This window comes from Aquitalea pelogenes, assembly GCF_001515305.1.
Taxonomy (GTDB): Bacteria; Pseudomonadota; Gammaproteobacteria; order Burkholderiales; family Chromobacteriaceae; genus Aquitalea; species Aquitalea pelogenes.
Window position 1 is genome coordinate 1 of sequence record NZ_LNQV01000020.1, and the last position, 55,705, is coordinate 55,705.

The following is a 55,705-nucleotide window of genomic DNA, read 5'->3' on the forward strand; positions in this document are numbered from 1 at the left end:
ACGCGGCTCGAAACGGCGCTGCTCGCCATCGCGCGGCGGGTAGGGCTTGCGCTCACGGTCGTCACGGTTGAACGGTTTGCGCTCGCCATCACGGGCATCGAAACGGCGCTGTTCTCCCTGGCGTGGCGGCTGGCCTGCTGCCGGACGGCGTGAGGAGTAAGGATCGCGCGGGCCGTCGGCTGACGGTGCCTTTTTCTGGATGATGGGTCCCTTGGCCGTGCCATCGGCGGGTGCGGCGGCACTACCAGCGGCAGGCTGAGCGGAGGAGGTGTCGCTGCTGCTGACATCGCGGCGCAGATTGGCGCGCTGGCGTGAACGGAAAGTGGCCATGGGTACATCCTTCAAATAAGCAAGCTTTAAGCAATCTTCCATTTTACCTTATTTGCAGGCGCACTGCTTGGTGCTGCTCCGCCTTTCAGGTAGCATGTCCGGTTCCCTTTTGTTTTGGCGCGGCTTTGCCATGTTGCAGGATTCATTTGCCACCCGTCTGGTGGCCTGGCAGGAACAGCACGGCCGGCACGATCTGCCCTGGCAGGTGAGTGACCCTTACCGGGTATGGCTGTCCGAGATCATGTTGCAGCAAACGCAGGTGACTGCGGTGCTGGGCTATTACGCCCGCTTCCTGCAGCAATTCCCTGACGTGGCCAGCCTGGCGGCCGCGTCTGTCGATGAGGTGCTGGCCTTGTGGAGCGGCCTTGGCTATTACAGCCGGGCGCGCAATCTGCACAAGGCCGCCCGCATGGTGATGGATGAATTTGGCGGACGGTTCCCGCAACAGCGCGAGGACATCCAGCGGCTGCCTGGTGTCGGGCGCTCTACTGCTGCCGCAATTGCAGCCTTCGCCTTTGGCCAGCGGGAAACCATTCTGGACGGTAATGTCAAACGCGTCTTGACGCGTTGCTTCGGCATCAGTGGTTTTCCCGGTGAGAAGGCAGTGGAAAACCGGCTGTGGACGCTGGCAGAATCCTTGCTGCCGGCTGACGCTGCGCAGATGACTGCCTACACCCAGGGCCTGATGGATCTTGGTGCCACCGTGTGCGGCCGCAAGCCGGCCTGTACCGTGTGCCCGATGGTGGATGGCTGTGTAGCCGCACAGCAGGGGCGTACCCATGAGTTGCCCACTCCGCGACCAAAGAAGGCGGTGCCCACCCGTCACACCGTCATGTTGCTGGCACAGCATGGCGACAAGGTGTGGCTGGAGCGCCGGCCGCCTACGGGTATCTGGGGCGGCTTGTTATCCCTGCCAGAATTTGCCGACTCCATGGCGGTGGAAAGCTGGCTGGCCGAGCAGGGCAGTGGTGATGTGCTGCCCTCCTGGCCGGAGCTGGAACATGTGTTTACCCATTTTCGCTTGATCATCACCCCGGTGCCGGTACGGCTGGATACGCTGGCCGACTCCCGGGTACAGGATTCCGCCGGCCAGTGGCTACCATTGGCGCAGGCACTGGAGGCCGGATTGCCCGCCCCGGTCAAACGGCTGTTGCAGCGTTTGAATGCGTGAGTGCGGCGTATTGGTATTCTTTTTTCGTGCAGCCTTGCTGCCCAGGTGTGAAATATGGTTTCCGTAGTGCGTTCGATGGCCGATACCCTGGCCGATGCAGCCGACCCGAAACGGTGGCTGGAACAGATGTCCGCAGCCCTGCCTGAGGCCGAAGCCAGCTTGCTGGCACGCGCCTTTGATGCCGCGCGCGAGCTGTACCGCGGCAAGGGGCTGGTGAGCACCGGCGAGGACCTGTTCAGCCATGCGGTGTCCGCTGCGGCCATTGTGGCCGACCTTAACCTGCTGACCGACGCCATTGTCGCCACCCTGCTGTTTGCCGTGCCGGATCACAAGCCCGACTGGCAAGGGTGGATGACCGAGAATTTCGGCCAGACCGTCACCGTGCTGGTGGATGGGGTGGGCGGTGTGCGCCGCATTACCGAGCTGGCGCGCATCGACAAGCTGGAAACCCCGGAAGAGCGTGCCCGCCAGGCGGAAACCATGCGCAAGATGCTGCTGGCCATGGTGGCGGATATCCGCGTGGTGCTGATCAAGCTGGCCTGGCGTACCCAGACCATGCATTACCTGCCCCATGTGCATGATGAAGCGGTGCGGCGCGCCATCGCCACCGAAACGCTGGACCTGTTTGCCCCGCTGGCCAACCGCCTGGGTGTGTGGCAAATCAAGTGGGAGCTGGAGGACCTGGGCTTCCGCCACACCGAACCGGACAGCTACAAGAAAATTGCCAGGCTGCTGGACGAGCGCCGGCTGGAGCGCATCGACTATATCGACCGTGTCCTCGAGACGCTGCGCGCCGAACTCAAGGCCGCCGGGGTCAAGGCCGAAGTGGCCGGGCGGCCCAAGCATATCTTCTCCATCTGGAAGAAGATGAAAAAGAAAAAGCTCGACTTTACCGAGCTGTACGACATCCGCGCCGTGCGCATCCTGGTGGAAAAACTGCCGGACTGCTACACCGCGCTGGGCATCATCCACGGCATGTGGCAGCCGATTCCCGGCGAGTTTGACGACTACATTTCCCACCCCAAGGCCAATAATTACCGCAGCCTGCACACCGCGGTGATCGGCCCGGAGGACAAGGCGCTGGAGGTGCAGATCCGTACCTTCGAAATGCACGAACATGCCGAATTCGGCGTGGCTGCGCACTGGCGCTACAAGGAAGGCGGCAAGGGCGATGCGCAGTACGAGGAAAAGATTTCCTGGCTGCGCCAACTGCTGGACTGGCGCGAGGAAATGTCCGACCGCGAAGGCCTGGCCGAAGCCTTCAAGACCGAGCTGTTCTCCGACACCATCTACGTACTGACCCCGCAAGGCCGGGTGCTGGCGCTGCCACATGGCGCCACCCCCATCGACTTTGCCTACGCCATTCATACCGGCCTGGGCAACCGTTGCCGGGGTGCCAAGGTGGAAGGGCAGATCGTGCCCCTGTCCACGCCGCTGCAAAACGGCCAGCGGGTGGAAGTGCTGACCGCCAAGGAAGGCGGACCTTCGGTCAACTGGCTGCACGATGGCTGGGTGAAAAGCCACCGCGCCATCTCCAAGATCCGCCAGTACATCCGCATGCAGAATGCGGACACGGTGCGCGAAACCGGCAAGCAGCTGTTCGAGCGCGAACTGGCCCGCCACCCGCATCAGCAACCCAATCTCACCCTGCTGGCGGAAAAACTGGGTTACGCCAAGCTGGAAGAAGTGTACGGCGCGATGGGGCATGGTGAGCTGAGCACCCGCTCGGTTGCCAATGCGATTGCCAGCTTTGCCCCGCCGCCACCGGCGGATGTGGAGCCGGAAAGCATCATCCGCGCCAGCAAGGGCGGCCATGATGCGGGCGGCATCCTGATTGAAGGGGTGGACAACCTGATGACGGTACTGGCCAAGTGCTGCAAGCCGGCACCGCCGGATGCCGTGGTCGGCTTCGTCACCAAGGGCCGTGGCATTTCCATTCACCGCACCAATTGCCTCACGCTCAAGCGCCTGTCGGCCGATGTGCCGGAACGGCTGATTGCCGCCGGCTGGGGCGATCAGAAAAGCAGCGTGTTTCCGATTGATATCGAGGTGGTGTCGCTGGATCGTGGCGGTTTGCTGCGCGATATTTCCGACGTGCTGTCCCGCGAAAAGCTCAACCTGATTGCCGTCCACACCCTGTCGCGCGATATGCGTGCCAAGATGCGCTTCACCGTGGAAGTGCGCCAGGTGCAGGACATCAGCCGCGTGCTGGCGCGCATGATGGAGCTGCCGGGCGTCACCGATGCGCGCCGGGTGTAAGCACTGGTCATGAGCGAGCCGTTTTGCGGTACCAAGGCAGCGCTGTTTTATCAGGACAGCCTGCTGGTGTATCTGCGGGATGACAAAGCGGGGCTGCCCTTTGCCGCCTGCTGGGATTTTCCCGGCGGCGGGCGGGAAGGGCAGGAGAGCCCGTTTGCCTGCCTGCAACGCGAAACGCGGGAAGAATTCGGCATCCTGTTACAGCCTGCACAAATCGTCTGGCAGCGCAGCTATCCCAGCTGGCACCGGCCCGGAGTGCAGAGCGTGTTCATGGCGGGCAGGCTGGAAGCCTCCCAGGCTGAGGCCATCCGCTTTGGCGACGAAGGCCAATACTGGCGCTGGATGAAACCCGGGGACTATCTGGCACAAAGCGCAGCGGTCCCCTACCTGCAGCAACGCTTGCAGGACTATCTGCACGTAGCGGCAATACGCACGTAATAAATGCCGCCTGGCGCTCATGCCAGGTGACAGTACGGTCATTGCCGATTGATTTCAATTGAAGATATTTCCATAATCGCTCCTCTGAATCTGCCGGCCATCGCCAGCCATGCAGATGACAACCAAGCAGGAATCCCATGTCAGAACTCATCACTGCCGCGCGTCGCGCCCTGTCCATGATGGACCTCACCTCTCTGAACGATGACGATACCGATGCGCGCATCGTTGCCCTGTGCCAGCAAGCCAGCAGTAATGCCGGTACGGTGGCGGCAGTCTGCGTCTATCCCCGTTTTGTTGCACTGGCGCGCCGCACGCTGGATGAGCTGGGCCTGCAACAAGTCAAGGTGGCTACGGTCAGCAACTTCCCGGCTGGTGGCGATGACATCGGGCTGGCTGTCGCCGAAACCGCAGCGGCCATCGCAGACGGTGCTGACGAGGTGGATGTGGTGTTTCCGTACCGTGCCCTGCTGGCAGGCAATGCCGAAGTCGGGGCCGAGCTGGTGGCCGCCTGCAAGGAAGCCTGCGGCGACAAGCTGCTCAAGGTCATCATCGAAAGCGGCGAACTGAAAGAACCGGCACTGATCCGCCAGGCCAGCCTGATCGCAATCGAGGCCGGGGCCGACTTCATCAAGACCTCCACCGGCAAAGTGGCGGTGAATGCCACGCTGGATGCCGCCGGCATCATGCTGGCCGCCATCCGCTCCACCGGTGCACAGTGCGGCTTCAAGGCCGCGGGCGGCGTGCGCACTGCAGCTGAAGCAGCCGAATACATCGACCTGGCCGAACACCTGCTGGGCGAGCACTGGGTGAGCCCGGAACATTTCCGCTTTGGTGCCTCCAGCCTGCTGGCCAATCTGCAGGCAGAAATCAGCGGCGGGGCAGCCACTGCCGGTGGCGCTTACTGAGCCACGCCACCGCAATCAGCTGCATGCAGGCCGAAGCCCGTCTTCGGCCTTGTCTATTGGCAGGGCGGTCGGCCTTGCCCACCCAGCAGGAGAAACCCATGTTTTTACCTCAGGAAGTCATCCGCAAGAAGCGCGATGGTCAGATGCTATCCACCGAGGAAATCCGCCAGTTCGTGGCCGGCATCACCGATGACAGCGTGGCCGACAGCCAGATAGCCGCCCTGGCCATGGCGGTGTATTTCCAGGGCATGGAGCTGTCGGAAAATGTTGAACTGGCCATGGCCATGCGTGATTCTGGACGCTGTCTGCGCTGGGACGACCTGCACCTGCCAGGACCAGTGCTGGACAAGCACTCCACCGGTGGGGTGGGCGATGTGGTGTCGCTGATGCTGGGGCCGCTGATTGCCGCCTGTGGCGGCTTTGTGCCGATGATTTCCGGTCGCGGTCTGGGGCATACCGGGGGCACGCTGGACAAGCTGTCGGCCATTCCCGGCTACAACCCGTTTCCCACGCCGGAACGCCTGCGTCAGGTGGTGCGCGAAGTCGGCGTGGCCATCATCGGCCAGACCAGCGATCTGGCCCCGGCAGACCGGCGCTTTTACGCCACGCGAGACATCACGGCCACGGTGGAATCCATCGCGCTGATCACCGCCTCCATCCTGTCCAAGAAACTGGCTGCAGGGCTGGATGTACTAGTGATGGACGTCAAGGCCGGCAGCGGCGCCTTCATGCCCACCATGGCACAGTCCATTGCGCTGGCCGAACGCATTGTCCATGTCGGCAATGGCGCCGGGGTCCGTACCCGCGCCCTCATTACCGACATGAGCCAGCCGCTGGCCAGCACCGCCGGTAACAGCCTGGAAACCCTGGAAGCCGTGCGCTACCTGCGTGGCGAGGCTACCAACCCGCGCCTGCATGCCGTCACCATGGCCTTGTGCAGTGAAATGCTGCTGGCCAGCGGCCTGGCCAAGGATATGGTGGATGCCGGGCAGCGGCTGCAAACAGCACTGGACTCCGGTCGTGCCGCCGAAATCTTCGGTCGCATGGTATCGGCACTGGGTGGGCCGGCCGACCTGCTGGAACAGCCGGAACGCCATCTGGCAGCAGCACCGCTGGTACGCCCGGTCTATGCTGAGCATGGCGGCTTTGTCACCGCCATGGATACCCGCGCACTGGGCATGGCCGTGTGCGCCCTGGGCGGTGGTCGTCGTCGGGCCAGCGACCAGCTGGACTACCGTGTCGGACTGAGTGGCTTTGCCGAACTGGGTGCCGAACTGATGCCGGACACCCCCTTGCTGTTCATCCATGCCGCCGACGCCGCCAGTGCCGACGAAGCCGAACGCCGGGTGCGCGAGGCCATTCAACTCGCGCCGCAAGCGCCCGCAGCACTGCCGCTGGTGTATCAGACCATCCGCCAGTCGGAACAGGAGCCATCGCAATGAAACGCGCCATCATTCTGATACTGGATTCGCTGGGCATCGGGGCGGCTGCCGATGCGCCATTGTTCGGCGATGCAGGCAGCAATACCTTGGGCCATATCGCCATGGAAGCCGCTGCCGGCCGTGCCGACAAGGGGCGCAGCGGTCCCTTGCAATTGCCCAATCTGTCCCACATGGGACTGGGTCATGCCTGCCAGCTGTCCTCCGGCTATTTCCCGGAAGGCATGGTGCAGGCGGCACCGATCGCTGCCTACGGTTATGCCCGCGAGCTGTCCAGCGGCAAGGACACGCCGTCCGGCCATTGGGAAATCGCCGGTGTGCCGGTGCTGTTCGACTGGGGTTATTTCACCGACAAGGACAACAGTTTTCCGCCTGCCTTGCTGGATGAGATTGTCAGCAAGGCCGGTTTGCCAGGCTTCCTCGGCAATTGCCATGCGTCTGGCACTGAAATTCTCGACCGCCTGGGCGAGGAACACATGCGCACCGGCAAGCCCATTTTCTATACTTCGGCCGATTCGGTATTCCAGATCGCCTGCCACGAAGAAACCTTCGGGCTGGAGCGCTTGTACCAGCTGTGCCAGATCACCCGCGAAGCGCTGGAGCCTTACAATATCGGCCGCGTCATTGCCCGACCGTTTCTGGGAGAGGGCAAGGGCGGCTTTGTCCGCACCGGCAACCGCAAGGACCTGGCACTGCCGCCGCCCGCTGCCACCGTGCTGCAAAAGCTGGCCGACGCCGGCGGGCAGGTGGTGTCCATCGGCAAGATTGCCGATATCTATGCCCATGTCGGCATTACCGAACAGCACAAGGCCACCGGTTTCGACCAGATCTGGGATGCCACGCTGGCGGCCATGCGTAACACGCAGGAACGCGCCATCATCATGGCCAACTTCGTCGATTTCGATTCCAGCTATGGTCATCGGCGTGATATCGCCGGTTACGCCCGGGCGCTGGAAGAGTTCGATCGCCGTCTGCCCGAAGTCATGGCTGCCTTGCAGCCGGACGATATCCTGATTCTGTCGGCCGATCATGGCTGCGACCCTAGCTGGTCCGGCACGGATCACACGCGCGAGCATATTCCGGTGCTGTGTTATGGCCATGGCGTGCCCGCCGGCTCCATTGGCGCGCGCAGCACCTTTGCCGACATCGGCCAGAGCGTGGCCAGCCATCTTGGCCTGCCTGCCATGGATTACGGGTCTTCCTTTCTGAACTGAGCACGCCACACAAGGAGAAGCACAATGGCTACCCCGCACATCAATGCCCAGAAGGGCGATTTTGCCGAAACCATGCTGATGCCCGGCGACCCGCTGCGCGCCAGAATGATCGCCGAAACCTTTTTGCAGGATGCCCGCGAAGTTACCAGCGTGCGCAATATGCTGGGCTATACCGGCAGCTACCAGGGCAAGCGTCTGTCGGTGATGGCACACGGCATGGGCATCCCCTCTGCCAGCATCTACACCACCGAGCTGATCCAGCACTACGGGGTTAAGAACATCATCCGTGTCGGCTCCTGCGGTGCCGTGACCGCCAAAACCCAGCTGCGCGAGTTGTACATCGCCATGGGTGCCTGTACCGACAGCAAGGTCAACCGCATGCGGTTCAACAATCATGACTTTGCCGCCATTGCCGATTACACCTTGCTGCGTACCGCCATGGATGCCGCCGAGCGCTTGGGCCGTACCGTCAATGTGGGGAATGTGTTTTCCGCCGACCTGTTCTACGGCGTGGAACCCACCATGCTGGAAGTGCTGGAGCGGATGAACGTGCAAGTCATCGAAATGGAACTGGCCGGTATCTACAGCGTGGCTGCGCAGTACGGTGCGCGTGCGCTGGGTATCCTGACGGTGTCCGACATCATCCCGACCGGTGAAGCCACCAGTGCGGAAGAGCGGCAAACCACCTTCCGCGAGATGATGGAGCTGGCGCTGGAGACGGCAATCCGCTTATAGCAACATGCTGCCATGCAGCAGCGTGGTTTCGCTAAAACGCGCTCAGCTACTGCTGCCCTGCCGCTGCAAAGCAGGTTTTCTGAATGCCAATCAGGGTGGCAAGCAAGTTATCTGTCTGATTTATTGTTTAATATCAGTAGCTTGCTGATGTGTTGCAGTTGGCGCACTATTTTTAGTGCAGTGCACAAAAAATACTTGCCAAACCAGGGGGTGGTCCTGATAATGAAACCTGCATCAGGACGTGGCATGCAATGTGTGCGTTTTGGTGTTGTCTCCTCCATCCTCCTTCTTTTAGGTGGAACTTGGCGCAATCAACATGGATTGCGCTTTTTTTTTGCCCGGCGCATGCCCGGCTGCCGGCAATCAAGTATTCTCTCGTCCATATGGCGTTTTTCTGCCCGGTTGTGGCAAAAAAGACCGCTTTCCCGTCCCGTTTCAGCATTGTCATTTGCTTTGTTACACAATGGTTTGACAGTGGGAAGGGCACTGCATTAGAATCCGTAACTTTCAAGAATTACGATGGAAGAGTTCCATGAAGACCTTTTCTGCCAAGCCGCATGAGGTTAAGCGCGAGTGGTTCGTGGTCGACGCCGAAGACAAGGTGCTGGGTCGCCTCGCCGCCGAAATCGCTCACCGCCTGCGTGGCAAGCACAAGCCGGAATACACTCCGCACGTTGATACCGGTGACTACATTGTTGTAGTCAACGTTGACAAACTGCGTGTTACTGGTACCAAAGCGCTGGACAAGAAGTACTACCGTCACTCCGGTTACCCGGGCGGTATCTACGAACGCAACTTCACCGAACTGCAAAACCAGTTCCCGGAACGCGTTCTGGAAAAAGCCGTTAAAGGCATGCTGCCGAAGGGTCCGCTGGGCTACGCCATGATCAAGAAGCTCAAGGTGTACGCTGGTACCGAACATCCGCACACTGCCCAGCAGCCCAAAGTGCTGGAATTTCGTTTTTAAGGCATAGAGAATGAACGGTAAATACTACTACGGCACCGGCCGTCGCAAGAGCTCCGTAGCTCGCGTGTTCATGCAAAAGGGTAGCGGCCAGATCATCGTTAACGGCAAGCCGGTTGACGAATACTTCTCCCGCGAAACCGGTCGCATGGTTATCCGCCAGCCGCTGGTTCTGACCGAAAACACCGAATCCTTCGACATCAAGGTTAATGTTGTTGGTGGTGGTGAAACTGGTCAGGCAGGTGCTATCCGTCACGGTATCACCCGCGCTCTGATCGACTTCGACGCAGTCCTGAAGCCGGCTCTGTCCGCTGCAGGCTACGTAACCCGCGATGCGCGTGAAGTTGAACGTAAAAAAGTCGGCCTGCGCAAAGCTCGCCGCGCCAAGCAGTTCTCCAAGCGTTAATCGCCTGGTGCTGTTTATGCAAAAGCCGCCTTCGGGCGGCTTTTTCTTTTGCTGTTGGCTGTCTTTCTTCCCCGCCGCATTGCTTCTTTCCTGTTGCTCCCATCTTGCTTGCCCAAGTCGAAACAGTTCCGCTGGTATCTTCTTGCGGTGGCTGTTTCTTTACCTGAAATAATACCCTATTCATATTAATGTCTTTAAGCTGTCATTTAAATTGATTAGTTTACAAAGAAAATGGCAGCAAGTTTAACGGGTTTACCCTGGTGAATAGTCGGTGTATGGTGGCCCACTTTTGTCTTTTGGCCCACGCCGTCCAGTGGGCAGGTTGTAGCCCGGTAAGGCTGCCGCCAGGATGCAGATCAACAGGAAATCCAGATGTCTTTGAAGCAACGCCTGCTCGCCTTTGTCGCACTACTGTTAGTGATTGTCATTACTCTTCTGGCAGTCTTGTCTTACCAACGCATGCGCGCAGAAATCATCGTCGGGGTGCGTCATGAGTTGGACGCCGCCATGCTGGGAAACCGCAGCGCACTGGCCAACTGGCTGGGCCAGCGCAAGGATGCGGTGGAGGCCGCGGCGACATCGCTGCTGGATACTGGTGACATCCTGCCCCAGTTGCAGGAAGGCAAGACGGCAGGCCGCTTCGACCAGCTGTTTGCCGGTTATGCCGACAAACGCATGGTTTACCAGCTGGCTGACAAGCATGCGCCGGAAGGTTACGACCCGACTTCCCGTCCCTGGTACAAGCAGGCGGCTAGTGCCGGCGGCAGCATCGTGACTGAGCCTTATGTGTTTGCCAGCACCAAGAAGCTGGGTGTGACCGTGGCTCATCCCTTGCTGCGCAACCAGCAGTTGCTGGGTGTGGTGGGCGGCGACATTTCGCTGGAAGGCATCATTAGCCTGGTGCAGGGCATCAAACTGCGGGGCGATGGCTACGCTTTTCTCGCCACCCGCAGTGGCAAGATCGTGGCGCACCCTGCTGCCGACAGTACGCTCAAGCCGGTGGCGGAGGTAATGCCAGGCCTGGATGCCGCCCTGCTGCAGCAGGCCGATGCCGGCAGCAAGCTGGAGGAGCTGCAAATCGGTGGCCGCACGGTATATCTGCAACTGTCGCCGGTGCCCGGTTCTGACTGGGTGCTGGGCAGCGTGGTGGACAAGGACGTCATCCTGGCGCCGTTGCAGGGCTTGCTGATTACGCTGGTGGTGGCCGGTGTGCTGTGCGGCGTGCTTGCCATCGCACTGGCACAGCTGGTACTCACCCGTCTGCTGCGCGGACTGATGCGCTTGCGTGATGCCTTGCTGGAGATTTCCAGCGGCCATGCCGACCTTACCCACCAGCTGCATGTCGGACAGCAGGATGAAATCGGCCAGACCGCGGAAGCATTCAACCGCTTTGTGGCCAGCCTGCGTCGCATGTTCATTGATGTGCGCGAGCATGCGATTGCACTTAATGGCGAACTGGACAGCCTGCAACAGGTCACCCACACCGTGCGCGCCAGTCCGAGCGGCAGTCGGAGGTATCCAGCGCCGCCGCGGCCACCATCGAGCAGATCACCGTCAGCATCAATCACATTGCCGATAATGCCGCGATGGCGGAACAGGCGGCCAGTGAGACCGGCACCACTTCGGCCCATTCTGCCCAGGCGGTCGGCCGTCTGGCCGACGATATTGCCAATATCGCCGAGGAAGTAGGGCATTTGGGGACGGCACTGAATGCACTGGGTGAACGTTCCGGGCAGATGAATACCATTATCGGTGTGATCCGCGACATTGCCGACCAAACCAACCTGCTGGCACTGAACGCAGCCATCGAGGCCGCACGCGCTGGCGAGGCTGGCCGCGGCTTTGCCGTGGTGGCCGATGAAGTGCGCAAGCTGGCTGAGCGCACCGCCAAGCGACCGTGGAAATCGGCCAGCTTATCGATGCCACGCATGGTGACATCCATACCGCACTGGACGACATGGCAGACACCCAGCGATCGGTGGCCAGTGGCGTGGCAGCGTCGCGTACGGTGGCGCAGGACATGTCCGGCATTCAGGGCCGGATTGCCGAGGTTGTGGCCGGTATTCACGACATTGCCGATTCAACGCGTGAGCAGTCGGTGGCCACCACGGAAATGGCACGCGCCTCCGAGCAGGCCAACCGCGCTACCATCGAAACCGATCAGGCGGTGCAAGGTGCCATCAAACCGTCAGCCAGCTGCACCAGCTGTCGGCCGATTTGCAAGCCATGGTGGCCCAGTTCCGGCTGTAAGCCAGCGGCCTGTGTGGCACAAGCCAGATCGCGGTTGCATCGTCTCGGCCTAGTCCTTAGACTGTCGCTTTTGCGACGTTTATTTACACAAGGAAGTACAGCATGATCAAGGTGGGCATCGTCGGCGGTACCGGTTACACCGGTGTCGAACTGTTGCGTCTTCTGGCCGGGCATCCCGGTGCCGAGGTGGTGGCCGTTACCTCGCGTAAGGAAGCAGGCATGAAAGTGGCCGAGATGTTCCCCAGCCTGCGCGGTCGCGTGGATGTGGCCTTCTCCACTCCGGATGAAACCCCGCTGGAGCAGTGCGACGTGGTGTTTTTTGCCACCCCGCACGGCGTGGCCATGGCCCAGGCGCGTGAACTGCTGGCAGCCGGCGTCAAGGTGATCGACCTGGCGGCGGATTTCCGCCTGAAAGACCCTGCCGTATTCCAGCAATGGTATGCGATGGAGCATAGCTGTACCGACCTGCTGGCCGAAGCCGTTTACGGCCTGCCGGAAGTCAACCGCGATGCCATCCGCGCAGCGCGTCTGGTGGGCATGGCCGGTTGCTATCCCACTTCGGTACAACTGGGCCTGCTGCCGCTGCTGGAAGGCGGCAAACAGCTGATCGACACCCAGACGCTGATTGCCGACTGCAAGTCCGGTGTATCCGGTGCCGGGCGCAAGGCCGAGGTTGGCGCACTGTTGGCCGAAGCCGGTGACAACTTCAAGGCCTATGCCGTGAAGGGCCATCGTCATTCGCCGGAAATCGAGCAGGGCTTGTCCGCCATTCATGGCGGCCCGGTCAAGCTGACCTTCGTGCCGCACCTGACCCCGATGATTCGCGGCATTCATTCCACCATCTACGCCCGCATCAAGCCCGAGGCGCTGGATACCGATTTCCAGACTCTGTTCGAGCAGCGCTATGCCGGTGAGCATTTCGTCGACGTGCTGCCGGCCGGCAGTCACCCGGAAACCCGCAGCGTGCGCGGTTCCAACACCGTGCGCATTGCCGTGCATCGTCCGGGCAACGGTGATCTGCTGATCATCCTGGTGGTGGAAGACAATCTGGTGAAAGGCGCATCCGGTCAGGCGGTGCAAACCATGAACCTGATGTTCGGCCAGCCGGAAAACGCCGGTCTGGACATTGTTCCGCTGCTGCCGTGATGCAGGAATGATTGAATATTGGCCATTCGCCCTGATATCCGACTAAAATAGTAGGTGAATGGCTGCGAGGCCGAAATCGATTTGCGAGGTGAACCATGTCCGAGACTACCGAAATGCCGTCCCCGATCAACTTTACCGACAGCGCCTGCAACAAGGTGCTGGACCTGATCGCGGAAGAGGGCAATCCTGACCTGAAACTGCGTGTGTTCGTGACTGGTGGTGGCTGCTCCGGCTTCCAGTACGGTTTTACATTTGACGAAATCGCCAATGAGGACGATACCGCTATAGAGAGAGACGGTGTCACTTTCCTGGTCGACCCGATGAGCTACCAGTATCTGGTGGGTGCGGAGATCGACTATCAGGAAAGCCTGGAAGGCTCCCAGTTTGTCATTCGTAACCCGAATGCCACCACCACCTGCGGTTGTGGTTCTTCCTTCTCGGTGTAAACCGGCGGGCAGACAAACAGGAGTAGAATGAAAACCCGGACTCAGTCCGGGTTTTTTTGTATCGGGGGAAACAAGATGAATAAACTGCCACCACTGGTGTTGCCCAAGGTTGAATTCAACCGTGAATTCAGTTTCAGCGATGCGGACTTCGAGCGTATTCGCAAACTGATTTACAAGGAAGCCGGTATTTCGCTGAACCCGTCCAAGAAGGACATGGTGTACGGCCGCCTGGTAAGACGCATCCGTGAGCTGAAGCTGGCTACCTTTGCCGCCTATGTGGATTACCTCGAATCGGTCTCCGGCAAGCGGGAGTTCGAGCAGTTTGTGAATGCCCTCACCACCAACCTCACCTTCTTTTTCCGCGAAGAACATCATTTCCCGATTCTGGCGGAACACCTGAAGCAAAGGGCGGCGGCAGGTGCCAGTGAGCTGTCCATCTGGTGCGCGGCATCCTCCACCGGTGAAGAGCCGTATTCGCTGGCCATTACCGCGCTGGAGGCCTTCCCGCTGTCCGGCAAGCCTGCCATCAGCATCATGGCGACCGATCTGGATACCAGCGTGCTGGAAACCGGCCGCAAGGGTATTTATCCGGAAGACAAGATTGCCCGCCTGCCGCCCGGTCATGCCCACAAGTATTTCGACAAATTGCCGGATGGCACCTATCAGGCCAAGGCGGTGCTGCGCAATATGATTACCTTCCAGCGCCTGAACCTGATCGAAAACAACTGGGCGCTGCGCAAGCAGTTCGATGCCATTTTCTGCCGCAATGTGATGATTTATTTCGATCGCGACACCCAGTTTGCCGTGTTGAAAAAGTTTGCCCCGCTACTCAAGCCTGATGGTCTGCTGTTTGTCGGCCACTCGGAAAACTTCTATTTCGCCTCGGACTACTTCCAGCTGCGCGGCAAGACGGTGTATCAGCACACACCGAAAAAGTAGCGTTTCCCCCATTGAGCCCTGCTGCGCTGCGGCGTAGTATCCGGGGTCTCAATCGGCTGAGCCGGACGGGCAAGCATGACTTGCCCGTTGTCACGTCTGCTGGAGTCAACATGAAGGTAGCTGTGCTGGGATCAGGCGTGGTGGGGGTGTCCACCGCCTGGTTTCTGGCCCGTGCAGGGCATGAGGTAGTGGTGCTGGACCGCGCCAGCGGGCCGGCGCGTGAAACCAGTTTCGCCAATGGCGGGCAAATTTCCGTCAGCCAGTCCGAGCCCTGGGCCAACCCGGCCGCCCCCTGGCAAATCCTGCAGTGGCTATTGCGCGACGATGCCCCGCTATTGTTCCGCCTGCGGCTGGACCCGGCCCAGTGGCGCTGGTGCTGGAAGTTCCTGCTGGAATGCCGTGGCAGCCGTGCCGAACGCAATATGCGCCAGATGCTGGCGCTGGGCCGCTACAGCCGCGATACCCTGCAAATGCTGCGCGCCGAACTGAATCTGGATTACCAGCAGCAGACGCGTGGCATCGTGTCCTTGTTTCATACCCAGCGCCAGCTGGACGAGGCCGCCCATGTGGCCGCGCAAATGCGCGAGCTGGGCATGGACAAGCACATCATCAGCCGTGAAGAACTGGCACGCATCGAGCCGGCACTGGCCGGCATTGCTCCCACGCTGGCCGGTGCCAGCTACTGCCCGTCGGACGAATCCGGCGATGTGCACCTGTATACCTGCGCCATGGCCGAGCATGCAGCGCGTGCCGGGGTGGAGTTCCGTTTCAATACCCGCATCAATGCGCTGGAAACTGACAATGGCCGCATCAGCGGCGTGTCGGTCAATCTGCCGGAGGGCAATTACCGCCGCGTGACAGCGGATGCCTACGTGCTGGCGCTGGGCAGTTACTCGCCTTTGCTGGCGGCACCGTTGGGGCTGCGCCTGCCTATCTACCCGTGGAAGGGCTATTCCGCCACCTTGCCCCTGCGCGACCCGGCCACGGCCCCGCTGGCCAGCATTACCGACGAAGCCTACAAGGTGGTGATTTCCCGTCTGGGCGCGCGCCTGCGCATTGCCGGGACGGCGGAGCTGGCCGGTTACTCCAGCAGCCTGAATGCGGTGCGCTGTCAGGCCTTGATCAAGCGTGGCCAGGCCTTGATGCCGGAGGTGGCCGACTGGGATGCCGCCGAGTTCTGGAGCGGCTTGCGCCCGGCCACGCCCGGCAATGTGCCGCTGATCGGCCGCAGCCGCTATGCCAATCTCTACTTCAATACCGGGCACGGCACGCTGGGCTGGACCGAAGGCGCGGGCAGCGGCAGGGCGCTGGCGGAAATCATCAGCGGTCGCACTCCGCCGATTGATTTTGCCTTTCAGGGTGTTTGATCCGGCGCAGCGGGTAGCACGGCAGCAATGCTAAAATGCCGGCCTGGATTATTTCATTTTCTAACTGGAGTCGGACCATGCGTATCGGAACCCCGCACAGCGCCACTGCGCTGCGTGTCATGCTGCTGGGCAGCGGCGAGCTGGGCAAGGAAGTTGTCATTGCATTGCAGCGCCTGGGGGTGGAAACCATTGCGGTTGACCGCTACGCCGGTGCTCCGGCCATGCAGGTGGCGCACAGCAGCCATGTCATCAATATGTCGGATGCCGCCGCGCTGCGTGCGTTGGTGGAGCAGGTGCGCCCGCATCTGATCGTGCCGGAAATCGAAGCCATTGCCACCGAAGAGCTGCTGCGCATTGAGGCTGATGGTCTGGCCGAGGTGATCCCCACCGCCCGTGCTACCAACCTCACCATGAACCGCGAAGGCATCCGCTGTCTGGCGGCGGACGAGCTGGGCCTGCCCACTTCGCCGTTTGCCTTTGCTTCCTCGCTGGACGAATTGCAGCAGGCCATCGACGCCGGCATCGGCTACCCCTGCCTGGTGAAGCCGGTGATGTCCTCCAGTGGCAAGGGCCAGTCGCTGCTGCGTGGGCCGGACGATGTGGCCAAAGCCTGGGAATATGCCGTCAGTGCCGGCCGTGTGGACAAGGGCCGGGTGATTGTCGAAGGTTTCATCGACTTCGATTACGAAATCACCCAGCTCACCGTACGTGCCAGCGATGGTCAGGGCGGTATTGCCACCCACTTCTGCGACCCCATCGGCCATCTGCAAAAGAACGGCGACTACGTGGAGAGCTGGCAGCCGCAGCCGATGAGCGAACTGGCACTGCTGCGCGCCCGTGAAATGGCCAAGGCCGTGACGGATGCACTGGGCGGACGTGGCCTGTTCGGGGTGGAGCTGTTCGTCAAGGGCGATCAGGTATGGTTCTCCGAAGTCAGCCCGCGCCCGCACGATACCGGGCTGGTGACACTGGCTACCCAGCGCTTCTCCGAATTCGAACTGCATGCGCGCGCCATTCTGGGCTTGCCGGTGGATGCCAGCCTGCGCAGTGCCGGTGCCTCGGCAGTGATTTACGGTGGCATGGAAGAGCAGGGCATTGCCTTTGAAGGCGTGGCCGAAGCACTGGCGGTGCCGGGTGCCGACCTGCGCCTGTTCGGCAAGCCGGAAAGCTTTGTCCGCCGTCGCATGGGCGTGGCGGTGGCCCAGGCGGATGATGTGGCCACTGCGCGTGAGCGTGCCTTGCTGGCCGCTTCGCTGGTCAAGCCGGTAAAGGACTGAGCCATGCAGGAAATGACGCCATACGAGCTGATGGGTGGTGAAGGCGTGGTGCGCTGGCTCACCAACCGCTTCTACGACATCATGGACAGCGATCCTTCGGTCAAGGTGTTGCGCGACATGCACCCGGCTGATCTGGCGGGTTCGCGGGAAAAGCTGTTCATGTTCCTGTCCGGCTGGCTGGGCGGGCCGGGCTTGTACATGGAAAAGTTTGGTCATCCGCGCCTGCGCATGCGTCACATGCCGTTTGCCGTGGATGGGGAAATGCGCGACCAGTGGATGCAATGCATGACCCAGGCAGTGAACGAACTGCTGGTGGAGGACTGGCTCAAGGCCAAGCTGCTGGAAGCCTTCTATAACACCGCAGACTTCATGCGCAATCAGGAAGAGTAAGCGCCGGTCTGATTCAGCGTAACCGGATAACCCTCTGCACGGTCATTGCCAGCAGAGGGTTTTTGTTTATCTGTTGTCGGGCAACGGCGGAATGGAATAAGTACCGGTGACATGGGCCACCGGCTCGTCACTGCCCGCGGAATACAGCAGCACCTCGCCCACGGCCAGGCGCTTGCCCAGCTTGAGGATGCGGCCTTCGGCAATCACATCTTCCTGCGGTGGCTTGCGCAGGAAATTGATATTCAGGCTGGTCGTCACTGCCAGTTCCACCTTGCCTATCATGCCCAGCACCACGGCATACAGGGTGGCATCGGCCAGCGCCATCAGGGCCGGGCCGGCAATGGTGCCACCGGGGCGGATCAGGTCGGGGTTGAAGTGCATGCGCATGCGGGCGGTGCCATGGGCAATGTCCTCGGTACGCATGCCAAACAGCTTGACCAGCGGCAGTTCGCTGTCGATCAAGGCCTGGAACTCTGCAACGCTGATCTGGCTCATGGTTTGCTCTGGTGATGGCAGGGCATCATGGTGCATGACCCTTACGTTAACGTCAATTTACCGCCATCATCCATGACCTGATGGCGGCCAGGACAATCCGTGGTGAAATTTTCAGCGCGGACGGTGACCACGCTCGATCAGCACGCCAACGCGGCGCACGCCGGGCAGAATGCCCAGCTTGGTGACGGAAACCTGCACCCAGGGTGCGCCAAAGTCTTCGCGAATCACCTTGGCGATATATTCCGCCAGCGCTTCGAGCAGCAGGAAGTGCTGTTCCGACAGTGCCTTGCGCAAGCGTTCCACCACCACGCCATAGTGAATGGTGTCGCCGATATTGTCGGTGTGGCAGGGCACTTCACTGGGAATGCCGATTTCCAGGTCGATTTCGATGGTTTGCGGATTTTTCCGCTCCCACTCATAAACACCGATAATGGTGTCGGCGCGTACTTCGCGCAGGAAAATGATGTCCATTACTATGCCGGGAGTTGGGCTTTGTCGCCCGATACCGTAAAATCCGAAGCCTTCTATTCTAATGGATACACCATGACCACGACAGCATTTGCCTTCATTGTTGCGGCCTACCTGCTGGGCTCGCTGTCTTTTGCCGTGATCGTGAGCAAGGCCATGGGCATGGCCGACCCGCGCAGCTACGGCTCGGGCAACCCCGGTGCCACCAATGTTCTGCGTACCGGCAAGAAACTGGCCGCGGTACTCACTCTGCTGGGCGATGGGGCCAAGGGCTGGGTGGCGGTGGCGCTGACGGCCTGGTTCGGCCCGCAATACGGACTGGGTGAGCAGGCCATTGCCATGTCGGCACTGGCGGTGCTGATCGGCCACATGTGGCCGGTATTCTTCGGCTTCAAGGGCGGCAAGGGTGTGGCCACCGCAGTGGGCGTGCTGTTCGGTTTCAATATCTGGCTGGCACTGGCGGCCATTGCCACCTGGCTGTTCATGGCTTTTGTGGTGAAGATTTCCTCGCTGTCCGCCATCGTTGCCTGTGTGATGGTGCCGGTGTATGCCTATTTCATCGTGCAGCCATCCTCGCCGTATTTTGGCACCTGCATCATCATTGCCATCCTGGTGATTCACCGCCACAAATCCAATCTGATCAAGCTGCTGACCGGGCAGGAAGGCAAGATTGGCGAGAAGGCCGAGAAAAAGGGCAATTAGTCGCTTGCCGACAAACTAAAAAGCCACCGCATGCGGTGGCTTTTTTTGCAGCCTTTGGCCGTCAGCCGTCCGACAGCACCTTCACATGGGCGGTTACGCTGCGTGCCAGCGAGGACAAGTCATAGCCGCCCTCCAGTACCGAGACGATGCGGCCATCGGCATACTGGTCGGCAATCTGCATCAGGTGGCGGGTCACCCACTCGTAGTCGGCCTCCACCAGCCCCAGTGAGCCCATGTCATCCTCGCGGTGGGCATCAAACCCGGCAGAGATAAAGATCATCTGCGGCTGGAAGTCGTGCAGGCTGGGCAGCCACACGTTTTCCACCACTTCGCGGAATTCCCGCCCGGTGCTGCCGGCCTTGAGCGGCACGTTGACCATGTTCGGCCCTACCGGGTTGTCACCGCAGTAAGGGTAGAAGGGGTGCTGGAAGATGGACACCATCATCACGCGCGGGTCGTCACGGAAGATGTCTTCGGTGCCGTTGCCGTGATGCACGTCGAAGTCGATCACCGCAATCCGTTCGAACTTGTAGGTGGACAGCGCATGGGCAATGCCGACGGCGATATTGTTGAAGAAGCAGAAGCCCATCGCCTTGTCGTGTTCTGCATGGTGGCCCGGCGGGCGAATGGCACAGAAGGCATTGGGTGCCTTGTCCTCGCACACCATTTCCACCGCCTTGATCACCGCGCCGGCGGCGCGACGTGCGGCAGGCAGGGTGCCCGGTGCCATTGCGGTGTCCGGGTCCATGCGAAAGGTGCCAACCGATGGCGCACAGGCCTCGATGTATTCCACATAGCGTGGCGGGTGCACCCGGGCCAGTTGCTGCTCGGTGACCTCCGGTGCTTCCACCTCATGCAGGCTGTCGTAAATCTGTGCGGCCATCAGTTGATCCTTGATGGCAACCAGGCGTTCCGGGCATTCCGGGTGGCCCACCCCCATATTGTGCTGCAGGCAGACAGAATGGGTGATGTAGGCAGTGAGTCCGTTTCTCTGTAGACGGTTTTTGAGCCAAGTTAACACGAGCGTTTCCTTGTTGCGTACGATTGTTTGCGTACAATGGACGCGAGTTTTATCTTTATGTATTTTCGATAAATACTGCGCGCAACCGGGTCCAAATGCAATCACTCAGCCTTGCCTATCGTCAACTGAACACGCTTATCCTGGGGAAGTCTCGCGCCGTCCGGCTGGCGCTGACCTGCCTGATCGCCCGGGGCCACCTGCTGATCGAGGACGTGCCCGGCGTGGGGAAAACCACGCTTGCCCATGGTCTGGCTGCGGTACTGGGCCTGCATTACCAGCGGGTGCAATTCACCAGCGATTTGCTGCCGGCCGACATTCTCGGCGTCAATATCTACCAGCGTGAAACCGGCACTTTCCGCTTTCACCAGGGACCGGTGTTCAGCCAGCTGTTATTGGCCGATGAAATCAACCGTGCCTCGCCCAAGGTGCAATCTGCCTTGCTGGAAGCCATGGAAGAGCGTCAGGTCTCGATTGATGGTGAAAGCCATCCGCTGCCCCAGCCGTTTTTTGTGATTGCCACCCAGAACCCGTCCGAACAGTTGGGGACTTTTCCGTTGCCGGAGTCGCAGTTGGACCGTTTCCTGATGCGCATTTCCCTTGGCTATCCGGCGGCCGATGCCGAGCGGGCACTGCTGCTGGGACAAGACCGGCGCAGCCTGCTGGCAGACATGACCCCCTGCTTGCAGGGCGATGGTTTGTTGCAACTGCAGCAGAAGGCAGCCGCGCTCACCGTCACTGCCGATCTGGCTGATTATGTGCTGGCGCTGTTGCAGGCCACCCGGCAGGAAAGCAGTTTCCTGAGCGGCCTGAGTCCGCGGGCTGGCCTGGCCTTGCTGTCGGCGGCCAGGGCATGGGCGATGCTGGAAGGGCGTGACCACGTATTGCCGGAAGATGTGAAAGCCATTTTCCCGGCAGTGGCCGGCCATCGACTCGGTTTGACCGGGGATGCCACGGCCAGCCTCACTGCCTTGCTCGACCATGTTGCCATTCCGTAAGCGCCTGCGTAGCTGGTGGTGGCGGCGTCTGCCGCGGGAGGCGGTCTGCCGGCTGAGCCAGCGGCGCATCTATCTGCTGCCCACCCGTTTTGGCTTGCTGCTGTTGGCCGTGGCCGCTGCGGTGTGGGTGGGCGCGCTCAATTACGCGGTCAGCCTGGCTTACGGGCTGGCATTCTGGATCATCAGCCTGTTGTTGCTTGCCGTGCTGATGGCCTACCGGCAATTGGCCGGCCTGCAATTACAGGTGGAAGCCGGGGAAAACACTTTTCTTGGCCAGGTGGCTAACTGCCGCCTGTCGCTGATCAATCAGGCTGGTGTGGAGCGACAAATACATCTGTGGGCAGAAGAAGGAGAATGCGCTGTACATTGCCAGCTACCGGCGGGTGGCCAGCAGTCGGTCAGCATTCCGCTGTTGCTCAATCGGCGTGGGCCGCATGCCTACCCGGTGCTGCAAATATGGAGCACGGCGCCTTTTGGCCTGATTCGTGCTTTTTCCTGGTGGCGTCCGGACGCCACTGTGCTGGCCTACCCACACCCTTTGCCAGACCGCATTCGTCATGCTGATGGCTTGCAAACGGGCAAAGGGCGCAGCCGGGGTGAGGGCGAGGAAGACTTTTCCCATCTGGCTGAATATCAGGCGGGCGATACGCCACGCCAGATTGCCTGGAGCATGCTGGCGCGGCGCGATGTATTGGCCAGCAAACGCTTTGTCAGCCAGCCGCGTGGCCATGCCGTGCACGAGCTGGCCTGGCAGGATTACCCGGCAGCACTGGACGTGGAAACCCGGCTGTCCCGTTTGTGCTGGCGCCTGTTGCAGTGTGAGAAGGCCGGCCAGCGCTATCGCGTGCGTTTGCCCGATACGGTGATCGAACCGCAGGCAGGTCAACGGGAAAGGGCATTGGCCGCGCTGGCCAACTGCTCACTGCCATCATGAAACATTCTTTGTTCCGCCCCGCAGAAATGGCGGTGCTACTGGCCGTGGCGCTGGTCATCGTCCCCTTGTTGTTCTATCTGCCGTTCTGGTTACCGGCCCTGGTCGAGCTCATGCTGTTGCTGCGCGCATGCCTGCTGCTGCGCCACTCCCGCCTGCCCGGTTTGGCTGTGCTTCTGCCCTTGCTGGTGTTGGCAGCGGCTGGTGTATGGCTGAATCTGAACACGCTGATTGGCCGGGAGGGTGGGGCGGCATTGTTGATCCTGCTATTGGGCTTCAAGGTTTTTGAGTCCCGCCAGCAGCGTGACTGGCAGGTCGTCCTGGCGCTGGGGTTCTTCCTGAGCGCCATCCCCTTGTTATTCGATCAGAGCCCCTGGTCCGCGTTGTGGCTGGTCATCAGCCTGCTCGCCTTGACCTGGGCCATGTTGCGACTGGCCGGGGATATTCCATCAGGCAGTGCCCGCACCGCGGTACAAGCCTTGTTGCTGTCCCTGCCGCTGATGCTGGTGTTGTTTGTGGTGATGCCGCGCTTGCCCGGCCCCTTGTGGAGCATGCCGCACGATAGTCATACCGCGCAGACCGGCCTGTCCGACAGCATGGAACCAGGCAGTATCAGCCAGCTGGTTCAACGTGAGGATGCCGCATTTTCCGTGGTGTTTGCCGGCCAGGCACCCGCCGTCAGCCAGATGTATTGGCGCATCATGATCCTGGACGATTTTGATGGCCGTCGCTGGCAGAACGTACATGGCCTGCAACAAGAAACCGTGCAATTGCAAGGCGGTCAACTGGTCCGTTACCGGCTGACCGGCAAGCCTGTCCGCTCCCGTCTTCCCTTGCTGGAGTACCCCTTGCAAGCACCCGGAGGCGGCGTGCTGGAGCCGGGCCGCCTATTGCGTCTGGCCAGTGACAGCGATGATGCGGTGCGCATTGATGCTGCCAGCCTGCTTGGCAGTCATTACCGCCAGTCTCTGAGCCAGAGCGATCAGGATTTCTACCGCCGCCTGCCGCCGGGCAATCCGGCCAGTCGGCAGCTGGCGATGCAGTGGCGCATGCAAAGTCAGGATGATGCCGGTTTCGTGCACGAGGCCCTGCTGCATTTCCGCCTGAATGGCTATCGCTATACCTTGACGCCGCCCTTGCTGGAAGGCGACAACTCGACGGATGCCTTCCTGTTTTCCACCCGTCAGGGCTTTTGCGAGCATTACGCCTCGGCCTTTGCATTCCTGGCACGGGCTGCTGGTATTCCGGCCCGGGTAGTTACCGGTTACCAGGGCGCGCAGTACAACCCGGTAGGCCGGTTCTGGCAAGTCCGCTCATCGGATGCGCATGCCTGGGTCGAAGTATGGTTGAAGGAAAGCGGTGAGTGGCTGCGGGTCGATCCGACGGCGGCGGTTGCGCCACAACGGGTCAGCGATGGTGTCAGCCAAAGCATTCCCTCATTGCAGCCTGCCGTGCCCTTGATGGGCAGCCGTATCCCTGGCTGGTTGCTGCCGCTGCAGCAAAGCTGGCAGGCTGCCGGCTTTGCCTGGCAGCAGTGGGTGGTGGGCTACGATGCGGCCCGACAGCTCAATCTGTACCGTCTGCTGGGCCTTGGTGAGGCGGTGGATGCCGCCGCCGTCTTGCGCGCATTGCTGTTTGGTGGTGCCCTGGGTCTGTTGCCATTGTTGTGGTGGTGGCGCAGGCGACCCGCGATGGCACCATTGCAAGTGGGCCGCAACTTGTTGGTGGCTGCATTGCAGTGTCACGGCATCGCGATTCTGCCCAGTGACGGGCCGCTGGACATGATGAACAAGGCTGCGCATCTGCCAAAGGACGTGCGTGTCCTGCTCAAGCAATTGCTCAAGGAGTATGCCGCCATGCGTTATCGGCATGCTGAATTGCCTGCCAGGCAAGTGCAGGCCTGGCTCGGACAAGTGCGCCGTTTTGCGCAGCAGGCTCGCAAGCAAAGGCGGCACAGCTGAGTGAATGTGCCAGATTCAGGGGGAGGACTACGGCGACGTTTGCCTGAGAAGACTGGTCGTGTGTCTTGTCGCGGGCAAACAAAAACCCCGCCGTTACGGGCGGGGTCATGCTGCGGTTGGCAGGGCTGGTAAAGCGCGATGCTTACAGGACAAAATCGCGTGAAATACCCTTGCGGCGCAGAATGCGACGCAGTTGCTCCAGTCCTTCTATCTGAATCTGACGCACGCGCTCCCGGGTCAGGTTAAGCGCAGCAGCCAGCTCTTCCAGCGTGCAGATTTCATGACCGTTCAAGCCATAGCGACGCTCGATTACCATGCACTGCTTGTCATTGAGCTGTGCCAGCCATTCCTTGACGAAGAGTTCCAGCTGATTGTTATGCAACTGGATTTCAGGCTCTTCGTGTTGTTCATCAGGAATGGATTCACCAATGGACAGCATCGGGTCAATGTCGAGCGGGGCATCCAGAGAAGCCATGCGTTCGTTCAGGTTCATCACCTTGCGCACATCTTCCACCGGTTTGCCGACATGCTGGGCAATTTCTTCCAGCGTCGGTTCACGTCCCATCTGGCTTTCCAGCTGACGGGAAGCACGCAGGTAGACGTTCAGCTCCTTGATGACATGAACCGGCAGACGGATGGTGCGCGACTGGTTCATGATGGCGCGTTCGATACTCTGACGAATCCACCACGTTGCATAGGTTGAAAAACGGAAGCCGCGTTCCGGATCAAACTTTTCCAGCGCATGCATCAGCCCGATATTGCCCTCTTCGATCAGATCAAGCAGCGCAAGGCCGCGATTGATGTAATGTTTGGCAATATTGACCACCAGGCGCAGATTGTGCTCGATCATCTTCTGACGGGCATCAAAATCGCCAGCGACTACACGACGTGCCAGTTCCAGTTCCTGGGCTGGTGTCAGCAAGGCATTGTTTCCGATGTCGTTAAGGTAAATCTGGGTGACATCGGCCACTTCCTCGGTCACGCTCTGACGTTCGGCAGCCTCTTCGGTTTCTGCTTCAGCGGCAACGTCTTCGGCAACTTCTTCTTCAAGAACTTCCTCTTCTTCGAGGATATCGCTGTCTTGGTTCATTATTTCCCCCCGCTACGGTGGATCCTGGCAGAGGGAAATACCTCTGTTCAGGACTTGTTGTCTAGGTACTGCATCGGATCAACCGGTTTCCCGAAGCGGCGGATCTCAAAATGCAGTTTTACCTGATCGGCATCAGTATTACCCATTTCGGCAATCTTTTGCCCTTTCCTGACAGACTGGCCCTCCTTGACCATCAACTGACTGTTATGAGCGTATGCAGACAGAAAAGTCTTGTTGTGCTTGATGATGATGAGCTTCCCGTAGCCCCTCAAGCCATTTCCGCTGTAAACGACCTTGCCATCACCTGCTGCTATGACACTTTGACCTGCACGACCACTGATATCGACACCTTTATTGCTTTCCGAATAGCCGCGTATCACTTTTCCTTCTGTCGGCCAACCCCAAGCGACTGCATCTTCGCTGATTGTTGACTGAGATTTTTCTTCAATTTTGTTCTTATTTTCCGATATTGCAGCTGGAGTACTACTGTCCTTTTTGTCGGATTGACTGTTTGCGGACGTCGTCGCAGCTACTTTGGGTGGCATTGTCTTTTTATTGCCACTTCCTTCGCTCTGTTGTGCCAGTGTTTTGGCAGCTTCTTCCGAATAAGGCAGTTTGAGTGCTTTCGGATAGTTTTTGCTGCCAGCGGCAGGATTACCACTTTCAATGGTGGCTTGTTCTGGTTTTGGTTGTTCTGTTGCCGGTACCATCGTTTGCTGTTTCAGGACGGGTTGGGGCGTGGCTTCATTGCTGGTCGGTGGCGTCAGACGTAACACCTGGCCAACCTTGATATTGTTGTCTGACAGATTATTCCATGCAGCAACATCTTTGTATTTCAAACCATTATTCAGCGAAATGCGAAACAGGTTTTCACCTGCTTGAACAACATGTGTCTTTTCTGCCGAATCATTGCCCAGCTTCTTGGCAGTCAGTCCGCCGCCGCTCTTGTAGGGCGTTGCCACGGCAGTGTCTGCTGCAACCGGTGCCTGGGGCTTGCTGGCCGTGCTCGTTATCGTTGCCACCGGAGCGGGGCGGGCTGACTCAACCGGTGCTGCTTGTTGTGCCATGCTGCTGCAACCTGCCAGAACAACGGAGGTTAACGATGCGGTCAGCCAATGCTTTGAATGCTGTTTATGCATGCCTATGGATTTTATATGTCAGTTAATTGAGGTTTGTAAACATTTACACTTGGTATGTGTTGTGTTTTTGCAAGAGTTAGTTACGACCGGGCAGGAGAGGTACAAACTTGACCGGGTCCAGTCTGGTCTTTTGCAAACCCTGCGTGGTCTTCTCCAGCAGCCACAAATACTGCTCGGCTTCACCGACCGGCATGATCAGCCTGCCGCCTTCTGCCAATTGTTCGACCAGTGCTTCCGGAATGTTGCGAGCCGCCGCTGTCATGATGATGCCTTCGAACGGTGCTGCTTCCGGTAGCCCGAAGTGACCATCACCGTGAACCAGCCTGGCGTGAACCAGTTTGGCTGCACGCAGATTCCGCCTTGCTTTGTCCAGCAGGGCCGAGAGTCGTTCAATCGAATACACTTCAGCCCCGGTCTTGAGTAATACGGCTGTCTGGTAGCCGCATCCCGTGCCGATTTCCAGCACCTTGCCAGGCTTGCGACCGGCAAGTAGCACTTCAGTCATGCGTGCTACGGTCAGCGGCTGCGAAATGGTCTGGCCATGACCGATGGGGAGGGATACATCGTCATAGGCGCGTGTTGCCAATGCCTGATCGACAAACAGGTGACGTGGCACATCAGACATGGCACCAAGGACACGTTCGTCCTGAATGCCGGATTGTCGCAGGCGCTCCACCATGCGTTTGCGGGTACGGTCAGACAGCATGCCATAGGCTTGGCTGTCTTGTGTCACGGATGAAGCCATGTATTGATTCCGTCCATTTGGCCAAATGCAGTTAGATCGAGCATGAGCGGAGTCAGCGAGGCATGCTTGCCCGCAATGGCCGCAAAGTCGGTGCCTGGCCCGGCATCTTGTGCCGCTCCCACCGGGCCTACCCAGTATATCGTTTCTCCACGGGGATTCTTGGCTTTGATGACCGGTTCGGCATGATGCCGGCGCCCCAGCCGGGTGACTTGCAGCGCTTGCAGCTCGTTGGCAGGGATGTCCGGGACATTGACATTGAGCAGCACAGGGCTGCTCAGTGGATGTTGTCGATGGCGTTCCAGCAGTTGTTCCACCACCAGTGCTGCAGTATCGAAGTGCTTGCCGCTATAGCCGGCCAGCGAAATGGCGATGGAGGGAATGCCCAGCAAAAAGCCTTCGCTGGCGGCGGCCACGGTGCCGGAGTAAATGGTGTCGTCGCCCATGTTCGGGCCATGGTTGATACCGCTGAAGATCATGTCCGGACGGAAATCCAGCAAGCCGGTCACTGCCAGGTGAACGCAGTCGGTAGGCGTGCCATTGACATAATAAAAGCCATTGGCGGCCTGGCGGACGGTCAGGGGGCGGTCCAGGGTGAGCGAATTGCTGGCGCCGCTTCGGTCGCGTTCCGGGGCGACCACGACGACTTCGCCATGGCGTGCCAGGGTTTCCGCCAGTACCCGTATGCCGGGTGAGAAATAACCGTCGTCATTGCTGATGAGGAACTTCATGCTCTGCTTCCGGGTTGGACGCATGATTGTATCGCTGCGAGGGAGTGCTGGGAAACCATTGCAGCACATTCAGACAAAGAAAAACCCGCCGCAGCGGGTTGGTCTGATCAGGCGTAGTAGCGCTGGCTGAATTCCAGCATGCGTTCAATCGGGATGCGGGCTGCATCCATCTGTTCTGCCGTGAGGTAGTCGATGCGCAAGCCCTCGCCTTGTTGGGCGCGTTTGACTGCCTCGATGGTATTCATCTTCATGTAAGGACAGGAGTTGCACTGGCAACCGGCGTAGATGGGGGCCTGCCGCAGGTCCAGGTCGGGCCGCGCCAGACCCATGTTGTACAGGATACCGTCTTCGGTTGCGACGAAGATGACGGCCTTGCTGTAACCCTTGAAGGCTTTTACCCAGTTCAGCATGCCGGAGGTGGAGCCTACGTAATCGGCTTTTTTCAGTACCGGCAACGGGCTTTCCGGGTGGGCAATCAGGTATTTTTCACCCGTTGCGGCGGCAAATGCCTCATCCAGCGCCGCTTCGTTGAACTTGTCGTGTACTTCACACACGGCCGACCACAGCGGCATGTCGTAGCCGTATTGGTCGTTCAGGTAGCCGCCCATGTTGCGGTCTGGCGAGAAAATGACTTTTTTGCCTTCGGCATACAGGTGGGCAATGATGTCGTCCACATTGCGGCTGGTGACAATCCAGTCCGACAGTGCCTTGTGTTCCGCGCTGGAGTTGATGTACGACACATGGACATGGTCCGGGTGACGTTCACGCCATGCCTTGAGTGCAGTGACATCGGTCTGGGTGACCAGCGAACAGGTGGAACCGGCATCCGGCAGGATGACTTCGGCTTGCGGATTGAGGATTTTGGCGGTTTCGGCCATGAAACGGACACCGGCAAACACAATGATGTCGGCGTTGGCTTCCTTGGCATACAGCGACAGTTCCAGGCTATCGCCCACCTTGTCAGCCATTTGCTGGATTTCCGGCTGGGTGTAGTAGTGGGCAAGGGTGACGACGCGCTTCGTCATGATGGCTGACTCCTGCCCGCCCTGCTTCATGATGCAGGCGAGCTGAATTGATATGTTGCGATGCAGTTCCCGTGGACTGCTGAACCGTCAAGGGTAGCAATATTGCAGTGCGATTACCACCGCCAGCTTGTGTGCGATGCGCGGATGGTGGCGGTCTTTGCTATAAAATTCATCTGAGGTGCGCTTGCCCGAGGTCAACATGAGGCGGCAAGGTCTGCGGCAGCATGTTGGTGTCATTCTGCACAGGCTGTGCTTGGCCGATCAGTCCTGTCGCGTCATGACGCATGCTCGTTTGTCCTTATTGTGCATTGCACAATACTATCGCAACATACAGGTATCAAGCTGGATTTGCCTTTGCAAGTCCATGTATTCAAACAGATCTGTCCAGAAGACTGGCTGCCCCTGGCAGCGTGTCGTGCTGGATGACTGCTGGCATTAACCCTACTGGAACCGCTTCCATGAAGCCTCACTACCTTACTCCGCTGTTTTCACCGCGCACTGTTGCTGTTGTTGGTGCCAGCGATACGCCCGGCTCCATTGGCCAGGCGGTGTTTGCCAATCTGTTGGCGGGCAATTTTCAAGGCAAGCTGTTTCCGGTCAATCTGAATCACAAGGTGGTGGGTGGCATTCCTGCCGTTCCCTCGGTACGCCTGATCGAACCGGCGGTTGACATGGCTGTGGTCTGTACAGCCATTCGTTCTTTGCCGGCCATCATCAAGGATTGTGGCAAGAAGGGCATCAAGGCCGTGCTACTGGCCAAGGAGTTTTCCGATAGCGAGCAACTGGAGCGGGAAATCCTGAATGAGTCGGTATCCATTGCGCGCCACTATGGCATCCGTGTGCTGGGGCCGAATGTATTGGGCCTGATGCGACCGGTGGCCGGCTTCAATGCCACCAATTACACCAGTAAGGTCCGTCCGGGAAACATGGCGCTGGTGTCGCAGTCGTCAGCCCTGTGTACGGCCATGCTGGACTGGGCAGACAGCAAGGGCATCGGTTTTTCCAGTGTGATTTCGGTGGGTGAGGCGCTGGATGTCGATTTCGGCGAAATTCTGGATTACCTGGTGGCGGATAACTTCACCCAGGGCATTTTGTTGCATGTTCACCACATCCATCATGCGCGCCGCTTCATGAGCGCCTTGCGGGCCGCTGCCCGGACCAAGCCGGTGGTGGTGATCAAGTCGGGCCGTTATCAGGACGATGTGACCGGTGTCACCCATTCGAGCAACCTGATTGAAAGCGGTGATGTTTTCGATGCCGCGCTGTCCCGAGCCGGTGTGCTGCGCGTGTCTTCCATTGCCCAGCTGTTTACTGCGGCCAAGGTGCTGGCTGCCAATTTCCGCGTCGGTGGCAAACGGCTGGCCATTGTCACCAACGGTATCGGCCCGGGCGTGCTGGCAGCTGATAGTGCTTATACCAATGGTGTAGAGCTGGCCAAGTTGAGCGACGCCACCATGGACCTGCTCAATAACGCCTTGCCACGCAACTGGTCGCACGGCAACCCGATCGACCTGATTGGTGATGCCAGCCCGGTGCGTTTTCGTACTGCGGTCAAAGCCTGTATCGACGACCCGAATGTCGACGGTGTGCTGGTGGTATTCACTCCGCAGGCCGGTACCGATCACCTGACCACGGCGCAGTTGATGATTGGCTTGCAGCGGGAATCCAGCAAGCCGATGTTCCTGTCCTGGCTGGGTGATGCCAAGGTATCGGAAAGCCGCGACCTGTTTTCCAAAGCCAAGTGCGCGCATTTCCGTGCGCCGGAATACGGCATCGAGGTATTTCGCAACCTGGCTTCCTATCATTACAACCAGCAATTGCTGTTGCAGACCCCGGGGCCGCTGGAAGGCAAGCGTGAAGCGCCAGACCTGCTGCGTGCCCGTGCAGTGATTGCCGGAGCCATGGCCGAAGGCCGTACCATTCTGTCCGAGCGCGAATCCAAGGAGGTGCTGGCGGCGTTCCGTATCCCGGTCAACCCTACCTTGCTGGCGCGCAGCGAAGACGAAGCCGTGGTGCTGGCCGAGCAAATCCACTACCCGGTGGTGCTGAAAATCGATTCACCGGACATCATCTACAAATCGGATGTCGGCGGTGTGGAGTTGAACATCAGTAACGAAGCCACCTTGCGCGCAGCCTTCCGCAGCATTCTGGAGAGGGCCCACCAGGCCATGCCGGAGGCGCGCATTGATGGCATTTCGGTACAGCCGATGCGTAAACGCCGCTTTGCGCGCGAGGTGATGGTGGGTGTGACACACGATAGCTCGTTCGGCCCGGTGATTACCTTTGGTGCCGGCGGTATCGCGGTGGAGGTCATGCATGATCGCGCGCTGTCCTTGCCGCCGCTGAACCAGTACCTGGTGGGCAGCATGATACGCAAGACCCGTATCGGCCAATTGCTGGGTGCCTTCAAGAACCTGCCGGCCGTCGACATGGAAGAACTGGTGGATGTGCTGCTGCATGTGTCGGAGATGGTGTGCGAGCTGCCAGAGTTGCGCGAGATGGACATCAACCCCTTGGTGGCGGACGAGAAGGGGGTCATTGCGCTGGATGCGCGCATCATCGTCGAACCCTTGAAGCCTGATGTGAAACGCTACGGCCACATGGCCATCATGCCTTACCCCACGCATATGGTGCGCAGTGCCACGCTGAACGATGGCATGAAGGTCACCATTCGCCCGGTGCGGCCGGAAGATGCCGAGATGCAGCAGGAGTTTGTCCGCACGCTGTCGGACGAAAGCCGCTACAACCGTTATATGTCCAGCATCAAGCAGCTGTCGCAAACCATGCTGGTGCGCTTTACCCAGCTGGACTACGACCGCGAAATGGCACTGGCCATGACGTGCGAGACCGAGAACGGTGAAGAGCAGCAAGCCGTGGCCCGTTTCATTACCGATCCGGACAACGAAGGCTGCGAATTTGCGCTGGAAGTAGCAGACAAATGGCAGGGCAAGGGCATTGGCTACATCCTGATGAATGCCTTGTTCGATGCCGCCCGTGAGCAAGGGCTGACCGTGATGCGCGGTGAAGTGCTGGCCGGCAACAAGGGCATGCTCAAGCTGATGCACAAGCTGGGCTTTACCGTGGAAACCCATCCGGAAGACAGGGCGCTGACCATCGTCACCAAGATTCTTTAATGCATTGCACTGTATGCCCTTGGTCGATTGCAGCGCCGTGGTGTGGTTTTTTTCGTCAAAGCAGGGGTCTTCTGCTGACCGATATCGGGCGGCAGGACTGGCAGGCGTATTAAGCGCTTGCAAGATAAGGGAAAAGTGCCATAGAATCGTGGGCTTTTCTACGATACCGTTTTTATCTAAGGACAATCGACAATGGTAGTGATTCGTCTGGCACGTGGCGGCGCCAAGAACCGTCCGTTCTACAACATCGTGGTGACCGATTCCCGTAACCGTCGTGACGGTCGCTTCATCGAGCGCGTTGGCTTCTACAACCCGGTAGCTAACGAGAAGGAAGAGCGCGTGCGCCTGACTTCCGATCGTCTGAACTACTGGATCGGCGTTGGTGCCCAGGTTACCGACGCTGTAGCCAAGCTGCTGAAAGAGCAGAAGGTTGCTGCCTAATCGTTCGTTGACTCAACTCGCGGACTAAGGCGCATGCGCAAGGAAGATCTCGTCTTGATGGGGTTTGTGCGTGGCGCCTTCGGTATCAAGGGCTGGATCAAGGTCCAGGCCGATACCGAATACGCTGACGGTCTGTTTGACTACCCGGTCTGGTGGCTGGGCAAGGATGACAGCTGGAAGCCGTACACATTTGAAAACGGGGCGGTGCAGCCCAAGGGCTTGTCCGTCAAGCTGCAGGGCATTGAAGATCGCGACGCGGCGGAAGCCCTGCGCGGCCTGCAAATAGCCGTTCCCCGTAGTGAATTGCCGGAAGCTGGTGCTGACGAATATTACTGGTCCGATCTGATCGGCCTGTCTGTCGTCAACCAGCAAGGTGTGGTGCTTGGCAAGGTGACCGAATTGATGGAAACCGGTGCCAACGACGTATTGGTGGTAGAGGGTGAACACGGCCAGCGGCTGATTCCCTTCGTTGGCCAGTTCGTACTGGATGTCAGTCTGGCTGAGGCCTGCATTTCAGTCGACTGGGGCCTGGATTACTGATGCATATCGATGCCATCACGCTGTTTCCGGAAATGTTCGATGCCATCGCCCGCTTTGGTGTAAGCCAGCGGGCGCTTGATCTGGGCATTTGGGATTTCCAGAAATGGAATCCACGCGATTTCACCCATGACAACTACCGCCGTGTGGACGACCGTCCTTATGGTGGTGGGCCTGGCATGCTGATGCTGATTGAACCGCTGGAGGCTGCCATTACGGCCGCCAAGGCACGTCAGCAGGCAGCAGGTGTTGAAGAGAGCCATGTTATCTACCTGTCCCCGCAAGGGCGTGCATTGACGCACGAAAAAGCGGTTGAGCTGTCCCGTCGTCCCGGTCTGATTGTGCTGTGCGGACGTTACGAAGGGGTAGACGAGCGTTTGATCGAGCGGCAGGTGGACGAGGAGGTTTCCATTGGCGACTACGTGTTGTCCGGTGGCGAGCTACCGGCCATGGTGCTGATGGATGCGGTCATCCGGCTGCTTCCCGGTGTTCTCAACGACGCCCAGTCTGCTTATGAAGACTCATTTGTGAACGGACTCCTTGATTGTCCGCACTATACCCGACCCGAAGACTATCAGGGCATGCGGGTGCCGGATGTACTCATGTCTGGAAATCATGCACTGATTGCTAAATGGCGGCTCAAGCAGGCGCTGGGAAGAACGTGGCAACGTCGACCAGAGCTGTTGCAGGGCCGCACTTTGACAAAACAGGAATCTCGGCTGCTGGCAGAGTACCAGCAGGAACAAGATATCCGTAAAAAACCGGAGTAACACATGGATCTGATCCAGAAACTCGAGCAAGAAGAAATCGCCCGCCTGGGCAAAACCATCCCGGAATTCGCTCCTGGCGATACCGTTGTGGTGAATGTCAAGGTAAAGGAAGGTAACCGCGAACGTCTGCAGGCTTACGAAGGCGTTGTTATCGCCAAGCGTAACCGTGGCCTGAACAGCTCTTTCATCGTGCGCAAGATGTCCGCCGGTGAAGGTGTTGAGCGTACTTTCCAGACCTACTCCCCGCTGGTGGCTTCCGTTGAAGTGAAGCGCCGTGGTGACGTACGTCGCGCCAAGCTGTACTACCTGCGTGGTCGTACCGGCAAGTCCGCACGTATCAAGGAAAAACTGCCGGCTCGCAAGCAAGGCTGATCCTGATACCGTCAGGTATGATGAAAGCGCAAGGTTCACACCTTGCGCTTTTTTTATGTCTTCGGCCAGGAACGACATCATGAGTACGGAAAGCATAGACCGGTTTCTGGATCATCTGTGGCTGACGGATGGCTTGTCTGCCAATACCCTGGCGGCTTATCGCCGTGATCTGGCCAAAATGCAAAAACAGCTGCAAAGCGAGGACGGCGCGCTGGAATCGGCCAGCCATGTCGAGCTGCAGCAGGCCTTGTTGGCAAGTATCGAGCACGAGAAACCTGCCACGCGAGCCAGGCAGCTGTCCTGTCTGCGGCGCTATTACCAGTATCTGCTAGGGACAAAACAGCGCAATGACGACCCCAGCTTGCATCTGGATAACCCCAGGCTGGGGCAACGGCTGCCCAAAACGCTGTCAGAAGGACAGGTTGAGCTATTGTTGCAGGCACCGGATGTGGAAACGCCGCTGGGACTGCGCGATCGGGCCATGTTTGAAGTGCTGTATGCAACCGGCTTGCGCGTGTCCGAGCTGGTGGGGCTGACGCTGCAGCAACTGGACATGGTGACGGGTTTGATCATCACCCGTGGCAAGGGTAACAAGGAGCGCATGGTGCCCTTGGGAGAGATTGCCCTTGACTGGCTGGAGCGCTACTTCAGGGAAGCCCGTGTGCTGTTGTTGGGTGGAGCGCAGTGCGATGCCGTATTTGTCACCCAGCGCAAGGCCGGGATGAGCCGGCAGATGGCCTGGCATCTGATTGCCAGCTATGCCAGTGCGCAGGGTTTGCCACCCGTTGGGCCGCACATGCTGCGACATGCCTTTGCCACCCATCTGGTGAACCATGGTGCTGACTTGCGCGTTGTACAGTTGCTACTGGGGCATTCGGATATATCCACCACACAAATCTACACCCACGTTGCCCGCGAGCGACTCAAGCAGCTGCATGCCCAGCATCATCCACGTGGCTGAATGATGATGTCCTTGTCCGGTACAAAAAAACGCCCGCAAGTGCGGGCGTCTTTGTGAGGCGATATGGCTATCAGGCTCAGGCGGGCTCTGCTGCCAGTGCTTCGGTGTCGAATTGCAGCTCGACCACATCCTGGTCATTGATATCCACCGTAACTTCCCCGCCGTGGGCTAGTCGGCCAAACAGCAGTTCGTCTGCCAGTGCCTTGCGGATGGTGTCCTGAATCAGCCGTGCCATCGGACGCGCACCCATCAGCGGGTCGAAGCCGCGTTTGGCCAGGAAGGCGCGCAAGGCATCGGTGAAGTGGATTTCCACCTTCTTGTCGCCCAACTGATGCTCAAGCTGCATCAGGAACTTGTCCACCACCTGCATGATGATCTGCTCATCCAGCATCTTGAAGGAAATGGTGGCATCTAGCCGGTTGCGGAATTCCGGGCTGAACAGGCGTTTGATGTCCGCCATCTCATCCCCGGTTTCCTTGGACTGGGTAAAGCCCAGTGTCGGCTTGGACATGGCTTCGGCCCCGGCATTGGTGGTCATGATGATCACCACATTACGGAAATCGGCCTTGCGCCCGTTGTTGTCGGTCAGGGTGCCGTGATCCATCACCTGCAACAGTACGTTGTAGATGTCCGGATGTGCCTTCTCGATTTCGTCCAGCAGCAACACCGCGTAAGGATGTTTGTTGATGGCCTCGGTCATCTGGCCGCCCTGTTCGAAGCCGACATAGCCCGGAGGGGCACCAATCAGCCGGCTTACTGCATGGCGTTCCATGTATTCCGACATGTCGAAGCGGATCAGCTCCACGCCCAGCACATAAGCCAGTTGCTTGGCTACTTCGGTCTTGCCCACACCGGTAGGGCCGGAGAACAGGAAAGAGCCGATCGGCTTGTGCGGATTGCCCAGGCCCGAGCGCGTCATCTTGATGGCGGTGGCCAGGCTTTCAATAGCCTTGTCCTGACCAAATACCACGTTCTTGAGGTCGCGCTCCAGGTTCTTCAGCACGTTCTTGTCGTCGCTGGAGACGGTCTTGGGCGGAATGCGGGCAATCTTGGCGACGATCTCTTCGATCTCTGCCTTGTTGATCACCTTCTTCTGCTTGGACTTGGGCAGAATCTTCTGTGCGGCACCTGCTTCGTCAATCACGTCGATGGCCTTGTCCGGCAGGTGACGGTCATTGATGTAGCGGGCAGACAATTCCGCAGCGGTAGACAGGGCCGACTGGGTGTATTTCACACCATGATGTGCCTCGAAGCGCGATTTCAGGCCCTTCAGGATTTCGATGGTCTGCTCCACGGTGGGTTCAGCCACGTCAATCTTCTGGAAGCGCCGCGACAGCGCGTTATCCTTCTCGAAAATGCCGCGATATTCGTTGTAGGTGGTGGCTCCAATGCAACGCAGGCTGCCGTTGGACAGGGCCGGCTTGAGCAGGTTGGAGGCATCCAGCGTGCCGCCAGAGGCCGCACCGGCACCAATCAGCGTGTGAATTTCGTCAATGAACAAGATGGCGTGCTCATCTTCGGTCAGCTGCTTGATGACTGCCTTCAGGCGCTGTTCGAAGTCACCGCGATACTTGGTGCCGGCCAGCAGAGCGCCCATGTCCAGCGCGTAGACAGTAGCCTTGGACAGCACGTCGGGCACTTCATTGTTGACGATGCGCCGGGCCAGACCTTCTGCGATGGCCGTTTTGCCCACGCCAGCCTCACCCACCAGCAAGGGGTTGTTCTTGCGGCGGCGGCAGAGGATTTGGACGGTGCGTTCCAGCTCGTGCTCACGGCCGATCAAAGGGTCGATCTTGCCGTCGCGGGCTTGCTGGTTCAGGTTCAGCGTATAGTTTTCCAGTGCGCCGCCCGGGCCGTTGCTTTGCTCCTCGCCATCGGATTCATTGTGCTGTTCACGCGATTCCGGCGGATGCTGCGGGGAGCGTTGTTTGGTGATGCCATGCGAAATGAAATTGACCACATCCAGGCGGGAAATGCCTTGCTGATGCAGGTAGTACACTGCATGTGAGTCTTTTTCGCCGAAGATGGCCACCAGAATGTTGGCACCGGTGACTTCCTTTTTGCCGGAAGACTGAACGTGCAGGATGGCGCGCTGGATAACGCGCTGGAACCCCAGTGTGGGCTGGGTTTCCACCTCGGTTTCCCCCGGAACGGTAGGTGTGTGTTCGTCAATGAAATCGCCCAGCTGCTTTTTCAGCTGGTCGAGATTGGCCCCGCAGGCCCTCAAGACATCGGCGGCGGAGGGGTTGTCGATCATGGCAAGCAGCAAGTGCTCCACGCTGATGAACTCGTGGCGCTTGCGCCTGGCGTCCATGAACGCCATATGCAGGCTTACTTCAAGCTCCTGGGCAATCATCAGTTTTCCTCCATAACGCACTGAAGCGGATGCTGGTGTGCTTTGGCAAATTGCAACACCTGTTCAACCTTGGTGGCAGCCACGTCTTTGGTATAAACGCCACACACGCCGTGACCTTGCGTATGGACTTGTAACATGACTTGGGTCGCTTTTTCCCGATTCATGTGGAACAACTGTTGCAACACTTCCACCACAAATTCCATTGGGGTGAAATCATCGTTCAATAACAACACCTTATACATCGGAGGAGGGGTGGTCCTCACCCGAGACGTCTCTTTGACGACGTCATCGCTGAACTGCGTTGGCATGTCGACTTTCAGTTAAACCGCGGTTTACTTCAATTTTGGTTCCCTCTGGCTTTTTTTCAAGGGGAGCGTGCGAATTCCTTCAGGGGCTTGACGCTATCACAATGGTTGCGTAGAAATGCTGTCAGGTGCTTGGCTTAGCTGTTTGGCATTGTCGGATAAGCCGCAATGGGCAGCAGGCTTTAAGTTGTTCGGCCTCACCAGCCATCGTCAATCAAGGAAGTAACATGTCAATTGGTACCGTTAAGTGGTTCAACGACGCTAAAGGCTTTGGCTTTATTACCCCGGATGAGGGTGGTGAAGACCTGTTTGCCCATTTCTCCGCCATCAACATGCAAGGCTTCAAGACCCTGAAAGAGGGTCAACGCGTAAGCTTTGACATTGTTAGCGGCCCGAAAGGCAAGCAAGCGTCGAACATCCAGGCTGCCTGATCAGGCAGAGGATGTGCCAGGATTGCCAGGCACGCTGATCTGACCGGTCAACGTCCCGACAGCTTCAAACAGAACCCCGCCAGTTGGCGGGTTTTGTTTTTCATGCATTGTTGCGTGCACAGGCGCTGCCGCTGGCGTCCGGTTGCCACTGAGACCAGAGGGCAAGCAAGGTGATGCTGCCAACCAGTGACAGACACAACCAGGGCAAGGCGGGCAGCTGCCACTGGTGCGATGCATCCAGCAGCCAGCCGCCGCCGACATAGCCCAGTGCTCCGCCTACAGCCAGTCCCACCCGGCTGCAACCCAGGTAGCTGGCGCGGGCGTGTGGACGCGCCAGGCTGGCAACATGGGTCTCCCGCGCCGGTTCCATGATGATGGAGCCGACAAAGAACAACCCCAGCACGCTGAATGCGGCCAATGGATGCGTCACATTGCTCATGACGGCCAGGCTCAGGCTCATCAGGCCAAGTCCGATCAGCATGCGCTGCTCGCGGCGCAGGTGACGTTCGCCCCAGCGTGCCAACGGGTAGAGCAGGCTGAGTGACAGACAGGTTTCCAGCGTGTACATCCAGCCGACGGCCTGGTAGCTGCCGGTGAGTTGCTTGATGGTGACGGGAACCAGCAGCATGACCTGCACCGCAAGCATGTAATAGCCGCTCAAGGTCAGTACAAAGCGCATATAGCTGCGGTCTTGCAGAACCACGCGCATGGATTGCCAGGGCGATGCGGTACCGGTGGCAACCCGGTAGGGCGGGAGCAGCAAGGCATTGACCAAGGCCGCCAGAACAAAAATGGCGGTGCCCGCCAGACCAACCCAGCGGAAGTCAAACTGAAGCAGCCAGCTGCCCAGCAAGGCGGCAGCAACTGCACCTGCACTGTCCTGCATCATCAGCAGGGCGTAGAAATGCGGGCGGTGGCGGGCCAGTACCAGCTTGGCCACCAGTGCGGTGCGGGGTGGGTCGAACAGGGTGCCGCCCAGGCCGGAGAGCAGGCAGGACAGATAAAGCAACCAGGGGGCATGTGCGATGGCCATGCAGGCAAAACCCGCTGCGCGCAGCAACATGCCGGAGACGATCAGCGGCTTGGCGCCAAAGCGATCGGCCAGCGAGCCGCCAAACAAGCCAAGACCCTGCTGCATGAACTGGCGTAGTGCCAGTGCCAGCCCGACCGTGCTGGCACTCCAGCCCAGCTGATCGACGAAGTGCAGGCTGATCAGCGGAAACACCATGAAAAAACCGAATATCACCAGCAGGTTGTCCAGCAGGATGAAAGCCTTGCCAAGCTTGCGGGCACGCTGTACGGATGCCATGTCTTCTCCTCATTCGAACAGCATTCTAGGGAGGCATCCTGCTATTATGTAAGTCTATTTCTCCTCATATTTCATATCGGTTTTGATTATGTCTGTTGCCTTGTCTGATCTGGAGCTTCTACTGGATGTGGCCGAACTGGGCAGCTTCAGCCAGGCGGCGGCCAAGCGGGGCTGGTCCCAGCCGCAGGTCAGCCAGCGCATCGGTTTGCTGGAGCAGCACTGGGGTGTCACCCTGTTTACCCGTCATCGGCGTGGCGCCGTGGCCACCAATGCCTGCGAGGCTTTTCTGGAGTCTGCCCGTCAGTCGCTGACGGTTTACCGGCAAGGTCTGGATGCCATGCAGGGCACGCCGGCGGTACGGCGTATCCGCCTGTCTTGTCTGCCATCGCTGACCTCTCCGGTGTTTGGTCCCTTGCTGATGAAACTGGCGGACGCACCAATGGAAATCCGCTGCAATACCGATCACTCCCAGCAAATCATGCAGGATTTGCTCACTGGCCAGGTTGAGGTGGGGTTTGTACTGAAATGCCCGGCCATGGCAGGTATCCAGATGGAGCTGCTGTGGCGCTCACCGATTGTTCCGGTGGTGGCTTCCAGTCATCCCCTGGCAGCTGCTGGCAGGGTGCTGGCACTGGCTGATATTGCCCGGCACCGTATTGCGCCCCAGTTCTGGGGGGATGAGTGTGAGAGCCTGATCCAGCAGATTCGCATGCTGCGGCAGCTGCCCAGCCCGATACATGCGGTGCAACCGGCATCAGCCGCGCGCGAGCTGGTGCTGCGTCATGGTTTTGTGTCCTTCATGCCGGAGTTGTCGATCAAGGCTGATTTGCAGGATGGCACGCTGGTCCGCCTGTGTGTGCCAGAACTGCCGGCCTGGCACTGGGAAGTGATGATGGCCTGGCGTGCCGGCAAGCGGGTGGATGCAGCCAAGGCACAGGTGCTGGATGCAGCGCGGGCGCTGGTGGCCGGCTGAAACGCACAAGGCCCGCTGCAGCGGGCCTTGCCGGGGGATGATGTGGAGAGGGGTTACATGCGGGCAATCATGGCATCGCCGAATTCCGAGCAGGAAACTTCGGTAGCGCCGTCCATCAGGCGGGCAAAGTCGTAGGTGACCTGCTTGTCGGCAATGGCTGCTTCCATGGACCGGATCACCAGATCCGCCGCTTCCACCCAGCCCAGATGGCGCAGCATCATTTCCGCGGACAGAATCAGCGAGCCGGGGTTGACCTTGTCCAGGCCGGCATATTTGGGTGCCGTCCCGTGGGTGGCTTCAAAGCAGGCGTAGTGGTCGGAAATATTGGCTCCCGGTGCAATACCAATGCCGCCAACCTGGGCAGCCAGGGCATCCGAGATGTAGTCGCCGTTGAGGTTGGTGGTGGCAATCACATCGTATTCGGCCGGGCGCAGCAGGATTTGTTGCAGGAAGGCATCGGCAATGGCGTCCTTGACGATGATTTCCCGGCCGGTATTGGGGTTGTTGAATTTGCACCACGGGCCACCATCAATCGGCTCGGCCCCGAATTCCTTGCGAGCCAGCGCATAGGCCGTATCACGGAAGTTACCTTCGGTGAACTTCATGATATTGCCCTTGTGGACAATGGTGAGGCTCTTGCGGTCGTTGGCGATGGTGTAGTTGAGCGCTGCGCGCACCAGTCGCTCGGTTCCTTCCACCGAGATGGGCTTGATGCCGATACCAGAGCTGTCCGGGAAGCGGATTTTCTTCACGCCCATTTCGTTTTGCAAAAAGGCGATTACCTTTTTTACTGCATCCGAACCGGCCTGCCATTCAATCCCGGCATAAATATCTTCGGTGTTCTCGCGGAAGATCACCATATTGACCAGTTCCGGGTGCTTGAGCGGGGATGGCACGCCCTGGAAATACTGTACCGGGCGCACGCACTGGTATAAATCCAGTTCCTGGCGCAGGGCGACATTGAGAGAGCGGATGCCGCCGCCGACCGGCGTGGTCATCGGTCCCTTGATGGATACCGAGTATTCTTTCAGCGCATCGAAGGTTTCCTTGGGCAGCCATTCGTCCGGGCCATATAGCCGGGTGGATTTTTCCCCCGCATACACTTCCATCCAGTGGATTTTCCTGCGCCCGGCATAGGCCTTTGCCACGGCAGCGTCGATGACCTTGATCATCACCGGGGTGATGTCGATCCCGATGCCATCCCCTTCAATGAAGGGAATGATGGGGTTGTCCGGAATGGCCTGTCCCGGAAAGATTTTCTGTCCTTCAGCCGGAACCTTGATATGGGACGCACTCATTGTTGTTCTCTCCTTGTCACAGGGTAGGGACTGCCGGGTTCAGCAGTGTTTTCCACTCACTCAGCCTAGACCTTGGCGCGGCTGTTGCAGAGAAAGATCAGACAAATTTATTGGCCGATGGTTGACGCATGGCGGCATGACAATAAAAAAGCGCCAGGAGGAATCCTGGCGCTGGTGTGGTGCTACCTACCGTGAAAGCCGGTAAGAGGACTTAGGCGTGAACGCTCTTCAGTGCGGCATTGAAGGTGCTGCTCGGGCACATCACGGCCTGGCACTTGGCAGCATCGGGCAGGTAGTAGCCGCCGATATCTGCCGGTTTGCCTTGCACGGCCTTCAGTTCGGCAATGATTTGCGCTTCCTGTTCGGCCAGTTGCTTGGCCAGCGGGGCGAACTGGGCTTGCAGCTCCAGGTCTTCGGTCTGGTTGGCCAGCGCCTCGGCCCAGTAGCTGGCCAGGTAGTACTGGCTGCCACGGTTGTCCAGCTCGCCAGTGCGGCGCGACGGGGACTTGTCGTTGTCCAGCAGCTTGCCGGTGGCGGCATCCAGCGTCTTGGCCAGAATCTTGGCCTTGTTGTTGCCGGTCTTGATGCCCAGTTCTTCCAGCGAAACGGCCAGGGCGAGGAACTCACCCAGCGAATCCCAGCGCAGGTGGTTTTCTTCCAGCAGCTGCTGGACGTGTTTCGGAGCCGAACCACCGGCACCGGTTTCGTACATGCCGCCGCCAGCCATCAGCGGTACGATGGACAGCATCTTGGCCGAGGTGCCCAGTTCCATGATGGGGAACAGGTCGGTCAGGTAGTCGCGCAGGATGTTGCCGGTGACCGAGATGGTGTCCAGACCGCGGGCAACGCGTTCCAGGGTGAAACGCATGGCGCGGACTTGCGACATAATGTGGATTTCCAGACCGCTGGTGTCGTAATCCTTCAGGTAGGTTTCTACCTTCTTGATCAGTTCCTTTTCGTGCGGACGGTACGGGTCCAGCCAGAACACTGCCGGCATGCCGGAGTTGCGGGCGCGGGTCACGGCCAGCTTCACCCAGTCGCGGATCGGTGCGTCCTTCACTTGGCACATACGCCAGATGTCACCGGCTTCCACGTTCTGGCTCAGCAGGACTTCGCCGGTGGCCAGGTCAACGATGTTGGCCACGCCGTCTTCAGCGATTTCAAAGGTCTTGTCGTGCGAACCGTATTCTTCTGCCTTTTGCGCCATCAGGCCCACGTTGGGCACGGTACCCATGGTGCGCGGGTCGAAGTTGCCGTGCCATTTGCAGAAGTTGATCATCTCCTGATAGATACGGGCAAAGGTGGATTCCGGCATCACGGCCTTGCAGTCGGCCGGCTTGCCATCGGCACCCCACATCTTGCCACCGCCACGGATCATGGCCGGCATGGAGGCATCGACAATCACGTCGTTGGGCGAGTGGAAGTTGGTGATGCCCTTGGCGGAGTCCACCATGGCCAGACGCGGACGGTGTTCCTGGCAGGCGTGCAGGTCGCGGATGATTTCTTCGCGCTTGGTGGCCGGCAGGGTCTCGATCTTTTCGTACAGATTGGCCATGCCGTTGTTCACGTTCACGCCCAGCTCTTCGAACAGCTTGCCGTGTTTCTCGAAGGCGTCCTTGTAGTAAATCTTGACGCAGTGACCGAACACGATGGGGTGGGACACCTTCATCATGGTGGCTTTCACGTGCAGCGAGAACAGGATGCCGGATTCACGGCAGTCTTCCATTTCGCGCTCGTAGAATTCGCACAGTGCCTTCTTGCTCATGAACATGGAGTCGATGATTTCACCGGCCTGCAGGGCAAGCTTGGGCTTGAGCACGATGGTCTGGCCGCTCTTGGTGGTCAGTTCCATTTTCACGTCACGGGCCTTGTCCAGGGTCATGGACTTTTCGCCGTGGTAGAAGTCGCCATGGTGCATGTGGGAAACATGGGTTTGCGACCATTGTTTCCACTCGCCCATGGAGTGCGGGTGCTTCTTGGCGTAATTCTTTACTGCCAGCGGGGCGCGGCGGTCGGAGTTGCCTTCACGCAGCACCGGGTTCACGGCCGAACCCAGACACTTGGCGTAGCGGGCCTTCAAGGCGTGATCGGCGTCGGTGGTGGGCAGTTCAGGGTAGTCCGGCAGGGCGTAGCCCTTGGATTGCAGTTCCTTGATGCAGGCAATCAGCTGCGAAACCGAAGCACTGATGTTCGGCAGCTTGATGATGTTGGTGTCCGGGTCCTGGGTCAGCTTGCCCAGTTCGCTCAGCGTATCCGGTACTTTTTGCTCGTCGGTCAGGTATTCGGGGAATTCGGCCAGTACGCGGGCGGCGACGGAGATGTCGGCAGTTTCAATATTGATGCCGGCGCTGCCGGTAAAGGTACGGATGACTGGCAGGAAGGCGCTGGTGGCCAGCGCAGGTGCTTCGTCGGTCAGGGTGTAGATGATGGTCGGCTGTTCCGAAGGCATTGCTCTATCTCCAATGATTATTTTGACGTCAGAACGACTGCGCGAGGCGGCTTTCGCACACCGGGGGATGTTCCGCTAGGCGCGTGGAAAGATACTGCATGATGCAACCGTGCTGCCCGTTGGTCGCAATGACCTTAGCGTGGCAGCATGGCCTTCAACTTGCGGCTGTCTTTTCGGAAGTGAATTATACCCCTCAAATGTTCGCACTGTTTGTAAGTATCCGAACTTTGCCCTTGCGACTGGCCAAACGCGTGTTCGAATGTGAATTTTACGCACCGGTGCTGTGAGTTGCAGTCCACAGCATAGTTCCATGTTCCGGTTTTTGCTGTCCTCCTTTGTCTCAGTGAGTGCTTTGCCTGGGGCAATGCGGCAAGTTGCGGAATGGTGGCATGACCAGTGCTGGCGCTCCTTGGTATCATCCGGGCCATGACTTCACTTTCTGCATGGTCCAGCCACAATGCCCGCGCTTTTTCTGTTCAATAAACCTTATGGCGTCATTTGCCAGTTTTCCCGGCACGAATTGCATCCGACGCTGAAGGATCATATTTCCACACCGGGCATCTATCCGGCCGGCCGCCTGGATACCGACAGCGAAGGCCTGCTGTTGCTGACCGGGGAGGGTGCCTTGCAACACCGCATCAGCGACCCGCGCTGGAAACTGCCCAAAACCTACTGGGTGCAAGTGGAAGGCCGTGCCAGCGAAGAACAATTGGCTGCGCTGCGCGCCGGGGTTGATCTGGGCGACTTTGTCACCCGACCGGCCCAGGTGCGCCAGATCGACCCGCCAACCTTGTGGGAGCGCAAGCCGCCTGTGCGTTTTCGCAAGACCGTACCGGATTGCTGGCTGGAAATCATCATCAGCGAAGGCAAGAACCGTCAGGTGCGCCGCATGACGGCCAAGGTGGGACTGCCTACCTTGCGACTGGTGCGCGCAGCCATTGGCCCGTGGCAGCTGGGTGACATGCAGCCGGGCGAGTTGCGCAGCATCGAGGTGAGTCTTGAAGATTTGCCGGCACTGTCCCATGCTGAGCGTCTGGGCAAGCCGACGCCCTTGCCCCAGGGGAAGGCGGGGGTGGGGGGCGGTCAGTCCCGAGCGCAACCATCTTTCCGTTTTGCCCGCAAAAACAAGTCCTGATTGTTGTCGTTGGGGCGGCAGGCTGGATGCGCGACAGCGATGAGGCCCCATCATGCATATTCCCGAGTACTACAACCCGGTTGCCCGCGATATCGCCCAGGCGCTTGTCGCCGGGTTCAACAAGCATTACCGCTTGTTTCGCGCCTGCAGCAAGCAGGCCAAATCCCTGTTCGAGCGTGCGGACTGGCAAGGCGTGCAGCAGGCCATCCGCGACCGCATCCAGTTTTACGACGAGCGGGTGGAAGAAACGGTTGGCCGGCTGCATCACGAATTTCATGCCGATTTGCTGGATGATGAAATCTGGCAGCAGGCCAAGCTGTACTTCATCGGCCTGCTGACCCAGCACAAGCAGCCGGAGCTGGCCGAGACCTTTTTCAACTCGGTATTCACCCGCATGCTGCACCGGGATTACTTCAACAACGATTTCATCTTTATCCGTCCGGTCATTTCCACCGAATATATCGAGTCTGATCCCCCTTGCTATCGTAGTTACTATCCGGCGGCCAGTGGTTTGCGCCAGGTGATGCGCCAGATCGTGCGAGATTTTGCCTGGGCGCTGCCTTTTGCCTGCTTGAGCCGGGACCTGGCCTGCGTGCTGGGCGCGATAGCGCAGTATTTTTCAGGCCAATGGCCAAGCCCGGAAGCCAATCTGCAAATCCAGGTATTGTCCTCGGCCTTCTATCGCAACAAGGCGGCTTATATTTTGGGCAAGGTGATCAATGGTGGCGTGAGCTATCCGTTTGCCGTACCGGTACTGCGCGATGAAAACGGCAAGCTGTATCTGGACACCGTGTTGCTGGAGCCATGGCGCATTGGTGTGCTGTTTTCCTTCAGCCGGGCTTATTTCCTGGTGGACATGGAAGTGCCGTCGGCCTATGTGCAGTTTTTGCGCAGCATGCTGCCCAGCAAGACCAAGGCCGAGCTTTACACCATGCTGGGCCTGCAAAAGCAGGGCAAGAACACCTTCTATCGCGATTTCGTGCAGCACCTGCAGCATTCGAATGATCAGTTTGTCATTGCCCCCGGTATTCGTGGCCTGGTGATGCTGGTGTTTACCCTGCCGTCCTATCCCTATGTGTTCAAACTGATCAAGGATGTCTTTGGCGGGCCCAAAGAAATGGACCGCGATACGGTCAAGCGCAAATACCGGCTGGTAAAGCGGCATGACCGGGTAGGGCGCATGGCCGATACGCTGGAGTTTTCCAATGTGGCCTTTCCACGCAGCCGCTTTACCGCGGAATTGCTGGATGAGCTGCGCAGTCAGGCGGCATCAATGATAGAAGAAAGCGGCGACAGCATTGTCATTCGCCATCTGTATATCGAGCGGCGCATGAAGCCGCTGAACATATACCTGATGCAATGCGACGAGACGGAAAAGGAGAGGGTGATTCGCGACTACGGCATGGCTATCCGCGAGTTGGCATCAGCCAATATCTTTCCGGGCGACATGTTGTTCAAGAATTTTGGTGTGACCCGCTACGGTCGGGTGATTTTTTATGATTACGATGAAATCGAATACATGACGGACTGCCATTTCCGCCGCATACCGCCTGCGCCCAATCCGGAAATGGAACTCTCCGGCGAGGTGTGGTACCCGGTTGGCCGTCATGATGTTTTTCCGGAAGAATTTGCCACCTTTTTGCTGGGTGACCCGCAGATTCGCAAGACTTTCCTCAAGTATCACCGAGACCTGCTAGATCCACGGTTCTGGCAGCAGTGTCAGCAGCGCATCAACGATGGCGTGATCGAGGACTTTTTCCCGTATCCGGTGGAAATGCGTTTTCGCCAGCCGTAGGTGTGAGCATCAATGCAGCAAGGGGAAGCTGTAGCTTCCCCTTTTTTGTGATGACAGCGGCGGCACCTGGTTTCAGTGCGAAAAATAGGCAAGTGGGCCGGCCGAGGTGAGGCCGATGCAAAAGGACATGCCTGGTACATAGCCTTTGGAGGGGGAGCAGGCATTGAGCAATTCAAACAATGCGCGTGTTTCATGAAATTGCAGCCGCAAGTCATGGCTGTTAGACAGCCACACGCGTATGGCCCTGGCTTGCGGATGCTGGCTGTGCAATTCCAGCGTGCCTTCCGCGTTGCTGATCAGGCAAATGGCTGGCGGGATGTGGATGCTGCGGGCTTTCATTTCCTGCTGGGCTTGCTGGCCAAACCTGCCCAGCAGGGTTTTGGCTTGCAATAACAGGTTTTCTGCCAGCCCAGGCTCTTGGGGTGCCAAAGGTGGGCGCTGTGACACGATGGCCGGGCGTATGGTTTCGGTGAGGGGCATGGGGTGGCTCCAGTAAAAGTGCGTACCTTGATGGTAGAAGTACTTGAGCACACGGGAGTCTGATGATTTCCTAGGAAATTTCACTTTTGCAGGTGGCTGGCCCCAGGCTATTGATCAGCTTTTACATCAGGCCCAAAAGCAAACAGGGAGACCTGAGTCTCCCTGTCGGTCAGGCGGCAGGCCTGGCGGATTACTGTTGACTGCACACGTGATCTTCAAAATAAGCAATCGGACCCGCACTGGTCAGGCCGATATGGAAGCAGGATGATTCGGGGAAGGTTTCACCTGCGTACTCAGTGGCGCGGATAATTTCAAACAGGACTTCCACTTCTTTGAACAGGCTGGAAACTTTGGCATTGCCGGCAAGCCAGGTGAGGATGTCGTCGGCCTGTGGGTGATTGTTTTCCAGTGTGAGACTGCAACCAGGACAGCTGACCAGGCTGATGGCCGGGGGCATGCTGATCTGGCGGGCAGCCAGTTCTTCTTCTGCCAGCGTGGCAAAACGTGTCAACTGCTTGGATGCTCTATCGCGAATGGCTTGAAGGGAAATGCTGCCATCTTCTCCGGCGTGACCAAACAGACGAATCAATCCCGGATTACTGGCAGTGCTCTGCGACGACATGATTAATGCTCCTGTTCTCTGGTTGTCATGATTTTTTCATCATAGAAGACGGCAGAAATTTTGCTGAATCATTTCAGCGCTTTTTTCACTTTATAGAGAAATTCAAGTGCCTGGCGTGGTGTCAGTTCGTCAGGGTCGATTTCTTCCAGCATTTCCAGTGCCGGATCAGGGGCGGTTTCCACGCTGCTTGCCGTCGCAGGCGGAGCGGAAAACAGGTCGGGTTGAACGCGGGCGGCAGACTGGTTTTCCAGCTCGGCTAGATAGCGTCTTGCCTCGCGAATCACCTTGGGAGGCACCCCGGCCAGCTGGGCCACCGCCAGGCCGTAACTCTGGCTGGCCGGGCCTTCGTCCACATGGTGCATGAACACGATGCGGTCCTTGTGCTCGACGGCAGACAGGTGAACATTGGCCACGGACGGGTATTGCTCGGCGAGGGTGGTCAGCTCGAAATAGTGGGTGGCAAACAGGGTGTAGGCACGGCTTTTTTCGATCAGGGCCTTGGCAATGGCCCAGGCCAGCGCCAGGCCGTCGAAGGTGGAAGTGCCACGGCCCACTTCGTCCATCAGCACCAGTGACTGGGCGGTGGCGTTGTTTAAGATATTCGCCGTTTCGGTCATTTCCACCATGAAGGTGGAGCGGCCGCCCGCCAGGTCGTCCGAGGCACCGATACGGGTAAAAATACGGTCGATCTGCCCGATGACGGCGCGGTTGGCCGGTACGAAGCTGCCAATATGGGCCAGCAGGGTGATCAGCGCATTCTGCCGCATATAGGTGGATTTACCGCCCATATTGGGGCCGGTGATCAGCAACAGCTTGCGGCTGTCACTCAGGCGGGTGTCGTTGGCGATGAAGCGCTCCACCTCGGCTTCCACCACCGGGTGACGGCCTTCGATGATTTCCAGCCGGGTGTCGCTGACGAATTCCGGTTCGACATAATTATTGCTGCTGGCGCGTTCGGCAAAAGCAGCCAGCACGTCCAGCCCGGCCACGGCCTGGGCGATCAGCTTGAGATCGGGAATATAGGGCGCGAGCTGGTCCAGCAGCTGTTCGTACAACTGCTTTTCCAGGGCCAGCGAACGGTCTTGCGCCGACAGTGCCTTGTCTTCGAATTCCTTCAGTTCCGGCGTGATGTAACGCTCGGCATTTTTCAGGGTCTGGCGACGGCGATAGTCGTCCGGCACCTTGTCGCCCTGAGCGCGGGAAACTTCGATATAGAAGCCGTGCACGCGATTGAATTCCACCTTGAGGGTGGTGATGCCGGTGCGCTCTTTCTCGCGTGCTTCCAGTGCCAGCAGGAAATCACCGCAATCGGTCTGGATGGCGCGCAGCTCGTCCAGGTCGGCATTCAGGCCGTGATTGATCACCCCGCCATCACGCAGGAAAGTGGCCGGTTCTGGCAGGATGGCCGCGCTCAGCAGTTGTTCGACCGGAGACTCGTCCGGCAGCACGCGCGACAGTTCACCCAGCAGCGGGGCGTCCAGGCTGGCGGCCAGCTGCTTGGCACCGGTCAGAGCCTTGAGCGAGTCGCGCAGGGCGGCCAGGTCGCGTGGACGGGCGCTGCGCAGTGCGATGCGGGCGGTAATGCGTTCGATGTCGGCCACTTCGCGCAGCTGGGCGTGGATATCCTGATGCACCGGCAGCAGCGCGCGTACCGATTCCAGTCGTCGTTGCAGCTTGCCATGCTGGCGGATGGGGTGGTGCAGCCAGTGGCGCAGCAGGCGGCTGCCCATGCTGGTGGCGCAGGTGTCCAGCATGGATGCCAGTGTGGGCGAGGGTTCACCGCGTATGGTTTCGGTCAGTTCCAGATTGCGCCGGGTGGCGGCATCCATGCGGATCAGCTCGCCCGCGTCTTCCACCGCCAGCTGGGCGATGTGGGCCGGGTTTACGCTCTGGGTGGATTTGACGTATTCCAGCAGCGCGCCGGCGGCACCTACCGCCACCGGCAGGGTGTCGGCACCAAAGCCTGCCAGATCATGCGTGCCAAAGTGGCGGGTCAGTGCCAGCTGGGCGGAGTCGTGGTCAAACTGCCAGGGTGGCAGCTTTTTGCGCGGGCAGCTGACTTGTTCGAAGATATTCAGCCCGCTGTCGTCCGGCAGGACCAGTTCTGCGGGTTTCAGCCGTTCCATTTCGCTGGCGAACTCTTCCACGCTGGTTTGCATGATTTTGAATTCGCCACTGGCCATGGACAGCCAGGCCAGGCCCAGCGTGCCCTTGATCATGTTGACCGCCAGCACCAGGTTGTCGCGCTTGTCGTCCAGCAGCGCGGCATCGGTGAGGGTGCCGGGGGTGACGATGCGCACCACCTTGCGTTCCACCGGGCCTTTGGCCAATGCCGGGTCGCCAATCTGCTCGGCAATGGCCACCGACTCACCCATTTTCACCAGCCGTGCCAGATAGCCTTCGGCAGCGTGATAGGGCACACCTGCCATCTTGATCGGGTTGCCGCCGCTGGCACCGCGGGTGGTGAGGGTGATGTCCAGCAGGCGCGCCGCCTTTTCCGCATCCTCGTAGAACAGCTCGTAAAAGTCGCCCATGCGGTAGAACAGCAGCTTGTCGGCATGCTGGCTTTTCAGGGCGAAGTACTGCTGCATCATCGGGGTGTGCTGGGGCGTGCTCATGCGCGTGGTGCTCTTTTGATATCGGGTGCAGATGACAACGCCCCACCGAGGCGGGGCGCTGACGCAAAACGCGAATTCTACCGTAGCGGGCTCTGGGTGTCAGGCCAGCATCGCGACTGTGGCGGGCTGCAAGCGCATGTTGCATCCATGGCCTGTACTGATTGGCAAGCTGTTTGATCAAGCAATCTGTGCATTGACCGGAACTAAATGATGAAAGTATGATCTTTATCAAACTTTCAGAAATTCCTGAAAATTGAGGAAGTCATGAATACCACCCCTCTTGTCCAGTCCTTTGTGGCGCATTTCGGTGAAATGGGCAGCCGCTGGGGCATCAATCGCACCGTCGGTCAGATCTATGCCCTGCTGTTTGTTTCCGAAAAGCCGCTCAATGCCGATGAAATTGCCGAAAGCCTGAGTTTCTCCCGTTCCAATGTCAGCATGGGGCTGAAGGAACTGGAGTCGTGGCGGCTGGTGAAGCTGCAGCATTATCCCGGCGACCGGCGCGAATACTTTTCCACCCCGGACGATGTCTGGGCCATCTTCAAGACCCTGGCCGATGAGCGCAAAAAGCGCGAGGTGGAACCCACCCTCACCATGCTGCGCGGGGCGATGATGGAGAAACCGGCCAGCGATGCCGAGCGTCATGCACAACAGCGCATGAGCGAGATGTACCAGTTGATCGAGCTGGTCACCACCTGGTTCTCCGACATCCAGCACATGGATGTGGAAACCCTGCAGCGGCTGATGAAGCTGGGCTCGCAGGTGCAGAAAGTACTGCAATTCACCCAGTCGCTGAGCAAGCTGACCGGGCGCGATACCGATAGGGAGTAGCCGTCATGGAACTGGATGCCCTGGCACTGGCACGTGCCCAGTTTGCCGCCAATATCAGCTTTCATATCCTGTTTCCCAGCATCAATATCGCGCTGGCCTGGGTGCTGTTGTTCTTCAAGCTGCGTTACCTGCGCACCGGCCGGCAGGCGTGGATGGATGCCTACGGGTTCTGGGTGAAGATTTTTGCACTGTCCTTTGCCCTGGGCGTGGTGAGCGGCGTCACCATGAGCTTCCAGTTCGGCACCAACTGGCCGGGCTATATGCAAACGGTGGGCAATATCGCCGGCCCTTTGCTGGCCTATGAAATCCTCACTGCGTTTTTCCTGGAGGCGGGGTTTCTCGGCATCATGCTGTTTGGCCGCAGCCGGGTGTCGGAACGGGTACATACACTGGCTACGCTACTGGTGGCCTTTGGCAACAGCCTGTCGGCGTTCTGGATCATCGCGCTGAATTCCTGGATGCAAACTCCGGCGGGTTTCGTGATGAAGGATGGCCGCGCGCATGTCACCAGCTGGCTGGAGGTGATTTTCAATCCGTCCATGCCTTACCGGCTGACACACATGTTGTTGGCCTCCGGCCTGACCGTGGCCTTTCTGGTGGCCGGGTTGTCGGCCTATCGTCTGCTGAAGGCCGACCGCAGCGCGGGCAATGCCGTGGCACTGAAAACCGGTGTTTGGCTGGCGGCGTTATTGATTCCGCTGCAAATCCTGGCGGGAGACGCGCATGGCCTGAATACCATGACGCACCAGCCGGCCAAGCTGGCCGCTATCGAAGGGGTGTGGCACACCGAGCGTGGCGCGCCCTTGCTGCTGTTTGCCCTGCCCAATGCCGATACCCAAAGCAATGACTACGCGCTGGGCATTCCGCGCCTCGCCAGCCTGATCATCAAGCACGATCCTGACGGCGAAATCCGCGGCCTGAACGAATTTGCCCAGCATCCGCCGGTGGCCAAGGTGTTCTGGAGTTTTCGCGTGATGGTGGGGGTAGGGGTGCTGATGCTGCTGGCGTCCTGGCTCACTGCCTGGCAGTTGCGTCGCCGGGATGCTGCCGGACTGGACCGTCGCCTGCTGTACTTGCTGGTGGGCATGACCTTTGCCGGCTGGGTAGCCACGCTGGCTGGCTGGTATGTGACGGAAATCGGCCGCCAGCCCTGGCTGGTGACGGGTGTACTCACTACCGCACAGGCGGCCGGGGCGGCAACCGGCAGCATGGTGGCCGGTTCGCTGCTGACTTATCTCGCCTTGTATGCCGGCCTGCTGCTGGCCTACATCTCGGTGCTGTTTCATCTGGCCGGCAAAGCCGCAGGACAGGCTGATGCTGCCGTGGCGCTTAAGGAGGTGCAAGCATGAACGCTGCATACTGGTTGCCGGTGATCTTCGCCGGACTGATGGGGCTGGCCATGCTGGTGTATGTGGTGCTGGATGGCTTTGATCTGGGCGTGGGCCTGTTGTTGCCACTGGCGGACGATGCCGGCAAGGACCGCATGGTGGCCAGCATCGGCCCGTTCTGGGATGCCAACGAAACCTGGCTGGTACTGGGCGCGGGCCTGTTGCTGGTGGCCTTCCCCATGGCGCACGGGGTGGTGTTTGGTGCCTTGTACATTCCGGTACTGCTGATGCTGGTGGGGCTGATCCTGCGCGGGGTGGCCTTCGATTTTCGCGTCAAGGCGCGTGACCCGCACCGCCCATGGTGGAATGCCATCTTTGCCTTCGGTTCCTTGCTGGCTTCGCTGGCGCAAGGCGTGATGCTTGGCCGCTATCTGACCGGTTTTGCCGATGGTGCATTGCCCTGGCTGTTTGCCTTGCTGGTGGGAGCGGGGCTGACTGCGGCCTATGCCTTGCTGGGTGCCTGCTGGCTGATCATGAAGACGGAAGGTGCCTTGCAAAGGCAGGCACTTGGCTGGGCGCGGCGCAGTGTGCCGGGCGCGGGCCTGGCCGTGCTGCTGGTGTCTATCGTGACGCCGCTGGCCAATCCGGCCATCGCCGGCAAATGGTTTGCCCTGCCGCAGCTGTTCTTGCTGCTGCCCTTGCCGCTGGGGACGCTGGCGCTGTTCGTGGTGCAATGGCTGGCCCTGCCACGGCTGGCCCGGCGTCAGGCAGCCGGCAACGACAGCTATTGCTGGCTGCCGTTTGCCACCACCGTGGGCATGGTGCTGCTGGCTTTCTGGGGGCTGGCTTATAGCGTGTTCCCGCAGGTGATACCGGGCCGCATGGATATCTGGCAGGCCGCCAGCGACCCTGAAGCCTTGTGGATCATGCTGTGGGGCGCGCTGCTGGTGCTGCCCTGCATCATCGGCTATACCGCCTTTGCCTACCGGGTGTTCTGGGGCAAGACCGGTACTTTGCGTTATCAGTGATTGTGGATGGTTCCGGCCCGGCCTGTCGCATGCAGGTCGGTTTTGTCATGTCCGGGTCACATACAGGCCAGATAATTGCAGCCTTTTGCCGGTGTAATGGACAATGCGGCCTGCTTTGGCCGCCGTTGACGAAATAGCCGCAAATCAGCACTGGCAGAGCGCCTGCCTGGCGTTACGATAGGCATGATCTGTCTTGTTCCTGCACACCCTTCCGGATGGAGAACCACATGTCGCAGCAGCACACCTCACCCTGGCCCTATCCCCGGCTGGTCGCCCATCGTGGCGGCGGCGTCATGGCTCCGGAAAACACGCTGGCCGGTTTCCGTGCCGGCGTGGCATATGGCTACCGTGCCGCCGAGTGTGATGTGAAGCTGTCTGCTGACAATGTGTGCTTTCTGTTGCACGACGATACGGTGGATCGCACCACGAATGGCCATGGTCTGGCCGCAGAGCTGAGCATGGCGCAGCTCTCGCAGCTGGATGCCGGTGGCTGGAAGGGTGCGCAGTTTGCCGGCGAGGCGCTGCCCGGCTTTGCCAATGTGGCGGCCTATTGCCGGGCACAGGGCGTGCTGCTGAACGTGGAAATCAAACCCTGTCCGGGACGCGATGATGAAACCGGCCGTCTGGTGGCGCAAGAAGCTGCACGACTGTGGGCCGGTGCGGCCGTGCCGCCGCTATTGTCATCGTTCAGTGTGGACGCTCTGCGCGCCGCACAGCTGGCCGAGCCGGATTTGCCACGCGCCTGGCTGGTGGAGGATATTCCGGCGGATTGGCAGGCCACCTTGCAGTTGCTGGGCTGCATTGCCTTGCATTGCGACCATGCCACGCTGACACCGCAGCTGGCCGCCGCCATCAAGGCCGCCGGTTACCAGTTGCTGTGCTACACAGTGAACGATGTGGCGCGGGCGTGCGAAATCATGGCCTGGGGTGTGGATAGCGTCTGCACCGACCGGCTGGATGTGCTGCAGCCTGCCCAATGGCTGACGGAGTAAGGCCGATGAACGCCGCACTGGTGGAATGGCTGGGCCTGTTGGCCGGTTGCCTGACAACCCTGTCTTTCTTGCCGCAGGTGTGGCTGGTATGGCGCAAGAAATCGGCTGGGGATATCTCGCTGGGCATGTATCTGCTGATGTGCAGCGGCGTGGCCTTGTGGCTGAGTTACGGCCTGCTGATTCACTCGCGGCCGGTGGTGCTGGCCAATGGCCTGACCTTGCTGCTGAGCATGGCGGTGCTGCTGATGAAGCTGGTGTTTGATGCACGCCGCCAGCCGCAAGCGGACAGGCCGGGCGGCTAGAAGCTGGTCATCTGCTGGGCTTCTTCGCGGTTGAAGTACTTGCTGAATATTTTCAGCAGCGTGCCATCGCGGCGCATGTCGTTGATCAGGTCACGCCAGCGCTCCTGTTGTTCAGGCGAGATGGTTTTTTTCGACATGATCAGGCCGTGGGGTGTGGGCTGGTCATTGGTTTCCACCATGCGGACCAGTTTGGCCACCTGGTATTTTTCCAGGTCGGAATAATCAAACGGCTCGATGATGATGGCCTGGGTGCGGTCCTGGC

Annotated in this window: 54 protein-coding genes and 1 pseudogene (1 of these 55 cut by a window edge); 37 read left to right on the forward strand and 18 right to left on the reverse strand. The window is 59.3% G+C overall.

Going from position 1 to position 55,705, the window contains the following annotated elements; genetic code table 11:
* The coding region (locus AWT75_RS10260; RefSeq protein ID WP_204376925.1) for a hypothetical protein at positions 1-330 on the reverse strand (330 nt) is incomplete at its 3' end.
* Positions 331-460: 130 nt separating this feature from the next.
* Between AWT75_RS10260 and mutY the strand changes: the two genes are divergently transcribed.
* The 18 genes and pseudogenes from mutY to AWT75_RS10345 all read left to right on the forward strand — a co-directional run bounded on the left by mutY (position 461) and on the right by AWT75_RS10345 (position 17,676).
* A complete protein-coding gene (mutY, locus tag AWT75_RS10265; protein WP_420835421.1) occupies positions 461-1,501 on the forward strand; it encodes an A/G-specific adenine glycosylase in 1,041 nt (346 codons plus the stop codon).
* 54 nt (positions 1,502-1,555) lie between these two features.
* On the forward strand, positions 1,556-3,760 hold the full coding sequence (locus AWT75_RS10270; RefSeq protein WP_062789085.1) for a RelA/SpoT family protein: 2,205 nt from the start codon (positions 1,556-1,558) through the stop codon (positions 3,758-3,760).
* Between the two features lie 9 nt (positions 3,761-3,769).
* Positions 3,770-4,198 (forward strand): NUDIX hydrolase, encoded by a 429-nt coding sequence (locus AWT75_RS10275; RefSeq protein ID WP_045846626.1) that lies wholly within the window; start codon positions 3,770-3,772, stop codon positions 4,196-4,198.
* Between the two features lie 137 nt (positions 4,199-4,335).
* Entirely contained in the window at positions 4,336-5,103 is a 768-nt protein-coding gene (gene deoC, locus AWT75_RS10280) for a deoxyribose-phosphate aldolase (RefSeq protein WP_062789086.1), read from the forward strand.
* Positions 5,104-5,201: 98 nt separating this feature from the next.
* The gene (gene deoA, locus AWT75_RS10285; RefSeq protein ID WP_062789087.1) at positions 5,202-6,545 is read left to right on the forward strand and encodes a thymidine phosphorylase; all 1,344 of its coding nucleotides are present in this window, start codon (positions 5,202-5,204) and stop codon (positions 6,543-6,545) included.
* On the forward strand, positions 6,542-7,756 hold the full coding sequence (locus AWT75_RS10290) for a phosphopentomutase (protein ID WP_062789088.1): 1,215 nt from the start codon (positions 6,542-6,544) through the stop codon (positions 7,754-7,756). The genes deoA and AWT75_RS10290 overlap by 4 nt, the downstream gene beginning before the upstream one ends.
* Positions 7,757-7,780: 24 nt before the next feature.
* Positions 7,781-8,491 carry a purine-nucleoside phosphorylase gene (deoD, locus tag AWT75_RS10295; protein WP_062789089.1) on the forward strand — a complete coding sequence of 237 codons (711 nt, stop codon included), beginning with the start codon at positions 7,781-7,783 and terminating at the stop codon, positions 8,489-8,491.
* A gap of 12 nt (positions 8,492-8,503) precedes the next feature.
* Positions 8,504-8,986, forward strand: a complete 483-nt coding sequence (locus tag AWT75_RS21245; RefSeq protein WP_153013291.1) for a hypothetical protein — start codon at positions 8,504-8,506, stop codon at positions 8,984-8,986.
* 37 nt (positions 8,987-9,023) lie between these two features.
* A complete protein-coding gene (rplM, locus tag AWT75_RS10300; RefSeq protein WP_045846621.1) occupies positions 9,024-9,458 on the forward strand; it encodes a 50S ribosomal protein L13 in 435 nt (144 codons plus the stop codon).
* 10 nt (positions 9,459-9,468) lie between these two features.
* Positions 9,469-9,861 (forward strand): 30S ribosomal protein S9, encoded by a 393-nt coding sequence (rpsI, locus tag AWT75_RS10305; RefSeq protein WP_045846620.1) that lies wholly within the window; start codon positions 9,469-9,471, stop codon positions 9,859-9,861.
* A 372-nt stretch (positions 9,862-10,233) separates the two neighbouring features.
* Positions 10,234-11,550, forward strand: coding sequence for a PDC sensor domain-containing protein (locus tag AWT75_RS10310; protein WP_062789090.1), 1,317 nt, complete (start codon positions 10,234-10,236; stop codon positions 11,548-11,550).
* A 47-nt stretch (positions 11,551-11,597) separates the two neighbouring features.
* A pseudogene (locus AWT75_RS22145) lies at positions 11,598-12,217 on the forward strand (methyl-accepting chemotaxis protein).
* Positions 12,214-13,257, forward strand: coding sequence for an N-acetyl-gamma-glutamyl-phosphate reductase (argC, locus tag AWT75_RS10320; protein ID WP_045846618.1), 1,044 nt, complete (start codon positions 12,214-12,216; stop codon positions 13,255-13,257). The pseudogene AWT75_RS22145 and the gene argC overlap by 4 nt, the downstream one beginning before the upstream one ends.
* A 95-nt stretch (positions 13,258-13,352) precedes the next feature.
* Entirely contained in the window at positions 13,353-13,703 is a 351-nt protein-coding gene (erpA, locus tag AWT75_RS10325; RefSeq protein ID WP_045846617.1) for an iron-sulfur cluster insertion protein ErpA, read from the forward strand.
* Positions 13,704-13,778: 75 nt separating this feature from the next.
* Entirely contained in the window at positions 13,779-14,642 is an 864-nt protein-coding gene (locus AWT75_RS10330; protein ID WP_062789092.1) for a CheR family methyltransferase, read from the forward strand.
* A 110-nt stretch (positions 14,643-14,752) separates the two neighbouring features.
* Positions 14,753-16,009: a D-amino acid dehydrogenase gene (locus AWT75_RS10335; RefSeq protein ID WP_062789093.1), complete on the forward strand. Its 1,257-nt coding sequence runs from the start codon at positions 14,753-14,755 to the stop codon at positions 16,007-16,009.
* 77 nt (positions 16,010-16,086) lie between these two features.
* Positions 16,087-17,286 (forward strand): formate-dependent phosphoribosylglycinamide formyltransferase, encoded by a 1,200-nt coding sequence (gene purT / locus AWT75_RS10340; protein ID WP_062789094.1) that lies wholly within the window; start codon positions 16,087-16,089, stop codon positions 17,284-17,286.
* Between the two features lie 3 nt (positions 17,287-17,289).
* Positions 17,290-17,676, forward strand: coding sequence for a group II truncated hemoglobin (locus AWT75_RS10345; RefSeq protein ID WP_045846613.1), 387 nt, complete (start codon positions 17,290-17,292; stop codon positions 17,674-17,676).
* A gap of 66 nt (positions 17,677-17,742) precedes the next feature.
* Here AWT75_RS10345 and AWT75_RS10350 read toward each other — a convergent pair whose 3' ends face one another.
* Positions 17,743-18,171 (reverse strand): PaaI family thioesterase, encoded by a 429-nt coding sequence (locus AWT75_RS10350; protein ID WP_045846612.1) that lies wholly within the window; start codon positions 18,169-18,171, stop codon positions 17,743-17,745.
* A gap of 111 nt (positions 18,172-18,282) precedes the next feature.
* Positions 18,283-18,642: a dihydroneopterin aldolase gene (locus tag AWT75_RS10355; RefSeq protein ID WP_045846611.1), complete on the reverse strand. Its 360-nt coding sequence runs from the start codon at positions 18,640-18,642 to the stop codon at positions 18,283-18,285.
* Between the two features lie 72 nt (positions 18,643-18,714).
* Between AWT75_RS10355 and plsY the strand changes: the two genes are divergently transcribed.
* Positions 18,715-19,341, forward strand: a complete 627-nt coding sequence (gene plsY, locus AWT75_RS10360) for a glycerol-3-phosphate 1-O-acyltransferase PlsY (protein WP_062789095.1) — start codon at positions 18,715-18,717, stop codon at positions 19,339-19,341.
* A gap of 61 nt (positions 19,342-19,402) precedes the next feature.
* On the opposite strand, the gene AWT75_RS10365 is transcribed toward plsY, so the two are convergent.
* Positions 19,403-20,362 carry a histone deacetylase family protein gene (locus AWT75_RS10365; protein WP_045846609.1) on the reverse strand — a complete coding sequence of 320 codons (960 nt, stop codon included), beginning with the start codon at positions 20,360-20,362 and terminating at the stop codon, positions 19,403-19,405.
* Positions 20,363-20,457: 95 nt separating this feature from the next.
* Between AWT75_RS10365 and AWT75_RS10370 the strand changes: the two genes are divergently transcribed.
* Genes AWT75_RS10370 through AWT75_RS10380 form a run of 3 tightly spaced genes read left to right on the forward strand, consistent with a single transcriptional unit; the run spans position 20,458 to position 24,249 of the window.
* The gene (locus tag AWT75_RS10370; RefSeq protein WP_045846608.1) at positions 20,458-21,357 is read left to right on the forward strand and encodes an AAA family ATPase; all 900 of its coding nucleotides are present in this window, start codon (positions 20,458-20,460) and stop codon (positions 21,355-21,357) included.
* A complete protein-coding gene (locus tag AWT75_RS10375; protein WP_239689541.1) occupies positions 21,341-22,291 on the forward strand; it encodes a DUF58 domain-containing protein in 951 nt (316 codons plus the stop codon). The genes AWT75_RS10370 and AWT75_RS10375 overlap by 17 nt, the downstream gene beginning before the upstream one ends.
* On the forward strand, positions 22,288-24,249 hold the full coding sequence (locus AWT75_RS10380; RefSeq protein ID WP_062789096.1) for a transglutaminase TgpA family protein: 1,962 nt from the start codon (positions 22,288-22,290) through the stop codon (positions 24,247-24,249). Before AWT75_RS10375 ends, AWT75_RS10380 begins: the two co-directional genes overlap by 4 nt.
* A gap of 142 nt (positions 24,250-24,391) precedes the next feature.
* Here AWT75_RS10380 and rpoS read toward each other — a convergent pair whose 3' ends face one another.
* The 5 genes from rpoS to nadA form a co-directional block, all read right to left on the reverse strand.
* Complete coding sequence (rpoS, locus tag AWT75_RS10385) at positions 24,392-25,339, reverse strand: RNA polymerase sigma factor RpoS (RefSeq protein ID WP_045846606.1); 948 nt, start codon at positions 25,337-25,339, stop codon at positions 24,392-24,394.
* Between the two features lie 47 nt (positions 25,340-25,386).
* On the reverse strand, positions 25,387-26,406 hold the full coding sequence (locus AWT75_RS10390) for a peptidoglycan DD-metalloendopeptidase family protein (protein ID WP_082696047.1): 1,020 nt from the start codon (positions 26,404-26,406) through the stop codon (positions 25,387-25,389).
* 148 nt (positions 26,407-26,554) lie between these two features.
* The gene (locus AWT75_RS10395; RefSeq protein WP_045846604.1) at positions 26,555-27,223 is read right to left on the reverse strand and encodes a protein-L-isoaspartate(D-aspartate) O-methyltransferase; all 669 of its coding nucleotides are present in this window, start codon (positions 27,221-27,223) and stop codon (positions 26,555-26,557) included.
* Complete coding sequence (gene surE, locus AWT75_RS10400; RefSeq protein ID WP_062789098.1) at positions 27,208-27,951, reverse strand: 5'/3'-nucleotidase SurE; 744 nt, start codon at positions 27,949-27,951, stop codon at positions 27,208-27,210. The genes AWT75_RS10395 and surE overlap by 16 nt, the downstream gene beginning before the upstream one ends.
* A gap of 107 nt (positions 27,952-28,058) precedes the next feature.
* Positions 28,059-28,976, reverse strand: a complete 918-nt coding sequence (gene nadA, locus AWT75_RS10405; RefSeq protein ID WP_062789120.1) for a quinolinate synthase NadA — start codon at positions 28,974-28,976, stop codon at positions 28,059-28,061.
* Positions 28,977-29,434: 458 nt separating this feature from the next.
* On the opposite strand from nadA, the gene AWT75_RS10410 reads away from it, so the two are divergent.
* The 6 genes from AWT75_RS10410 to xerD all read left to right on the forward strand — a co-directional run bounded on the left by AWT75_RS10410 (position 29,435) and on the right by xerD (position 35,191).
* Entirely contained in the window at positions 29,435-32,110 is a 2,676-nt protein-coding gene (locus AWT75_RS10410) for a bifunctional acetate--CoA ligase family protein/GNAT family N-acetyltransferase (protein WP_062789099.1), read from the forward strand.
* Positions 32,111-32,302: 192 nt separating this feature from the next.
* On the forward strand, positions 32,303-32,551 hold the full coding sequence (rpsP, locus tag AWT75_RS10415; protein ID WP_045846601.1) for a 30S ribosomal protein S16: 249 nt from the start codon (positions 32,303-32,305) through the stop codon (positions 32,549-32,551).
* 33 nt (positions 32,552-32,584) lie between these two features.
* Positions 32,585-33,091, forward strand: coding sequence for a ribosome maturation factor RimM (rimM, locus tag AWT75_RS10420; RefSeq protein ID WP_082086413.1), 507 nt, complete (start codon positions 32,585-32,587; stop codon positions 33,089-33,091).
* Complete coding sequence (trmD, locus tag AWT75_RS10425; RefSeq protein WP_062789100.1) at positions 33,091-33,858, forward strand: tRNA (guanosine(37)-N1)-methyltransferase TrmD; 768 nt, start codon at positions 33,091-33,093, stop codon at positions 33,856-33,858. Before rimM ends, trmD begins: the two co-directional genes overlap by 1 nt.
* Positions 33,859-33,861: 3 nt before the next feature.
* The gene (gene rplS / locus AWT75_RS10430) at positions 33,862-34,230 is read left to right on the forward strand and encodes a 50S ribosomal protein L19 (RefSeq protein WP_045846598.1); all 369 of its coding nucleotides are present in this window, start codon (positions 33,862-33,864) and stop codon (positions 34,228-34,230) included.
* A gap of 79 nt (positions 34,231-34,309) precedes the next feature.
* Complete coding sequence (xerD, locus tag AWT75_RS10435; protein WP_153013293.1) at positions 34,310-35,191, forward strand: site-specific tyrosine recombinase XerD; 882 nt, start codon at positions 34,310-34,312, stop codon at positions 35,189-35,191.
* Between the two features lie 76 nt (positions 35,192-35,267).
* Here xerD and clpA read toward each other — a convergent pair whose 3' ends face one another.
* Both clpA and clpS read right to left on the reverse strand, forming a co-directional pair.
* Entirely contained in the window at positions 35,268-37,547 is a 2,280-nt protein-coding gene (gene clpA, locus AWT75_RS10440; RefSeq protein WP_045846597.1) for an ATP-dependent Clp protease ATP-binding subunit ClpA, read from the reverse strand.
* The gene (clpS, locus tag AWT75_RS10445; RefSeq protein ID WP_045846596.1) at positions 37,547-37,855 is read right to left on the reverse strand and encodes an ATP-dependent Clp protease adapter ClpS; all 309 of its coding nucleotides are present in this window, start codon (positions 37,853-37,855) and stop codon (positions 37,547-37,549) included. The genes clpA and clpS overlap by 1 nt, the downstream gene beginning before the upstream one ends.
* A 224-nt stretch (positions 37,856-38,079) precedes the next feature.
* On the opposite strand from clpS, the gene AWT75_RS10450 reads away from it, so the two are divergent.
* The gene (locus AWT75_RS10450; protein WP_045846595.1) at positions 38,080-38,283 is read left to right on the forward strand and encodes a cold-shock protein; all 204 of its coding nucleotides are present in this window, start codon (positions 38,080-38,082) and stop codon (positions 38,281-38,283) included.
* A gap of 100 nt (positions 38,284-38,383) precedes the next feature.
* Here the strand turns inward: AWT75_RS10450 and mdtH are convergent, their stop codons facing one another.
* The gene (mdtH, locus tag AWT75_RS10455) at positions 38,384-39,592 is read right to left on the reverse strand and encodes a multidrug efflux MFS transporter MdtH (RefSeq protein WP_045846594.1); all 1,209 of its coding nucleotides are present in this window, start codon (positions 39,590-39,592) and stop codon (positions 38,384-38,386) included.
* 88 nt (positions 39,593-39,680) lie between these two features.
* On the opposite strand from mdtH, the gene AWT75_RS10460 reads away from it, so the two are divergent.
* Entirely contained in the window at positions 39,681-40,565 is an 885-nt protein-coding gene (locus AWT75_RS10460; protein ID WP_062789102.1) for a LysR family transcriptional regulator, read from the forward strand.
* 53 nt (positions 40,566-40,618) lie between these two features.
* Here AWT75_RS10460 and icd read toward each other — a convergent pair whose 3' ends face one another.
* Together icd and AWT75_RS10470 are read right to left on the reverse strand one after the other, a co-directional pair.
* Positions 40,619-41,863, reverse strand: a complete 1,245-nt coding sequence (icd, locus tag AWT75_RS10465) for an NADP-dependent isocitrate dehydrogenase (RefSeq protein ID WP_062789103.1) — start codon at positions 41,861-41,863, stop codon at positions 40,619-40,621.
* 211 nt (positions 41,864-42,074) lie between these two features.
* The gene (locus tag AWT75_RS10470; protein ID WP_045846591.1) at positions 42,075-44,312 is read right to left on the reverse strand and encodes an NADP-dependent isocitrate dehydrogenase; all 2,238 of its coding nucleotides are present in this window, start codon (positions 44,310-44,312) and stop codon (positions 42,075-42,077) included.
* A gap of 457 nt (positions 44,313-44,769) precedes the next feature.
* On the opposite strand from AWT75_RS10470, the gene AWT75_RS10475 reads away from it, so the two are divergent.
* Positions 44,770-45,447 (forward strand): pseudouridine synthase, encoded by a 678-nt coding sequence (locus AWT75_RS10475; RefSeq protein ID WP_062789104.1) that lies wholly within the window; start codon positions 44,770-44,772, stop codon positions 45,445-45,447.
* A gap of 52 nt (positions 45,448-45,499) precedes the next feature.
* A complete protein-coding gene (gene aceK / locus AWT75_RS10480) occupies positions 45,500-47,242 on the forward strand; it encodes a bifunctional isocitrate dehydrogenase kinase/phosphatase (RefSeq protein ID WP_062789105.1) in 1,743 nt (580 codons plus the stop codon).
* 72 nt (positions 47,243-47,314) lie between these two features.
* Here aceK and AWT75_RS10485 read toward each other — a convergent pair whose 3' ends face one another.
* From AWT75_RS10485 to mutS, 3 genes are all read right to left on the reverse strand, one after another.
* Positions 47,315-47,722 (reverse strand): hypothetical protein, encoded by a 408-nt coding sequence (locus tag AWT75_RS10485; protein WP_052693981.1) that lies wholly within the window; start codon positions 47,720-47,722, stop codon positions 47,315-47,317.
* A gap of 190 nt (positions 47,723-47,912) precedes the next feature.
* On the reverse strand, positions 47,913-48,344 hold the full coding sequence (locus tag AWT75_RS10490; protein WP_045846588.1) for a hypothetical protein: 432 nt from the start codon (positions 48,342-48,344) through the stop codon (positions 47,913-47,915).
* A gap of 68 nt (positions 48,345-48,412) precedes the next feature.
* Complete coding sequence (gene mutS / locus AWT75_RS10495; protein ID WP_062789106.1) at positions 48,413-50,962, reverse strand: DNA mismatch repair protein MutS; 2,550 nt, start codon at positions 50,960-50,962, stop codon at positions 48,413-48,415.
* Positions 50,963-51,226: 264 nt separating this feature from the next.
* On the opposite strand from mutS, the gene AWT75_RS10500 reads away from it, so the two are divergent.
* The 5 genes from AWT75_RS10500 (at position 51,227) to AWT75_RS10520 (ending at position 55,443) form a co-directional block, all read left to right on the forward strand.
* Positions 51,227-51,793, forward strand: a complete 567-nt coding sequence (locus AWT75_RS10500; RefSeq protein WP_062789107.1) for a GbsR/MarR family transcriptional regulator — start codon at positions 51,227-51,229, stop codon at positions 51,791-51,793.
* Positions 51,794-51,798: 5 nt separating this feature from the next.
* Positions 51,799-53,142, forward strand: a complete 1,344-nt coding sequence (locus AWT75_RS10505) for a cytochrome ubiquinol oxidase subunit I (RefSeq protein WP_062789108.1) — start codon at positions 51,799-51,801, stop codon at positions 53,140-53,142.
* Positions 53,139-54,149 carry a cytochrome d ubiquinol oxidase subunit II gene (locus AWT75_RS10510; protein WP_062789109.1) on the forward strand — a complete coding sequence of 337 codons (1,011 nt, stop codon included), beginning with the start codon at positions 53,139-53,141 and terminating at the stop codon, positions 54,147-54,149. The genes AWT75_RS10505 and AWT75_RS10510 overlap by 4 nt, the downstream gene beginning before the upstream one ends.
* A gap of 227 nt (positions 54,150-54,376) precedes the next feature.
* A complete protein-coding gene (ugpQ, locus tag AWT75_RS10515; RefSeq protein WP_204376926.1) occupies positions 54,377-55,141 on the forward strand; it encodes a glycerophosphodiester phosphodiesterase in 765 nt (254 codons plus the stop codon).
* Between the two features lie 5 nt (positions 55,142-55,146).
* Positions 55,147-55,443 (forward strand): SemiSWEET family sugar transporter, encoded by a 297-nt coding sequence (locus tag AWT75_RS10520; RefSeq protein ID WP_045846582.1) that lies wholly within the window; start codon positions 55,147-55,149, stop codon positions 55,441-55,443.
* Here the strand turns inward: AWT75_RS10520 and AWT75_RS10525 are convergent.
* Positions 55,440-55,705, reverse strand: the 3' end of a protein-coding gene (locus AWT75_RS10525) for a substrate-binding periplasmic protein (RefSeq protein ID WP_062789111.1). The gene runs 520 nt beyond the window's last position; only the last 266 of its 786 coding nucleotides appear in the window; the start codon falls outside the window, past its right edge; it ends in the stop codon at positions 55,440-55,442. The genes AWT75_RS10520 and AWT75_RS10525 overlap by 4 nt on opposite strands.

What these genes read in the sequence shown, in the direction of transcription:
- mutY (WP_420835421.1), top strand. Translation starts at nt 461, where the DNA reads ATGTTGCAGGATTCATTTGCCACCCGTCTGGTGGCCTGGCAGGAACAG.
- AWT75_RS10270 (WP_062789085.1), top strand. Translation starts at nt 1,556, where the DNA reads ATGGTTTCCGTAGTGCGTTCGATGGCCGATACCCTGGCCGATGCAGCC.
- AWT75_RS10275 (WP_045846626.1), top strand. Translation starts at nt 3,770, where the DNA reads ATGAGCGAGCCGTTTTGCGGTACCAAGGCAGCGCTGTTTTATCAGGAC.
- deoC (WP_062789086.1), top strand. Translation starts at nt 4,336, where the DNA reads ATGTCAGAACTCATCACTGCCGCGCGTCGCGCCCTGTCCATGATGGAC.
- deoA (WP_062789087.1), top strand. Translation starts at nt 5,202, where the DNA reads ATGTTTTTACCTCAGGAAGTCATCCGCAAGAAGCGCGATGGTCAGATG.
- AWT75_RS10290 (WP_062789088.1), top strand. Translation starts at nt 6,542, where the DNA reads ATGAAACGCGCCATCATTCTGATACTGGATTCGCTGGGCATCGGGGCG.
- deoD (WP_062789089.1), top strand. Translation starts at nt 7,781, where the DNA reads ATGGCTACCCCGCACATCAATGCCCAGAAGGGCGATTTTGCCGAAACC.
- AWT75_RS21245 (WP_153013291.1), top strand. Translation starts at nt 8,504, where the DNA reads ATGCAGCAGCGTGGTTTCGCTAAAACGCGCTCAGCTACTGCTGCCCTG.
- rplM (WP_045846621.1), top strand. Translation starts at nt 9,024, where the DNA reads ATGAAGACCTTTTCTGCCAAGCCGCATGAGGTTAAGCGCGAGTGGTTC.
- rpsI (WP_045846620.1), top strand. Translation starts at nt 9,469, where the DNA reads ATGAACGGTAAATACTACTACGGCACCGGCCGTCGCAAGAGCTCCGTA.
- AWT75_RS10310 (WP_062789090.1), top strand. Translation starts at nt 10,234, where the DNA reads ATGTCTTTGAAGCAACGCCTGCTCGCCTTTGTCGCACTACTGTTAGTG.
- argC (WP_045846618.1), top strand. Translation starts at nt 12,214, where the DNA reads ATGATCAAGGTGGGCATCGTCGGCGGTACCGGTTACACCGGTGTCGAA.
- erpA (WP_045846617.1), top strand. Translation starts at nt 13,353, where the DNA reads ATGTCCGAGACTACCGAAATGCCGTCCCCGATCAACTTTACCGACAGC.
- AWT75_RS10330 (WP_062789092.1), top strand. Translation starts at nt 13,779, where the DNA reads ATGAATAAACTGCCACCACTGGTGTTGCCCAAGGTTGAATTCAACCGT.
- AWT75_RS10335 (WP_062789093.1), top strand. Translation starts at nt 14,753, where the DNA reads ATGAAGGTAGCTGTGCTGGGATCAGGCGTGGTGGGGGTGTCCACCGCC.
- purT (WP_062789094.1), top strand. Translation starts at nt 16,087, where the DNA reads ATGCGTATCGGAACCCCGCACAGCGCCACTGCGCTGCGTGTCATGCTG.
- AWT75_RS10345 (WP_045846613.1), top strand. Translation starts at nt 17,290, where the DNA reads ATGCAGGAAATGACGCCATACGAGCTGATGGGTGGTGAAGGCGTGGTG.
- AWT75_RS10350 (WP_045846612.1), bottom strand. Translation starts at nt 18,171, where the DNA reads ATGAGCCAGATCAGCGTTGCAGAGTTCCAGGCCTTGATCGACAGCGAA.
- AWT75_RS10355 (WP_045846611.1), bottom strand. Translation starts at nt 18,642, where the DNA reads ATGGACATCATTTTCCTGCGCGAAGTACGCGCCGACACCATTATCGGT.
- plsY (WP_062789095.1), top strand. Translation starts at nt 18,715, where the DNA reads ATGACCACGACAGCATTTGCCTTCATTGTTGCGGCCTACCTGCTGGGC.
- AWT75_RS10370 (WP_045846608.1), top strand. Translation starts at nt 20,458, where the DNA reads ATGCAATCACTCAGCCTTGCCTATCGTCAACTGAACACGCTTATCCTG.
- AWT75_RS10375 (WP_239689541.1), top strand. Translation starts at nt 21,341, where the DNA reads ATGTTGCCATTCCGTAAGCGCCTGCGTAGCTGGTGGTGGCGGCGTCTG.
- AWT75_RS10380 (WP_062789096.1), top strand. Translation starts at nt 22,288, where the DNA reads ATGAAACATTCTTTGTTCCGCCCCGCAGAAATGGCGGTGCTACTGGCC.
- rpoS (WP_045846606.1), bottom strand. Translation starts at nt 25,339, where the DNA reads ATGAACCAAGACAGCGATATCCTCGAAGAAGAGGAAGTTCTTGAAGAA.
- AWT75_RS10390 (WP_082696047.1), bottom strand. Translation starts at nt 26,406, where the DNA reads ATGGCACAACAAGCAGCACCGGTTGAGTCAGCCCGCCCCGCTCCGGTG.
- AWT75_RS10395 (WP_045846604.1), bottom strand. Translation starts at nt 27,223, where the DNA reads ATGGCTTCATCCGTGACACAAGACAGCCAAGCCTATGGCATGCTGTCT.
- surE (WP_062789098.1), bottom strand. Translation starts at nt 27,951, where the DNA reads ATGAAGTTCCTCATCAGCAATGACGACGGTTATTTCTCACCCGGCATA.
- nadA (WP_062789120.1), bottom strand. Translation starts at nt 28,976, where the DNA reads ATGACGAAGCGCGTCGTCACCCTTGCCCACTACTACACCCAGCCGGAA.
- AWT75_RS10410 (WP_062789099.1), top strand. Translation starts at nt 29,435, where the DNA reads ATGAAGCCTCACTACCTTACTCCGCTGTTTTCACCGCGCACTGTTGCT.
- rpsP (WP_045846601.1), top strand. Translation starts at nt 32,303, where the DNA reads ATGGTAGTGATTCGTCTGGCACGTGGCGGCGCCAAGAACCGTCCGTTC.
- rimM (WP_082086413.1), top strand. Translation starts at nt 32,585, where the DNA reads ATGCGCAAGGAAGATCTCGTCTTGATGGGGTTTGTGCGTGGCGCCTTC.
- trmD (WP_062789100.1), top strand. Translation starts at nt 33,091, where the DNA reads ATGCATATCGATGCCATCACGCTGTTTCCGGAAATGTTCGATGCCATC.
- rplS (WP_045846598.1), top strand. Translation starts at nt 33,862, where the DNA reads ATGGATCTGATCCAGAAACTCGAGCAAGAAGAAATCGCCCGCCTGGGC.
- xerD (WP_153013293.1), top strand. Translation starts at nt 34,310, where the DNA reads ATGAGTACGGAAAGCATAGACCGGTTTCTGGATCATCTGTGGCTGACG.
- clpA (WP_045846597.1), bottom strand. Translation starts at nt 37,547, where the DNA reads ATGATTGCCCAGGAGCTTGAAGTAAGCCTGCATATGGCGTTCATGGAC.
- clpS (WP_045846596.1), bottom strand. Translation starts at nt 37,855, where the DNA reads ATGCCAACGCAGTTCAGCGATGACGTCGTCAAAGAGACGTCTCGGGTG.
- AWT75_RS10450 (WP_045846595.1), top strand. Translation starts at nt 38,080, where the DNA reads ATGTCAATTGGTACCGTTAAGTGGTTCAACGACGCTAAAGGCTTTGGC.
- mdtH (WP_045846594.1), bottom strand. Translation starts at nt 39,592, where the DNA reads ATGGCATCCGTACAGCGTGCCCGCAAGCTTGGCAAGGCTTTCATCCTG.
- AWT75_RS10460 (WP_062789102.1), top strand. Translation starts at nt 39,681, where the DNA reads ATGTCTGTTGCCTTGTCTGATCTGGAGCTTCTACTGGATGTGGCCGAA.
- icd (WP_062789103.1), bottom strand. Translation starts at nt 41,863, where the DNA reads ATGAGTGCGTCCCATATCAAGGTTCCGGCTGAAGGACAGAAAATCTTT.
- AWT75_RS10470 (WP_045846591.1), bottom strand. Translation starts at nt 44,312, where the DNA reads ATGCCTTCGGAACAGCCGACCATCATCTACACCCTGACCGACGAAGCA.
- AWT75_RS10475 (WP_062789104.1), top strand. Translation starts at nt 44,770, where the DNA reads ATGCCCGCGCTTTTTCTGTTCAATAAACCTTATGGCGTCATTTGCCAG.
- aceK (WP_062789105.1), top strand. Translation starts at nt 45,500, where the DNA reads ATGCATATTCCCGAGTACTACAACCCGGTTGCCCGCGATATCGCCCAG.
- AWT75_RS10485 (WP_052693981.1), bottom strand. Translation starts at nt 47,722, where the DNA reads ATGCCCCTCACCGAAACCATACGCCCGGCCATCGTGTCACAGCGCCCA.
- AWT75_RS10490 (WP_045846588.1), bottom strand. Translation starts at nt 48,344, where the DNA reads ATGTCGTCGCAGAGCACTGCCAGTAATCCGGGATTGATTCGTCTGTTT.
- mutS (WP_062789106.1), bottom strand. Translation starts at nt 50,962, where the DNA reads ATGAGCACGCCCCAGCACACCCCGATGATGCAGCAGTACTTCGCCCTG.
- AWT75_RS10500 (WP_062789107.1), top strand. Translation starts at nt 51,227, where the DNA reads ATGAATACCACCCCTCTTGTCCAGTCCTTTGTGGCGCATTTCGGTGAA.
- AWT75_RS10505 (WP_062789108.1), top strand. Translation starts at nt 51,799, where the DNA reads ATGGAACTGGATGCCCTGGCACTGGCACGTGCCCAGTTTGCCGCCAAT.
- AWT75_RS10510 (WP_062789109.1), top strand. Translation starts at nt 53,139, where the DNA reads ATGAACGCTGCATACTGGTTGCCGGTGATCTTCGCCGGACTGATGGGG.
- ugpQ (WP_204376926.1), top strand. Translation starts at nt 54,377, where the DNA reads ATGTCGCAGCAGCACACCTCACCCTGGCCCTATCCCCGGCTGGTCGCC.
- AWT75_RS10520 (WP_045846582.1), top strand. Translation starts at nt 55,147, where the DNA reads ATGAACGCCGCACTGGTGGAATGGCTGGGCCTGTTGGCCGGTTGCCTG.